This is a genomic window from Sphingobacterium sp. MYb382 (assembly GCF_037572665.1).
Classification (GTDB): domain Bacteria; phylum Bacteroidota; class Bacteroidia; order Sphingobacteriales; family Sphingobacteriaceae; genus Sphingobacterium.
Genome location: NZ_JBBGZT010000028.1, coordinates 470,571 through 528,241 on the forward strand (window position 1 = coordinate 470,571; position 57,671 = coordinate 528,241).

General features: G+C 40.9%; 52 protein-coding genes (2 of these 52 cut by a window edge). 42 read left to right on the forward strand and 10 right to left on the reverse strand.

Annotated features, from left to right (window positions below; all coding sequences use genetic code 11):
* The 9 genes from WH223_RS16590 to WH223_RS16630 form a co-directional block, all read left to right on the forward strand.
* On the forward strand, positions 1–49 hold the end of the coding sequence (locus WH223_RS16590) for a FadR/GntR family transcriptional regulator (protein WP_340049202.1). 545 nt of this gene lie to the left of the window's left edge; only the last 49 of its 594 coding nucleotides appear in the window; its start codon lies off the left edge, out of view; it ends in the stop codon at positions 47–49.
* A 71-nt stretch (positions 50–120) separates the two neighbouring features.
* Entirely contained in the window at positions 121–1,362 is a 1,242-nt protein-coding gene (locus WH223_RS16595; RefSeq protein WP_340048905.1) for an MFS transporter, read from the forward strand.
* A gap of 82 nt (positions 1,363–1,444) precedes the next feature.
* Positions 1,445–2,437 carry an MFS transporter gene (locus tag WH223_RS16600; protein WP_340048906.1) on the forward strand — a complete coding sequence of 331 codons (993 nt, stop codon included), beginning with the start codon at positions 1,445–1,447 and terminating at the stop codon, positions 2,435–2,437.
* Between the two features lie 51 nt (positions 2,438–2,488).
* Positions 2,489–2,845, forward strand: a complete 357-nt coding sequence (locus WH223_RS16605) for a hypothetical protein (protein ID WP_340048908.1) — start codon at positions 2,489–2,491, stop codon at positions 2,843–2,845.
* A 30-nt stretch (positions 2,846–2,875) separates the two neighbouring features.
* Positions 2,876–3,325 carry a VOC family protein gene (locus WH223_RS16610; protein WP_340048910.1) on the forward strand — a complete coding sequence of 150 codons (450 nt, stop codon included), beginning with the start codon at positions 2,876–2,878 and terminating at the stop codon, positions 3,323–3,325.
* Between the two features lie 38 nt (positions 3,326–3,363).
* The gene (locus WH223_RS16615; RefSeq protein WP_340048911.1) at positions 3,364–3,891 is read left to right on the forward strand and encodes a GNAT family N-acetyltransferase; all 528 of its coding nucleotides are present in this window, start codon (positions 3,364–3,366) and stop codon (positions 3,889–3,891) included.
* 295 nt (positions 3,892–4,186) lie between these two features.
* Positions 4,187–4,462: a hypothetical protein gene (locus WH223_RS16620; RefSeq protein ID WP_340048912.1), complete on the forward strand. Its 276-nt coding sequence runs from the start codon at positions 4,187–4,189 to the stop codon at positions 4,460–4,462.
* Positions 4,463–4,547: 85 nt separating this feature from the next.
* On the forward strand, positions 4,548–5,462 hold the full coding sequence (locus WH223_RS16625; protein ID WP_340048914.1) for a hypothetical protein: 915 nt from the start codon (positions 4,548–4,550) through the stop codon (positions 5,460–5,462).
* 111 nt (positions 5,463–5,573) lie between these two features.
* Positions 5,574–6,128: a DNA-3-methyladenine glycosylase I gene (locus WH223_RS16630; RefSeq protein ID WP_340048915.1), complete on the forward strand. Its 555-nt coding sequence runs from the start codon at positions 5,574–5,576 to the stop codon at positions 6,126–6,128.
* Positions 6,129–6,158: 30 nt separating this feature from the next.
* Here the strand turns inward: WH223_RS16630 and WH223_RS16635 are convergent, their stop codons facing one another.
* On the reverse strand, positions 6,159–6,629 hold the full coding sequence (locus WH223_RS16635) for an Lrp/AsnC family transcriptional regulator (RefSeq protein ID WP_340048916.1): 471 nt from the start codon (positions 6,627–6,629) through the stop codon (positions 6,159–6,161).
* A 144-nt stretch (positions 6,630–6,773) separates the two neighbouring features.
* On the opposite strand from WH223_RS16635, the gene WH223_RS16640 reads away from it, so the two are divergent.
* Positions 6,774–8,036 (forward strand): MFS transporter, encoded by a 1,263-nt coding sequence (locus WH223_RS16640; RefSeq protein ID WP_340048917.1) that lies wholly within the window; start codon positions 6,774–6,776, stop codon positions 8,034–8,036.
* Positions 8,037–8,300: 264 nt separating this feature from the next.
* Here WH223_RS16640 and WH223_RS16645 read toward each other — a convergent pair whose 3' ends face one another.
* Positions 8,301–8,657: a winged helix-turn-helix transcriptional regulator gene (locus WH223_RS16645; RefSeq protein WP_340048918.1), complete on the reverse strand. Its 357-nt coding sequence runs from the start codon at positions 8,655–8,657 to the stop codon at positions 8,301–8,303.
* A gap of 145 nt (positions 8,658–8,802) precedes the next feature.
* Here WH223_RS16645 and WH223_RS16650 point away from each other — a divergent pair, with 145 nt between their 5' ends.
* From WH223_RS16650 to WH223_RS16665, 4 genes are all read left to right on the forward strand, one after another.
* Positions 8,803–9,669 (forward strand): NAD(P)H-binding protein, encoded by an 867-nt coding sequence (locus WH223_RS16650; protein WP_340048919.1) that lies wholly within the window; start codon positions 8,803–8,805, stop codon positions 9,667–9,669.
* Positions 9,670–9,874: 205 nt separating this feature from the next.
* Positions 9,875–10,615, forward strand: a complete 741-nt coding sequence (locus tag WH223_RS16655; RefSeq protein ID WP_340048920.1) for a hypothetical protein — start codon at positions 9,875–9,877, stop codon at positions 10,613–10,615.
* 61 nt (positions 10,616–10,676) lie between these two features.
* On the forward strand, positions 10,677–11,618 hold the full coding sequence (locus WH223_RS16660) for a helix-turn-helix domain-containing protein (RefSeq protein WP_340048921.1): 942 nt from the start codon (positions 10,677–10,679) through the stop codon (positions 11,616–11,618).
* Positions 11,619–11,709: 91 nt separating this feature from the next.
* On the forward strand, positions 11,710–12,468 hold the full coding sequence (locus WH223_RS16665; protein WP_340048922.1) for an SDR family NAD(P)-dependent oxidoreductase: 759 nt from the start codon (positions 11,710–11,712) through the stop codon (positions 12,466–12,468).
* A 36-nt stretch (positions 12,469–12,504) separates the two neighbouring features.
* On the opposite strand, the gene WH223_RS16670 is transcribed toward WH223_RS16665, so the two are convergent.
* Positions 12,505–12,906: a winged helix-turn-helix transcriptional regulator gene (locus WH223_RS16670; RefSeq protein ID WP_340048923.1), complete on the reverse strand. Its 402-nt coding sequence runs from the start codon at positions 12,904–12,906 to the stop codon at positions 12,505–12,507.
* An 84-nt stretch (positions 12,907–12,990) separates the two neighbouring features.
* On the opposite strand from WH223_RS16670, the gene WH223_RS16675 reads away from it, so the two are divergent.
* Together WH223_RS16675 and WH223_RS16680 are read left to right on the forward strand one after the other, a co-directional pair.
* Entirely contained in the window at positions 12,991–13,986 is a 996-nt protein-coding gene (locus WH223_RS16675) for a quinone oxidoreductase family protein (protein WP_340048924.1), read from the forward strand.
* Position 13,987: 1 nt separating this feature from the next.
* A complete protein-coding gene (locus tag WH223_RS16680; RefSeq protein ID WP_340048925.1) occupies positions 13,988–14,464 on the forward strand; it encodes a cupin domain-containing protein in 477 nt (158 codons plus the stop codon).
* A gap of 50 nt (positions 14,465–14,514) precedes the next feature.
* On the opposite strand, the gene WH223_RS16685 is transcribed toward WH223_RS16680, so the two are convergent.
* A complete protein-coding gene (locus WH223_RS16685; protein ID WP_340048927.1) occupies positions 14,515–14,883 on the reverse strand; it encodes a VOC family protein in 369 nt (122 codons plus the stop codon).
* Positions 14,884–15,011: 128 nt separating this feature from the next.
* Here WH223_RS16685 and WH223_RS16690 point away from each other — a divergent pair, with 128 nt between their 5' ends.
* The 5 genes from WH223_RS16690 (at position 15,012) to WH223_RS16710 (ending at position 19,117) form a co-directional block, all read left to right on the forward strand.
* Complete coding sequence (locus WH223_RS16690; protein WP_340048928.1) at positions 15,012–16,064, forward strand: NAD(P)H-dependent flavin oxidoreductase; 1,053 nt, start codon at positions 15,012–15,014, stop codon at positions 16,062–16,064.
* A gap of 365 nt (positions 16,065–16,429) precedes the next feature.
* On the forward strand, positions 16,430–17,299 hold the full coding sequence (locus tag WH223_RS16695; protein WP_340048929.1) for a glycerophosphodiester phosphodiesterase family protein: 870 nt from the start codon (positions 16,430–16,432) through the stop codon (positions 17,297–17,299).
* Between the two features lie 164 nt (positions 17,300–17,463).
* Positions 17,464–17,970, forward strand: a complete 507-nt coding sequence (locus tag WH223_RS16700) for a hypothetical protein (protein WP_340048931.1) — start codon at positions 17,464–17,466, stop codon at positions 17,968–17,970.
* Between the two features lie 24 nt (positions 17,971–17,994).
* Entirely contained in the window at positions 17,995–18,447 is a 453-nt protein-coding gene (locus WH223_RS16705; RefSeq protein ID WP_340048933.1) for a hypothetical protein, read from the forward strand.
* Between the two features lie 25 nt (positions 18,448–18,472).
* Positions 18,473–19,117, forward strand: a complete 645-nt coding sequence (locus WH223_RS16710) for an alpha/beta fold hydrolase (RefSeq protein WP_340048934.1) — start codon at positions 18,473–18,475, stop codon at positions 19,115–19,117.
* Between the two features lie 90 nt (positions 19,118–19,207).
* Here the strand turns inward: WH223_RS16710 and WH223_RS16715 are convergent, their stop codons facing one another.
* Positions 19,208–19,393, reverse strand: coding sequence for a hypothetical protein (locus tag WH223_RS16715; protein ID WP_340048935.1), 186 nt, complete (start codon positions 19,391–19,393; stop codon positions 19,208–19,210).
* Between the two features lie 343 nt (positions 19,394–19,736).
* Between WH223_RS16715 and WH223_RS16720 the strand changes: the two genes are divergently transcribed.
* The 3 genes from WH223_RS16720 to WH223_RS16730 all read left to right on the forward strand — a co-directional run bounded on the left by WH223_RS16720 (position 19,737) and on the right by WH223_RS16730 (position 23,697).
* Positions 19,737–21,071, forward strand: a complete 1,335-nt coding sequence (locus WH223_RS16720; protein WP_340048937.1) for a hypothetical protein — start codon at positions 19,737–19,739, stop codon at positions 21,069–21,071.
* An 11-nt stretch (positions 21,072–21,082) separates the two neighbouring features.
* Positions 21,083–22,762, forward strand: coding sequence for an MAC/perforin domain-containing protein (locus WH223_RS16725; protein ID WP_340048938.1), 1,680 nt, complete (start codon positions 21,083–21,085; stop codon positions 22,760–22,762).
* Positions 22,763–22,827: 65 nt separating this feature from the next.
* Positions 22,828–23,697 (forward strand): hypothetical protein, encoded by an 870-nt coding sequence (locus tag WH223_RS16730; RefSeq protein WP_340048939.1) that lies wholly within the window; start codon positions 22,828–22,830, stop codon positions 23,695–23,697.
* 120 nt (positions 23,698–23,817) lie between these two features.
* Here WH223_RS16730 and WH223_RS16735 read toward each other — a convergent pair whose 3' ends face one another.
* Positions 23,818–24,363, reverse strand: a complete 546-nt coding sequence (locus tag WH223_RS16735) for a dihydrofolate reductase family protein (protein WP_340048941.1) — start codon at positions 24,361–24,363, stop codon at positions 23,818–23,820.
* A 179-nt stretch (positions 24,364–24,542) separates the two neighbouring features.
* On the opposite strand from WH223_RS16735, the gene WH223_RS16740 reads away from it, so the two are divergent.
* From WH223_RS16740 to WH223_RS16770, 7 genes are all read left to right on the forward strand, one after another.
* Positions 24,543–25,778: a FecR domain-containing protein gene (locus tag WH223_RS16740; protein WP_340048943.1), complete on the forward strand. Its 1,236-nt coding sequence runs from the start codon at positions 24,543–24,545 to the stop codon at positions 25,776–25,778.
* A gap of 132 nt (positions 25,779–25,910) precedes the next feature.
* Complete coding sequence (locus WH223_RS16745; protein WP_340048944.1) at positions 25,911–29,564, forward strand: SusC/RagA family TonB-linked outer membrane protein; 3,654 nt, start codon at positions 25,911–25,913, stop codon at positions 29,562–29,564.
* Between the two features lie 21 nt (positions 29,565–29,585).
* Entirely contained in the window at positions 29,586–30,740 is a 1,155-nt protein-coding gene (locus WH223_RS16750) for a SusD/RagB family nutrient-binding outer membrane lipoprotein (RefSeq protein WP_340048945.1), read from the forward strand.
* 12 nt (positions 30,741–30,752) lie between these two features.
* Positions 30,753–31,205 (forward strand): SusD/RagB family nutrient-binding outer membrane lipoprotein, encoded by a 453-nt coding sequence (locus tag WH223_RS16755; RefSeq protein WP_340048947.1) that lies wholly within the window; start codon positions 30,753–30,755, stop codon positions 31,203–31,205.
* A gap of 12 nt (positions 31,206–31,217) precedes the next feature.
* Positions 31,218–32,594 (forward strand): PhoPQ-activated pathogenicity-related family protein, encoded by a 1,377-nt coding sequence (locus WH223_RS16760; protein ID WP_340048948.1) that lies wholly within the window; start codon positions 31,218–31,220, stop codon positions 32,592–32,594.
* Between the two features lie 94 nt (positions 32,595–32,688).
* Positions 32,689–33,534, forward strand: coding sequence for an alpha/beta hydrolase (locus WH223_RS16765; RefSeq protein ID WP_340048949.1), 846 nt, complete (start codon positions 32,689–32,691; stop codon positions 33,532–33,534).
* An 11-nt stretch (positions 33,535–33,545) separates the two neighbouring features.
* Positions 33,546–34,397, forward strand: a complete 852-nt coding sequence (locus tag WH223_RS16770) for a glycerophosphodiester phosphodiesterase family protein (RefSeq protein ID WP_340048951.1) — start codon at positions 33,546–33,548, stop codon at positions 34,395–34,397.
* Here the strand turns inward: WH223_RS16770 and WH223_RS16775 are convergent.
* Both WH223_RS16775 and WH223_RS16780 read right to left on the reverse strand, forming a co-directional pair.
* Entirely contained in the window at positions 34,392–34,988 is a 597-nt protein-coding gene (locus tag WH223_RS16775; protein ID WP_340048953.1) for an RNA polymerase sigma-70 factor, read from the reverse strand. The two genes, WH223_RS16770 and WH223_RS16775, sit on opposite strands and share 6 nt — an antisense overlap.
* A 177-nt stretch (positions 34,989–35,165) precedes the next feature.
* On the reverse strand, positions 35,166–35,945 hold the full coding sequence (locus WH223_RS16780) for an NYN domain-containing protein (protein ID WP_340048954.1): 780 nt from the start codon (positions 35,943–35,945) through the stop codon (positions 35,166–35,168).
* Positions 35,946–36,384: 439 nt separating this feature from the next.
* Between WH223_RS16780 and WH223_RS16785 the strand changes: the two genes are divergently transcribed.
* From WH223_RS16785 to WH223_RS16820, 8 genes are all read left to right on the forward strand, one after another.
* Positions 36,385–37,362 carry a hypothetical protein gene (locus tag WH223_RS16785; protein WP_340048955.1) on the forward strand — a complete coding sequence of 326 codons (978 nt, stop codon included), beginning with the start codon at positions 36,385–36,387 and terminating at the stop codon, positions 37,360–37,362.
* A gap of 538 nt (positions 37,363–37,900) precedes the next feature.
* Positions 37,901–38,533, forward strand: coding sequence for a hypothetical protein (locus WH223_RS16790; protein WP_340048956.1), 633 nt, complete (start codon positions 37,901–37,903; stop codon positions 38,531–38,533).
* Between the two features lie 92 nt (positions 38,534–38,625).
* Positions 38,626–44,385, forward strand: coding sequence for a hypothetical protein (locus tag WH223_RS16795; RefSeq protein ID WP_340048957.1), 5,760 nt, complete (start codon positions 38,626–38,628; stop codon positions 44,383–44,385).
* A gap of 691 nt (positions 44,386–45,076) precedes the next feature.
* Complete coding sequence (locus tag WH223_RS16800; protein WP_340048958.1) at positions 45,077–45,547, forward strand: DinB family protein; 471 nt, start codon at positions 45,077–45,079, stop codon at positions 45,545–45,547.
* A 146-nt stretch (positions 45,548–45,693) separates the two neighbouring features.
* Complete coding sequence (locus WH223_RS16805; RefSeq protein WP_340048960.1) at positions 45,694–46,092, forward strand: hypothetical protein; 399 nt, start codon at positions 45,694–45,696, stop codon at positions 46,090–46,092.
* Positions 46,093–46,244: 152 nt separating this feature from the next.
* Positions 46,245–50,567 (forward strand): CusA/CzcA family heavy metal efflux RND transporter, encoded by a 4,323-nt coding sequence (locus WH223_RS16810; RefSeq protein WP_340048962.1) that lies wholly within the window; start codon positions 46,245–46,247, stop codon positions 50,565–50,567.
* 74 nt (positions 50,568–50,641) lie between these two features.
* A complete protein-coding gene (locus tag WH223_RS16815) occupies positions 50,642–51,775 on the forward strand; it encodes an efflux RND transporter periplasmic adaptor subunit (protein ID WP_340048963.1) in 1,134 nt (377 codons plus the stop codon).
* A gap of 396 nt (positions 51,776–52,171) precedes the next feature.
* The gene (locus WH223_RS16820) at positions 52,172–52,303 is read left to right on the forward strand and encodes a hypothetical protein (protein ID WP_340048964.1); all 132 of its coding nucleotides are present in this window, start codon (positions 52,172–52,174) and stop codon (positions 52,301–52,303) included.
* Between the two features lie 104 nt (positions 52,304–52,407).
* On the opposite strand, the gene WH223_RS16825 is transcribed toward WH223_RS16820, so the two are convergent.
* Both WH223_RS16825 and WH223_RS16830 read right to left on the reverse strand, forming a co-directional pair.
* Complete coding sequence (locus tag WH223_RS16825) at positions 52,408–53,616, reverse strand: GTP-binding protein (protein WP_340048965.1); 1,209 nt, start codon at positions 53,614–53,616, stop codon at positions 52,408–52,410.
* Positions 53,603–53,803 (reverse strand): hypothetical protein, encoded by a 201-nt coding sequence (locus tag WH223_RS16830; RefSeq protein ID WP_340048966.1) that lies wholly within the window; start codon positions 53,801–53,803, stop codon positions 53,603–53,605. The genes WH223_RS16825 and WH223_RS16830 overlap by 14 nt, the downstream gene beginning before the upstream one ends.
* Before the next feature lie 224 nt (positions 53,804–54,027).
* Between WH223_RS16830 and WH223_RS16835 the strand changes: the two genes are divergently transcribed.
* The 3 genes from WH223_RS16835 to WH223_RS16845 all read left to right on the forward strand — a co-directional run.
* Positions 54,028–54,450: an HYC_CC_PP family protein gene (locus WH223_RS16835; protein WP_340048968.1), complete on the forward strand. Its 423-nt coding sequence runs from the start codon at positions 54,028–54,030 to the stop codon at positions 54,448–54,450.
* Between the two features lie 80 nt (positions 54,451–54,530).
* Positions 54,531–55,916, forward strand: coding sequence for a TolC family protein (locus tag WH223_RS16840; RefSeq protein WP_340048969.1), 1,386 nt, complete (start codon positions 54,531–54,533; stop codon positions 55,914–55,916).
* Positions 55,917–55,928: 12 nt separating this feature from the next.
* Positions 55,929–57,671 carry the 5' portion of an efflux RND transporter permease subunit gene (locus tag WH223_RS16845; RefSeq protein ID WP_340048970.1) on the forward strand. The gene runs 1,416 nt beyond the window's last position, so 1,743 of the gene's 3,159 nt are visible here — the first part of the coding sequence; its start codon is at positions 55,929–55,931; the stop codon falls past the right edge of the window.

The window sequence follows — 57,671 nt, forward strand, 5'->3', positions numbered from 1 at the left end:
TGCGGAGAAGGCGGTAGAAGTCGTGCGTAAGATCATCGGTAATTTATAGTATTTAAGACGCAAAAAAAGTAATAAAAATTAATACAACTTTAAACATCAGATGACCTGATGTCTTGATTTATGAAAACAAATCCTAATCCCCAATCGGCTGCTGTATCAGCCTCGCAAACGGTGTATCCCATCTTGTTTGCCATCAGTATTTCGCATCTGTTGAACGATTTAATTCAATCCGTTATTCCAGCGATTTACCCTTTGTTGAAGGAGAATTATGTGTTAAGCTTTACGCAAATCGGTATTATCACCTTGATTTTCCAGCTTACAGCCTCCATTTTACAACCATTTGTTGGTTTGTATACAGATAAGCATCCCAATCCACGTTCTTTAGCGATAGGTATGTTTCTATCACTGGCAGGCCTGCTATGCTTAGCTTTTGCATCCAATTTTTACTACATCTTAGCTTCCGTATCACTGATTGGTATGGGTTCTTCAGTCTTCCATCCGGAAGCATCGCGCGTAGCCCATATGGCCTCGGGTGGTAAGAAGGGGCTGGCACAATCCATCTTTCAGGTGGGGGGAAATGCAGGTAGTGCTGCGGGGCCTTTATTAGCGGCACTTATCGTAGTTCCTTTTGGTCAAAAATACATCGGTTGGTTTGGTGTTATGGCCGTTATCGGCATGATTGTACTGACTTTTGTTGGTAACTGGTATCAACAAAATTTACACCTTAAAGCTTCTAAAAAGCCTACAGGTACTGCTACTGAAGGACAATTGACCTTATCACGCAAGAAGGTGGTCACATCTATCGTGATCTTATTGGTATTAATCTTCTCGAAGTATTTCTACATGGCTTCGATGACGAGTTATTTTACGTTCTATTTGATTGATAAATTCCAAATTAGCGTGCAGCAATCGCAGTTTTATCTTTTCGCTTTCTTAGCGTCTATCGCTGCGGGTACTATCTTGGGTGGGCCGCTGGGGGATCGCTATGGTCGTAAGCTTATTATTTGGGTTTCTATACTTGGAGCAGCGCCTTTTACCCTGATGTTACCACATGTAGGGCTGACGATGACCATTGTTTTGGCCATTTTTATTGGTTTGATTATCTCTTCGGCTTTCTCTGCAATTTTGGTTTATGCAACCGATTTGATACCTGGGAAAGTCGGTTTAGTAGCTGGTTTGTTCTTTGGTTTTGCTTTTGGAATGGGGGGCGTTGGTTCTGCTATTTTAGGATGGCTAGCCGACAAAACAAGTATTGAATATGTATATCAGGTTTGTGCTTATCTACCGTTAATCGGAATTATCACTGGATTCTTACCTAATATTGAAGGAACCAAAAAGAAGAAAAAAGCCGTAAATCCGTAAAATGTGCTATAGATTCCGAAGAATAGGGATTGTGTAGCCTACGGTTCCTTTCGACCTTTGTTTTACAACAATAAAGATCGAAATGAGTACACTAAAAAATAGCAAAGCACCTGCAACTGTTTCGGCGAGTTGGGGTGCTTTGTTTGCAAATGGAAATGGCCTAAAAGCAAGTGCTTTGGCGCTGGGTGTGATGCTGCATGCAACAAATGTATACCTCGCGACAACAGTGATGCCTTCCATTATCAAAGAAATAGGAGGCTTAGCCTACTATGCTTGGAACACCACCTTGTTTGTGGTTGCTTCTGTTATTGGATCCGTTATTTCCGCCAATCGTCTCGCGGCTCTAGGGCCACGTAAGGCCTATCAATATGCTATTTTACTATTTGCCATAGGATCATTGCTATGCACTTTGGCGCCCAGTATGCAGGTCTTGCTACTAGGTCGTTTTGTGCAAGGATTGGGCGGAGGATTGCTGTTCGCTTTATCTTATGCGATGGTGCGCATCGTGTTTGAAGATCGGTTATGGTCACGGGCGATGGCCTTGATTTCTGGAATGTGGGGCATCGCGGCCTTTTCGGGCCCATTGATTGGCGGCCTCTTTGCTGAACAGGGGCAATGGCGTTGGGCTTTTGGTGTCCTTATCATTATCTGTGGGATAATTTTTGGAGTAAGCAGCATAATTTTACCTGTCAAGCAGAGCGGAGAAGCAGCTCCTCAAGTTCCATATGTTAAGCTTATGTTCTTGGTAGTAGCATCACTTGCTGTATCTATCGGTAGCCTTTCTACGTCGGTAGGCATGAATCTCTTGGGGCTTCTTGTTGCTTTGTTCCTGCTAGCCTCCTTGGTGCGTATGGAAGGACAACAAGGTGTACGTTTGCTACCCACGGGGGCTTACCAAATAGGCCAGACTTTGGGAGCTACCTATGCGGTGATGACACTTTTAACCCTTGCCACGGCTATAGAAATTTTTGTGCCTTACTTTGCACAGGTCATCTATGGCTTTTCCCCTTTACAGTCGGGCTATTTGACGGTTTTGATTGCTTTTGGCTGGACTTTTTCATCTTTATTATTTTAGGGTGTGACGGGCAATAGGGTAAGACGTATCATCGGATATGGGATTGTATTGATGTTCATTGGCTTACTTGGTTTGACGTGGGGCGCTTTACAAGGTGATGGACGGGTATTTCTTATTTTACAAGGCATTTTTCTTTTTATGCTAGGTGTTGGCATTGGGATGGGCTGGCCGCATCTGCTGACGCGAGTATTTTCTTTAGCACCAAAAGGAGAGGAAGCTTTAACATCGGCATCGGTAACGACGGTACAGCTGATGGCGACAACCTTTGGAGCCGCACTGGCGGGCTTGGTAGTCAATATGGGCGGGATTAATCAATCAGGAGGCGCCGAGCAGGCTTCTTTTGCGCTCTATGGAGTCTTCGCAATGGCACCGTTTTTGGCACTTCTTATTCACTTTTTTAAAAAATAAAGTACAAACAATAATTTAAACTTTAGCAATATGATACAAGGACTATATGAGACACACATTCAGGTGCGTGATTTAGAAAAAGCAGTGAAATTTTATACCGAAGTTTTAGGATTGACACTGGCACATTATGATGGCATACGTCCGATAGCCTTTCTATGGATTGGTGACGATAAGAAGGCGATGTTAGGCCTTTGGGAGCAGAAAGAGAATTTACAGAAACGCCATTTTGCCTTCCGCTGTAGCCAGGAGTTTATCTTGGAAAAGGCTACTACTTTTTTAACGGATCAAGGATTAAAACCATATAATTTTTTGAAGAATGGTAGTAGTGAGCCTATGGTATTCGCATGGATGCCAGCTTTAGCACTATATTTCGACGATGCCGATGGCAATCAGTTGGAGTTTATCCATGTTCTCGAAGGAGAAGGGCAACCAGAGCACGGCTTAGTTAGCTATCCCGATTGGTTGAAACTGAAAAAATAGGTAAATTTGATTTACTATTTAAGAGAGAGGGGGATAGGATGATTTTAGAAACGCAACGCTTACGCATAAGGCCGATTGAATTGGCCGATATGCATGCCGTATTTGACTATCGTTCGGATACCGAGGCCAATAAATATCAAAGTTGGATTCCACAAACGCTGCAAGAAGTAGCCGACTTTATTGCTAAAAATCCGGAGAACTTTAATCAGCCTGATAGCTGGTTTCAGTTGGTGATTATCGATCAATCTACACAGTCTGTTGTTGGTGATATTGGTATTCATTTTATCGACGCAGCTAATAAATTGGTCGAGTTTGGTGTCACCTTGTCTGGCGATGTGCAAGGGAAGGGCTATGCAACGGAGGCATTAAACGCTGTTTTCGACGCTTTATTTTTACAGCTAGACAAGCATCGTATTTCTGCTTCTATAGATCCAGAAAACGTAGATTCTATAAAATTGATGGAACGATTGGGCTTACGTAAAGAAGCTCATTTCAAAGAAAGCCTTTGGTGGAATGGTCGATGGGTAGATGATATTATCTATGCGATGCTGGCTAAAGAACGTTAAGCAGATAGCTAAAAAAAAGACTAGAAAGGAATAAGCTTTCTAGTCTTTTTTTTAGAAATATTAAGTAGCAGAGAATTAAAAGTCTTTTGTTTTTTTTGAATGGTATTTTATTGATTTATAGATTGATGTATTTCTAAAAAAAACGATTAAAGCTTGGATTATGAAATTACTTTCTTACATTAGTTTAAGTTTCCGAGTAGGAGACAACCATTATAATAACCATATAAACCTTAAATAATACATTGCTTTTATCGATAGAGAGCGCTGTACTATTTAAAACTAATGTAAAGGAATTATGAGAATAAACTGGATACAGAGAAGTGTAGCGGTATTATTAGCGTTACTAATCGCGGGCTTATTTGCCTATTTTATCTTGGCTAAACCTAATTTATTTAATTTCTTGCCTTGTGCTATTGATAATGCATTGAATTTTGGCGGCATCTCTGAATCTGCCTTACTTCGTTTTTTCGATGTTGTTTTTACCTTATTTTTGTTTATTTTGAGTTACAAAGTATTATGTCGAATTTTTGCGGGTACGCTAAGTCGGCATGGAAAGTTGAATCGGCAGTAATTAAGCTTATGCTTTTGATAGGATAGGTATCACTGATTTGCATCCGACTTACTTTTCTATAATCCAAAATGAAGTAAAAGAAATTATGTTTGCCAAGCCTGTAACGATTTTGAAGACCGTTTGTATACCTATTTTATTGTTTTTGACGTTATCATGTAACCTTGATATAGAAACTTCTGCTAGCCAAAAAATTCAAGGTAGCTGGGTGTTTGATCACGCCCCGCTTCCTCGTATACATGGAAAAAATAGTATTGGATTGTCTAGGGATAACTGTGGTTTTCGTTTTGAGGGTGAAGTCTGTCATTTAAATTGTTCTTTTGACAACATACGGGGAGCTAATATTTGCGAAGGGATGACCTCAGGCTTTGATACAAAATTTGTGCTGCTTAAGGATTCTTTAAAAATTTGGAATGTTAAAAAACAAAATTGGAATGCCTATTTAATTAAGAAGCTGACAAAAGATAGCTTAATATTATTTTATGATGAACTTAACTATGATATTAAGTATGTAAGGCCCCAAGTTCTTCCCGCTGAAAAGAACGAATATGATGCTCTTGCTATTACGAAAGTGATTTTCTGCGAACTTGGAGATTGCAATGGTTGTAATGATGAGGTATTCTATTTAGATAGAAAGGGTACCTTTTATTATAGTAATCTTGAAAAGAATAGACAGTCCGGTAAGCTTGCGTCTACCACAGCAGATTCTTTATTTGCTAATTTTAGATACTTAAATCTAGATAAGGTGGTCCCAGAATACATTGGCGGTGGCTCACGTACCTCATCAAGTTATGCTATTTCTTTTATTAAGAATGGTAGCGTTGTGAAGCGGATAATAGACAACCAAAATGTAGGGCCAGATGAGCTTTTAATCGGGTATGTACCGCTTGTAGATAAACTGCGGAAAATAAACCAAAGAAAGGAAAGGATAGATGCTAAGATAATTGAACTTGTGGACAATGAGATAAAGTGGTTTTATAAAGAAACATTCGAGCCGAAGTAAAATTGTCTGGTATAAATCAATCTATAGTTTCAACTTATTTTTTATCCTTCATGACATACTGTTGTCAATGCTGCTTTTTATATTTGTGGGTATACATAAAAAAATAGATTGATGAGTTACTGCGCTGCGATTCCGGGGATGGTGCCCGAAGAAAGAAAGGCTTTACATAAAAATTATCACGATAACCATTATGGTTTTCCGATAGCTGACGACAATGAGTTGTTTGGTCGTTTAGTTATGGAAATCAACCAAGCCGGCTTAAGTTGGGAGATGATTTTGAAAAAAGAAGATACTTTCCGTGCAGCTTATAGCCAGTTTGATATTGCTACAGTAGCGGCCTATGGTGAAGATGACCGTGCCCGTTTGCTGGCTGATCCAGGTGTGGTGCGCAATCGTTTGAAGGTAAATGCGGCCATTGAAAATGCCAAAACCATCCTTACACTACAAGCAGCACATGGTTCTTTTGCCAATTGGATTGCTTTGCAGCACCCAAAAACAAAAGAGGAGTGGGTAAAGCTTTTTAAGAAAACATTCCGTTTTACCGGTGGTGAAATTGTAGGCGAGTTTTTGATGAGCATCGGCTACTTACCGGGAGCACACAATGAAAACTGTCCGATTTACCACGAAGTATTAAAACATAATCCGAAGTGGACTGAAAAAGCCTAACGAGATTCTGTTCTAGAAGCGTCTTATTTTCTATAAGATTTGACTGCTCTCTTTAATACTGTTCATCACAAAAATACTTTTGGTCTGTCCGATACCTTCAACTTCGGATAATTGATTCACAAAAAAGTCGTGGAATTCATCCATATTAGGGGCAAGTATCTTAAGCATAAAATCAAAGTCGCCACTGATGTTATAGAATTCCACGACTTCCTTCAGCTGGCTTACTTGCTCAATAAATTGAATAGCGAGCCCTTTATTATGGGCTTTTAGCGCTACCATACAGATCACCATCATTCCCTTTTGCACCTTTTTTCTATCTACGATAGTGGTATACTCCTTGATGACTTCTAGCTTTTCCATGCGCTTTATACGCTCATGTGTGGGCGTTGTGCTGAGGTTAATTTGCGCTGCAATATCACGCACACTGAGCTTAGCATCCTTCTGTAAAAGGCGAAGTATAGCAAGATCTTTTTCGTCGAGGCTGTAGCTGTCTGTTGTCATCTGTTCTTTTTTTTGTGCTACAAATTTAAATAAAAGTACAAATGACTCCTAATTTTATATTTTTAGGGGCTCTTGTTCTGAAAATGTTTTTGATTAACCTCAATCGTTCTATTATTCTTAAGTTTGCCCGAAATTTCGAGTAATATGCAGTCCAGAAAAAATCTGATTTTAATTTTAGCCTCCGTTGGTACCTTTGTAGAAGCACTAGACATCGCCATCATCAATTTAACAATTCCATCCATCCAAGAGCAGTTTGCTATTGGCGAAGATGTCGTACAATGGTTACAGACCTTGTATGTATTGTTCTTTGGTGGTTTCTTAATTATTGGAGGGAAATTATCAGATCAACTGGGACGTAAAAAAATATTTTTGTTCGGTGGTCTTCTCTTTATGTTGACTTCTTTAGGTGCTGGTTTGGCGACCAATTTTCAATCGCTAGCCGTATTTCGTGCGTTGCAAGGATTGGGCGCAGCTTTTATCATGCCATCGGCTTTATCTATCGTGACCAATACATTTAGAGAAAACCAAGAGAGAAACCGTGCTTTAGGTATTTTCAGTTCTTTTGCTGCAATTGGGTCGGGAAGTGGCTTGGCTATTGGTGGTATTTTGAGTACTTATTTAAGTTGGCATTGGGTATTTTTAATCAATGTACCTATCCTTTTGATTACGCTTATTCTAGCTTATTTCTACTTGCCAGTAGATGAAAAAGTAGAACATAAACAGAAAACGGATACCTTATCGGCTTTGTTCTTAGTTGTAGGTTTACTAGCCTTGATTTTTGGAACACACGAATTGTTGCACATTCAAGAAGAGCCTGTATTAGTTGTCGGATCGTTAGTGATGGCTGTTGGTTTATTGACTGTCGTATTCCGTCGTCTTAAAACAGTGCCTGAGCCACTTATTGATTTACGTTTATTCAAGCATAAATCGCTGGTGGTTTCTAATGTAGGTTTCTTTAGTTTAGGTGCTTTCTTTATCGGATTTTTATTTTTGATTTCTTTGATGCTACAGAAAGATATGAATTATGAAGCTGCAGAGGCCGGTCTAATGTTAGTTCCTTTCAGTATCATGTCGGCATTGGTGGCTAAATTTGTGTTGCCACAGATCTCGAAAAGATTATCTCCTGTACAGATGGGAATCTTTGGATGGTCATTTATGCTATTAGGTGCACTAGCTTTATTATTGTCTGTTTTCATAGGACATGCACTACCTGTTGTTTTATTTGGTGCTGCTTGTATTTCTGGTGTGGGGATGACATTCTGCTTTACCAGCTTGTCTATTTTAGGCGTGCGTGATATGAAAGCCGCTGATTATGGAATGGCATCAAGTTTGACGAGTACAACCTATTTTCTAGGAGCAGGAATCTGCCTGTCGTTTATGACCCTGTTGAGTCAAATTATACCTTAAGACTTTGCTGTAGGCGGTTTGAGCTTAGTGTTGTTGGCGCTTTATGCTGTCGCTGGAATTGGCGTTGTAAGCTCTTTATTTACAAGTGATCGAGAGACCAAAGGGGTAGAGGCTGTAGGTGCCTAACCGTTTTGAAAGATAAACCACAATTAATAAGCCCTGCAATTATATTGCAGGGCTTATTATTTCTAGGGATTTTATGAATTTAAAGCCTGCTATTTTCTCGCTCAATTAGGGAGCATCATAGCGGTTCGACGATTAAGGCTATGATGCTTGGTATTGCTGCCGATTGTTCATTATCTCCTCCATATTTTGGTATGCCCAATTAGAAATAGAATCTATTAAAGGCAAAAAATTACGTCCTAAATCCGTCAGTTGATACTCTACTTTTGGCGGGATAACAGGGAATACTTGACGTGCAATTAAGCCATCAGCTTCTAGCTTACGTAGAGAAACGGTAAGCATTTTTTCCGAAATATCACCAATAGCCTTATGTAGCTCATTGAAACGCATTTTTTCATGCTCACCTAAAACCAATACCACGAGGGTTGTCCACTTATCCGATAAGCGATCTAGCACATTTCTAACAGGACAATTTGTAGACGTAGAAAAATCTTTCATTATTTTAAAATTTAATTCTTTGATAATCAGTAAAACAAACTTCGAGGTAAGTGGGTTTCCTTTAGTAAAGTTCTTGTTTGAAGAACACTTACTTTTTATCTTTGACTTACCAAAAGTAAGTATAAAAAATTAAATAGAGCATATTATGAATTTAATTACAGGAACAACAGGACATTTAGGAAAAGTAGCAGCAAGTCATTACTTGCAAAGTAATCCCGCTACTCCTTTGGCAATTTTAAGTCGTGATGCTAGTAAAGTGGCAGACCTTGCGGCGCAAGGTGCGGAAGTACGTATCGGAGATTATGGCGATTATGCTTCTTTAGTAAAGGCATTTACAGGCATTGACAAGTTATTTTTTGTATCATCTAACGATTTGGTACATCGCCAAGAGCATCATAAAAATGTATTTAAAGCCGCGAAAGAGGCTGGCTTAGATCATTTGATTTTCACGAGCTTTCAGTACACTTCTACGGCGGCAGATTCACCTAATGGTCTTATGCCTGGTTATGTAGAGTCGGAAGATATTTTAGTAAATAGCGGTCTGAACTATACCATTTTGCGTAACGGTATTTATATGGACATGTTGACAGACATCATTGGCCCTGGGATTAAAGCAAACCATACTTTGTTTGCACCAGCAGGAGATACACAAGCGGCTTTCACGTCCAGAAATGACTTAGCTGAAGCTGCAGCGCGCGTTTTGTTGACCGCTGACCGTTATGTTAATCAAACGTTGGATTTAGTGAATGTAGAATCCGTAAACTTTCCGGCGATAGCCGAAACCCTAACGACAATTTTAGGCACGAAAATTAATTATGTAGACGCTGGCGAGGAAGCTTATAAAGAGGCATTAGCGGGTGCAGGTTTACCGCCTGTTGTTGTTGGTCTATTTGCTGGGATTTTAGCAAGTATCAAAGCAGGTGAATTTAAAAAAGTAGGACACAGCCTGGAGGATATCCTTGGTCGCAAGCCAACAAGTGTTGCAGAATATCTGAAAGACTTTTACGCTTAATTGCACTATTAAATATTTGTAATAAAGAGCCACTTACTACAGTAAGTGGCTCTTTATTTTTAACAATTTATTAGCCATGCTTTATTTTATCACTTAAAAAATTGTATTTTGATGTTTATATTAAGAACCTAGATTTATGAAAAAACCCGTCTTGTTTGTATTAGTTTTGCTATGCGTTGTTGTTAAAGGACAGAATCTTAACGCAATGAAACAGAAAGTTGTTGCCGAAGGAAAAAAGCTTTATAAGTCAGAGATGGCTTCTTGGTATGGTACCGATTTATTCTTTCATGACTATACTAATAAATCTAACGTTGGTGGTTATTTTTCCTACACCGAAGGCGCTGAAAATAAATGTGTATTCTTTTCGCGTGCTAGCCAACCTCGCGTTATAGGAACGATAGTGTTTGACGATAGCTTTGATACAAAAAAAGCCATGGTTTATCTTGAAGAACGAGACTTAACTGCCGTTGAACATAAGCTATTTCTGATAAGACAAGGGGCGATAGAGGAGGTTCGTCGGGATACTTCTTTATTTAAATATTATCAAGGTATGAATTTAAACTTTGTGCCTTTGTTGGGTGAGAAAGAGAATAAGGTATATGTCTTAACTGGCCCTACCGAACATGGGATTGTGGTTTTTGGTAATGACTATCTCTTGACTTTTGATAAGAAAAATCAGTTAAAAAGTAAAAAAGCATTGCATAAAAATATTATTCCTATCGCCTACAATCCACAACAAAAAGCACAAACGACTTTACATAACCATTTGCACGAAACGGGAGATTTAATGACTGCAACTGATATATGCACCTTAATGCTCTATGGTAAATTTACTGGATGGAAACAGCACAATGTTGTTTCGGAAAAGTATCTTAATGTTTGGAATTTTGAAACGGAGGATCTTTATGTCATTCCCATGGATGCTTTAAAAAAAATGGACAAATAAGGCTTGTCGGAAATCCCTCTTTTGTCTAATTTTATGCATAGCGCCTATATAAAAAAATAGCATGGGAAAAATACAGAAGAAGACATCCTTAGATGAGTTTTATCAACAAATATCAGATGCTATGGGGAAGGAGATTTATACCTTTCTGCCTCCTGATATCACGAAGGAGATAGGGCATTTCAATGTTTTTGATATTGCAGAAACCATGCAAGAGACAAAGGTTAGTAAGCGTATGCCTTACAATCGGCGTATGTATTATAAAATCAGTGTTATTAATGGTCGGAATCGTGCAGAGTATGCGGATAAGAGTTTTGATATAGCTCGTAATGCTTTGCTTTTTGCTACGCCTAAGGTGCCTTACCACTGGATTCCCCAAGATGTAGACCAGTCTGGCTTTTTTTGTGTGTTTACGGAAGATTTTTTAATAAAGTCGAAGACTGGCGTTGTGCTTGACGATTTACCAATTTTTCAATCGGGAGCTTATCCTATTTTTGAAATTACCGATATACAAAGGGAGGAAGTTTTTAGCATCTTCCAGAAAATTCAGAAAGAACTTCATTCTGATTATGCCTATAAGTATGATTTAATACGCAATTATGTACTCGAGCTTATCCATTATGGACAAAAATTGCAACCCAGTATGGAGAGTAATCAAAACCATAATGCTGCTGCGCGTGTTACTTCATTGTTTGTGGAGCTCCTGGAGCGGCAGTTTCCGATAGAGTCGCCGCAGCAGCGCTTGCGGTTGAAGTCGGCAAAGGATTATGCCGACCAGCTATCGGTTCATGTAAATCACTTGAACAAGGTGTTGAAAGAATCTGTAGGGAAGACAACCACGGAATTGATTAGCAATCGTGTGGCACAAGAAGCGAAGTTGCTCCTCAAACAAACGGATTGGAATGTTTCGGAGATAGCCTTTAGTTTAGGCTTCGAAGAGCTGGCTCATTTTTCTAACTTTTTCAAGAAGCATACGCAACTGACGCCTTTAGCTTTTCGTTCTTAAGTATAGTTTGAATTTCGCAAATAATGACTTGATATCGGCAAACTGACCATCGTGAAAAAGACCAACTTTGTCATATTAAAACAAATATAAGATGAAAACAAAAATAGCTTTAGTAACTGGCGGTAGCCGTGGTTTAGGAAAGAATATGGCGCTTCGTTTGGCCGAAAAGGGGAATGATGTCATCATCACCTATAAGCAGAATAAAGAAGAAGCCGATAAGGTAGTGGCTGAAATTCAGGCTTTGGGACGAAATGCTTTCGCTTTACAGCTTAACGCTGGCGATGTAGCCTCGTTTGATAGCTTTTTGACAACTGTAGGGGAGCACCTTAACGAAAAAACAGGAAGCCCTAAGTTTGATTTTCTGATAAATAATGCAGGAACAGGTTTGTATTCTTCCTTTGCGGAGACAACGGAACAGGATTTTGATGATATCGTTAATTTACATTATAAAGGCGTCTACTTTTTGACACAAAAAGCTTTGGCTTACATCAATGATGGTGGCCGTATCGTTAATATTTCTTCGGGCTTAGCACGTTTTTCTTTCCCAGGTTCTTCGGCCTATGCTAGTGCGAAAGGAGCCATTGAGGTATTGACACGTTACCTTGCAAAAGAGCTTGGCGGACGTGGTATTACGGCCAATGTGGTTGCTCCAGGCGCTATAGAAACTGATTTTGGTGGAGGTCATGTGCGTGACAATGCCGATACGAATAAACAAATAGCAAGTGTTACGGCTTTAGGAAGAGCTGGATTGCCTGACGATATCGGTGGGGTAGTCGCTTTCCTTTGTTCGGAAGATGCACGTTGGGTAAATGGTCAGCGCATCGAGGTATCCGGTGGGATGTTGATTTAACGCCTTCAAAAATTGTATAAAACGAAAGCCAGTTCTTTAGAGCTGGCTTTTGTCGTTATTTTTTTCTGTTTTGATACTTGTTTTTATTTTATCGCGATGCTGTAATCCCCAATCGACGAGCTGTGCGGTGATGGGAACGGCAGATTTCCCATATTCGGTGATGGCATAGCGCACTTTATGTTCCGGCTCTTCCTGTATACTTCGCGTGATGAGTAAGTTTGTTTCTAGATCTTTGAGCTCTTTGCTCAGCATCTTGGCCGATATTCCTTCTATTTCACGCTGTATTTTTTTGAAATGTAGCTCCTCTTGCTGCCTGTTACTGAGGTACTGTAGGATACGCAATTTCCATTTCCCACCCAAGATGTCCAAGCTATCACGCATGGCACGTAGTTCCTGACTGCATGTAGGTTCTTTTTTCTCTGCTGCTGTTTTATCCATCGTTCTTCGTGCTAGTAACCTCCAGTTAACCCCCAACAAATTTATACTATTCGGCGGTTATCTTTGTTAAAAAAATGTCTAAAGATGAAAGCTATACTTTTAAACGAAGCCAATGAGCTGCTGGATGCTAAAGTACCAACGCCTGAGCCGAAGGCTGACGAGGTATTGGTTTGCATTGTAGCATCTGGATTTAATCCGATAGACTATCAAATGCGTGAAAACGAATATGAACGTCGTTACTTGAAGTCGCCTATTTTAGGTCGTGAGCTATCGGGCGTCGTGGAGGCTATCGGTTCTTTGGTGCTAGACTTTAAGGTTGGCGATGCTGTTTTTTGTGCTTGCGGATCTATGGGTTCCAATGGGACCTATGCGTCACACATTGTCGTGCCAGCAGCCATCCTGGGTTTGAAACCCGACAGTTTATCCTTTGAGGAGGCAGCGGCATTACCATCGGTAGGCATCACCGCTTTGCAGGCATTTAACCGTTTGCCGAAAGATGTAAACCATCGTGTATTGGTGACGGGGGCTTCGGGTGGTGTGGGCAATTTCTTCCTTAAGCTCCTGTTGTATGCTGGGTATAAGGAGGTACTGGTGACCTATGGTAACGAAGCTGCGAAAAAGAAATTGCTTGCCTTGGGGCTACCTGCAGGGCAGTTGGTCGATTATCGCTCCGATGATTTAGCCGCACTTTTATATTCCCAGAATGGGGAAAAACGTTTTGATGTCATTATGGATTGTGTTGGAAATCAGTTGGGCGAGACAGTAGCAACTTTGCTGAAAACGAGCGGTATCTATCTCGATGTAACTCACTTTATAAGCCAAAAAGCGAGTGATATTTTATTTAGCGCTGGAGCTACTATATTGATGATTTCTAATTTCAGATATGGTGCTGATAAAGAGTATAGCTATTTTAAAGAAGCCTTGCAGCAGCTTAAAGATCTTTTTGATGCATGCAAAATAAGTCCGCCGGAGATTCGCGTTTTAGGTGGTTTATCTGCCGCAACAGCCGAAGAGGCACACCGACTGCTCCAAGCAAATAAAACACATGGGGCAAAATTAATTATGCGTAATCAAGACTAATATGAAGACAATACCTAGAAGAATAGTAACGGGAGTTAAAGATGGGAAATCCTATATTGAGCAGGATGCACAAGTTAGCAATGTGTCGGAACACTATCCCGGTTTGGTGATATCCGATGTTTGGCAAACCAGCCAAACGCCAGCTTCTTTAATCGAGGAAGAGCCTATTGAAAATAGCGCTTTTCCGGCAGTACTGAAGAATGGTACCTACATGCGTTATGTGCAAATTCCGACGGATAAAAGTTTGGGCATTGAAGCTCCAGCGGGGCAGCCCCATCCGCTGATGCATAAAACAGCGAGTTTGGACTATATCATTATCCTTTCGGGTGAGGTTTATTTGATTACGGAGACGGAAGAAACCTTACTTAAAGCAGGGGATATCGTCATCCAACGTGCTACGAATCATGCCTGGAGCAACCGTTCGGAACAACCGTGTTTGCAGTTGGCTATTTTGATTGATGCGGCTGTCGCCGGATAAATAAAGGCAAGTAAGGTTCCCCTTATTTTGGGCAACCTTACTCGTTTTGATTATTTTTCAGCCTGTTTTAAGGCGATACGATTGCCTTCGCTATCTTCAATCTCGGCTACATAGCCCCAACCAGGATTGTGGGTTAAAGGAAATAGGATAGGAGCACCTAGGTCTGTTGCTCGTTGAAGGGTAGCTTCCAAATCATCAGTTTGCAAGTAAATTAAAGACCCTTCATGGCTCGGCTTGTAGATGCTTCCTTTTGCCAAAGCTCCAGAAATGCCGCCTTGTTGTTCTTCAAGCGGAAAAAAAGCCATCTCACAGTCGTGGATGGTATCCAATTCAAAGGCATAGCCAAAGACTGCTTGATAAAAAGCTATAGCTCTAGGCATATCGGTTACAGGGATTTCGAAATATACGGCAGCGTTCATCGTTTTGTTTATCGTTAAAGTGCTAAGATAATAAATGTTTTTTCTACGTATCTATACAGATTAAGCGCTTTAAAAAGCTGTATTTCCTTTGTTATTGTGTAAATTTAGGAAAATCAATAGCTGCTACGATGAAGAACCCTATATTCGAACGATTTGGAATTAAATATCCTTTTATTCAAGCTCCGATGTTTGGCGTCAGTACGCCCGAAATGGTCGCAGCGGCGGCCGAAGCGCACTGTTTAGGGTCTTTAGCATTGGGCGATATGCCTGCCGACTACTGTCGTGCTCAGTTGGCGGCTGTAAGGATGCTGACGGATAAGCCTTTTGCTGTTAATATTTTTACGCATAGTATTCCAGAAGTTACTGCCGCCCTACGTGCCGATTATAGAAGCGTTTCGGGATTTCTACAGACGATTGCTGTCGAACATAATTTGACGGTCGATTTTCCAGATATTGATGATTTGCAGCTGCCCAGCTATCACGAGCAGGTCGATGTACTAATTGAAGAGGCTTGCCCTATCGTCAGTTTTACGTTTGGTAGCCTTGATGCCGAAAGTATACAGAAACTAAAAGCCGCAGGCACACTGCTTATTGGTACGTGTACCTCGGTGGAGGAAGCTTTGCTTTTGGAGCAGGCAGGCATTCCTGTTATCTGCGTGCAAGGGATAGAGGCTGGTGGTCATCGGGGCAGTTTCCTAGGGAATGAACTGCCACAAATTGGAGGGCTTTCCTTGTTGGCGCAGGTATATGATAAGGTTCATGTTCCTTTGATTTATGCTGGCGGTTTGTATAACAATCGTACAGTCGCTGCAGCAGCAAGCCTGGGGGCACAGGCTTTTCAGGTAGGTAGTCTTTTGGTGAACGCGGCAGAGAGCGCTTTGCAGCCCTTTGAGAAAAGTCGTTTACAAGCTATTAAAGAAAGTGATATCCGTTTGCTGCGTAGCTTTTCAGGGCGTTATGCGCGCGGTATAAAAAATACGTTTACGGAACTTCTGGAAGACTCATCTTATATCTTACCCTATCCCTATCAGAATAAGCTTACGGGAGCTTTACGGAAGGCTGCCAAAGCGCAAAAAAATGTAGAATTGCTAAACTTATGGCACGGGCAATCCATCCCTAATTACGACGAACGTTCAACTAAAACTATTTTAGGAGAATTGATTAAAAGTTTCGATTTGTAATCGTGTTATTTTGTTTACTTTCTTTTAAAAGCCTTTTGTGGGCTTTTTTTTGTTTCATGTTCTTTCATATAATTAAAAACGAGTTCTATTATTAAGTTTTTATTATCTTTTAATCAATTGAATTTTAATTTTTTTTAAAAACATTCGAAAAGCCTTTTTCTGAATTTTGAAGCTCGTTTATTCTACTATCTTTGGCCAGCTGATACAATTTTGAGCTTCTTGGCAACAGAAATATTAACCTTTTAATGCCCATTATAAGAGCCCTTTTTCAGCCTGAAATACTAAACTTATTATAGCATAAAATTTAAATATTAAGCGCGTATGAAACGTAACTTTAATGTCGTAGCTATCGTATTGATAAGGTTATGAAAAGAATATTTTTTTTAGGCTTTTTACTGACGTTTTTCACGTTGGTAGAAAGCTTCGCACAGCATCGCTTAGCGATGGAGTCGACCGACGATCTTGTTCGTTTTTTTACCTATGTAGAAGGTAAGAAAATAATTAGTGGTCATCGTGGGACAATGGAACAGGGGATGCCTGAAAATTCTATTGCCGCTATGGAAGCGGTGTTGGCACATACACCAGCTTTCTTTGAAATCGATCCGCGCTATACAAAAGATAGCGTTATCATCGTGCATCACGATGCCACCTTGGAGCGTACAACTACGGGAAAGGGGAAGGTGGCTGATTATACTTATGTCGAATTGCAAAAGTTAAAGCTGAAGGATGCTTCAGGCAACGAGACGCCTTATCGCCTCAATACGTTGGATGAAATGATTGCATGGGCTAAAGGAAAGACGATTTTGAATTTAGATAAGAAGGATGTTCCCCTTGAGGCCACCGCGGCTATCATTAGGAAGCATCAAGCCTACGCTTGGGTGATGGTGACGGTGCATAATATAGAGCAAGCTCGATTTTTCTTAACTCAAAATCCTAAGCAGTTTTTGGCGATGCATATTCGTACTGCGGAACAATTGGAGGCATTGAAAGCATCGGGATTACCATTGTCGCAGATGCTAATTTATATTGGCCCAAAGGTTGGTGAGCAAAATAAAAAGATGTATGCTTTCTTTCATGCTGCGAGGCGTATGTGTATGCTGTCGGGTTCATCATCCTATGATAAGCTTGGAACAGCAGCGGAAAGAGCGGATATGTATCGTGCCGTCTATGCAGAAGGAGCGACTATCTTTGAATCCGATAGGCCTATAGAGGTTGCTAAGGCTATCGGCGAGTAGTGACGATATATTTGTTGTTTTACGATGCAAGTGGTTAGTATATCGTGTTTTATCTTTCTCGTGGTCTCTGATACTTCATGTAATAATAACATAAACTTACTTGTTTATATGGTTAAAATGTTTAGGTTTACGTTAGCTTATTATCTAATCAACGATTGCCCATTATGCGTCTACTATTTATAATTCTTGCACTGCTATTCAGTAAAGTTGGCTTTGCGCAAAATCCGTCGTTTAAGACCTTAGATAAGAAAGAGTATAGCATAGCCTATAACGCTAGTTTTTTGTTGGACGAAACAGGAAGTAGGGGGCCGGCCTTGGTCTTTCAAATTCCGGCAGAGGACCACGACCATGATTTCTCGTCGAATATAAATTTAGTAGTTCAAGATTTAAGTACGCTAGATTATGATTTAGATAAATTTGTTGAGCTGACAGAGAATCAAATAAAAACAGTATTGAATTTGGTGGAAAGTAAGCGTGTGAAAAATGAAGGTAAGGAGTTTCAAACTTTGATTTTCGAAGGAACACTAAATGGCCTTGATCTTAAGTTTTTGCAGTACGACTATGTTAAAAATAAACGCGCTTATGTATTAACCTATACGGCAAAATCAGATGATTTTGATAAATACCTACCCGATGTAAAGAAAACGATGGATAGCTTTACCTTGAAGTAAGTTTTTTTTAGTTAAGATATTGATATGCCTGTTTTAATACTATTGTTTTTATTTTGTACAATAGGGAATCTTTCTGCTCAAGAAAAAATCACCCATTTGCAGTATGGGAAAGTGTCTATCGCTATTCCTGAGGATTGTTCTACGGAATCAGCGTATGGGTTGTCGAATTGTAAAGGTTTTTCTGTGCAATGGCTATATTTAAGTGAAGAAATGGTTGAACAAGGTGTTCAGGTGGAGTTTGCTAAGCAAGCGAGGACGCAATTAGATTTTACACAAAAAAAATCTATTAAGTTCACTTCGCAAGGCCAGTTGTTCAAGGGAGATATCTATTTACTAGCAAATGGGGCTACGCGTATTATAGCATTTGGACGAATAACAGGTATGCCTTTATTGCTCAATTTAGGCTTTGATAAAGAACCGAAAACGAATGCCGATTTTTCTGATTTTGAAAAGAACTTTATAGTGCTAAAACAGTAAGTAGTTCTTTTGATAGGTTGTGTATATGCATACGATATATGTCTTTAGTGGTCTTGGTGTGGATAGGCGTGTATTTGACGCTATAGATTTTCGTGGTTTAGCTGTTGAATTCATCCCTTGGATTAAACCGATAAAAGGAGAAACATTGCGTGATTATGCACAGCGTATCGTAGTGTATATGCCCGACGATAATCCGATTTTATTGGGTTTATCATTTGGTGGGATGTTGGCTACTGAAATAGCGAAGATTAAGCCTGTTCGTAAGCTCGTGCTTATTGCTTCTGCCGAGAATAGGGAAGAGCTTCCTTTTATTTGTAGGTTGCTTGGTAAATATAATCTGCACAAATTAATTCCTACAGATTTTCTTAAGCAATCGAATAGCGTGAGTCAGTGGTTTTTTGGTTGTTCTCAGCCATCTGAAAAGAAGTTGTTGAAGGACATCTTAGCAGATACCGATAAGGAGTTTTTGGTTTGGGCAATTGACGCTATGCTAAAGTGGAAAACAATTGAATCCGTGAAGAATGTTATACGTATCCATGGTACCCGCGATCGAATTATTCCGCTAAATAGTATAAAAACAACCTATATAATTGAAGGTGGAGGTCATTTTATGACAGTTAGCCATGCTAAAGATGTTGAAGAGTCTATCCATAAGGGGATAAATAGTTAGCTTTTTAAATCAACAAAAAACGCAATGGGTATATATCTATTGCGTTTTTTTATTAAGCATTCTCTATATACCTCCTTGATTATTGATGGCTTATATTGTCTTTTGAACTTCCTCTACTGAAATTCCAAGGTAGCTGGCTAATTCGGTAATCGATACTTCTTGATTTTTATCTTTTTCAAGGTTCGTCTTTATTTGATTGTAAATACGGAGGCTTTGACGATAGCTTTTTCCTGTTATTATCGCAATATCTTTTGGGTAGATACAAATTCTTTTCATGGCCGGTTGCATGTGTGTAAACTGTTTTCTTAAGGTTGGCTGGCGTCTTAAACTAATTTAGTGTATATCTCATTATTTAAAGGTCGAAAATCATCCGGGCGAATGAATTATTAAATGTAAGTTAGCAAATAATTGATGCTTTTTTGTACAAAAGGTACTATTAACGCCATTTGGAATATACCTCCTTTTTATTGGAGTTTATTAATCGAATCTTTATAGCACAGCTACTTTAGAATAATTGTTTTAAACACGATTAATAACTATTTATTTTCTCCTTTCCATTTTTTGTCTCTTATTTTTTATCAGCTAAAGCAACCTAACAACAGTACTAATTTTTTTGATTATGAAAAAAAATATAAAACTTTTATATCTCTTGATAATTGGTTTGTCTATTGTGACTTCATGTGAAAATCTTATTGATAAAGAAAAGATATCTCCAATTGCGGATATTATTGATAAAAATTCAATAACAGATTCAGCTTCTAATGAAGTTATTGAAGAATTGCAGGCTACTGAAGAATTAAAGGATCAGCTTAATAAAATTAAGTTTCGAAATAATAAAAAACGTACCGTACAGAATGATGATTATGATGAGAATTTTTTCATGAACATGTATGCAATTAGGGATTTACCTGTTGTATTTGAAGCTAGAGGTACCGCCAACACGAGTGGTAGATTTCTATATGCAAATGGTGCAGGTAAAGAAATTACCCTCATTTCTAGAGGGGCAGGTTCCAATCAAAAGTTTTTAATTAAGGTTTATCCCCCCTCTACGGGAATACCTTATCGGATTTATTCTAATGCTACTGGTACAGCGTTAAGTATAGGTCAATATTCTAATAATCCTACAAAAAAAATTGTGATGGCGAAAGCTGATAATACAGGTGATATGTATTATGCAAATTGGAGTTTTATTGCTGCGACTAATAATCCGGGGTATTTTGCACTAGAGAATCAAGGGTTGTTCACCCAAGGGGGGAGTGGTGATTGGGGAGATTACTTTTATCCTGTAATGGAAGTAGAAAATAATGATAAAATAGGCTTAACTCGCTATCGGTCTGATGCTAAGCAAGAGTTTATCATACAGCCAGATGCCATTTTCTCGTTAAAGGATGTTCAGTTTTTAAACCCTTATTCTGCGACAGTTACACAAAGGTCGAATTTTGCAATGGAGAAGGCTATAATAAACTCTACTTCGCAGCTAAGAAATGAGAATATTGAACTTAGCCAAACAGTTGATGAAGAATCTTATTTCCGAGATAAAAAAGGAATAGCGTTTAGGTTAGGTTCTTCAGGATTAAAATTTGCTCGTCCTACTGTTACATTAGGAAAGATAGATTTAACCGCTAATCAGGATATTGCAAAAGATACTTCCTATGATCCGAATCTTTATAAAAAATATACAAGGATATTAAGTAATATTCTTCCAGTAAAGGTAAAACCTCGTACTAAATTAGTGGTAACCTATTATTATAAAGTGTTTGATTTTGAAGTAGACTTTGTTGCTACAATTATTTATTCAGATAGAGAAGCTAAAATTTCTGGAAGATGGAGTGGAAGGAGATATGTGGATGAAATTTTTGAGTTTGATACTGAAGAAATAAACTTGGATACAGGTGTTCGTATTAGAGGGAAATTATCTTCTAAAGGTGAGTTTTTATCTTCTATAAACCCTTAATGAATTTCCAAATGAAAAGTAAAATACTAACAACAATAGTTATAACGATTATAGCTTTTATTTCATCCTGTACCAAAGAAAATAATTGGAATTCTGAGAAGAACAAAAATGTAGAACTTCAAGATGATATTATACTTGTTCCTAGAAATCCAAAACTACAGAGGGTGTGGTCACGTAATAATAAGATAAAAAACTTCAGTTCAAGAATGTCTTTTACAGATGCTACTGATTTTTTAGGGAATTCATATAAGGTAGAAAATGGGACATCTATAATAGGTGATTTTGCCAACGCTAGATTTCCTATTGTGTCAATAAAAAAATTAATTGAGCGTTATCCATCCTATATTGTAGCTAAGGAGTTAAGACAAACAAATACAGAAATGTATAGCTATGCCAATTTTGATAGATTAGAATTAAATAGTTCCTTCTCAAAAAAAGTAAAATCTGGATTTTCTCTTAATCTAGGGATATTTAAGCTTGGTAGAAAAAAGACTGTAACGGAAGTGTTTATTCATAATACTATGTATGATAATAAAGTTGGACATGGGGAATTAAGTATAGAAGTTGTCAATGGTATGATGACTTTGCAAACTGTACCAAGTGCTCTGAGACGTATATCTGCTGATTATTTAGATGAAATTTTTGTTGATGCACTGTATAATTCATCTATGGTAGAATTAATGAGAAGTTATGGTGAGTTTGTTTTAACTGGGTATTATACAGGAGGAAGAGCTTCGGCATTGTATTATGGTACGGAAAGAACGAATACGTCCTTTGAGCAAAAAGAGAATAGTATGGATAAAGAAATAAATGCCTCTTTTTCTTGGAACAAATCGAAACCGGTTGGAAAAGATAGCTTAAATATTATTTCTGGTGAGTTGAGTATTGGTACGAATAAAGGAAATTCATCAGCGGTGACTAATACTTTTTCTGATTTAAAATTTTCTATAAAAACTCTTGGTGGAGCTTATGGCTATACGGTAGCTACTCTAGCTAGAGTTGTCTACAACTATTCTCTTGACCTAACAAATTGGTTAAATTCTTTGAATGATACAAAGACACATACTATGATCGGTTTACAGGATGAAGGATTAACACCATTATCTGATTTTATTTTGGAGGAAAATTTTAAAGAACGATATAATGATACGCATATGGGATTTCAATTTCAGGAGTACTTGGAAGAACCTTTTATTGAAATTGTGAAAATTTATATACGCAAAAGCGCTTCAGGTGATAAATTATATGATATTGTTCCAGTTCTGAGTACTAGGCAAGGGGATAAACTTATTTTTTCAAACTCGCATTTAGGTTATCAGACAGATGCCCAACTGAAAGAAAATAGTACACTTGCTACTTTTTTGGAAAAAAGCAAACTGATTGCAGATGCTAAATCTCAGTACTACAAACTGGCTATTAAAGCAAATCCAAATAAAATCATAAATCCCATAAGTAGAATCCCTTTGTCTTTTGAAATAAGCAATGTGACAGAAACAGGATTATATAAATTTAAGAATCCTAATACGAATATTTGGTATATCTATAACCCTAATAGTTTGTACTGTTTCGCTTATTACGATGACGACTATATTTTAGATGCTTACGGTATTTCTAATTGGATTTCTACTATTCCTGAGAAATCAATCACGATGACAACATTATATCAAAGGTATAGGATTTTTGGACTCTAATTGTTGTAAACTTATAAATTGTGTTTTCTATATAATCTTGGTATTTATCTTTCAAAACATCTTATATGAAGCTTTTTAAAACATGTTTTCTGCTCTTGTTAATTTTCAGTTTTACGTACTGTAGTAAAGACAAGGCGGATGAAATTATTTCGAAACAAGGATTAGACCTCAGCACGACCTCAGTTCGTTTAGATACGCAAACTACTTTTAAGAAGGTTAGTGTTCTTAATGCTAAAGGAAATTATACCGTTCGTTCCTTGAATAGCACCATCGCAGAGGTGCGATTGGTTGATAATGAGTTTGTTATTATTGGAATAGGAACTGGAAAGGCTACTATATTGGTTCAGGATTCGGAGGATAGACGTGGGGCAGTTGATGTCGAGGTAAGTGGAATTGATAGACCAGCTACCAAATCTTATCTCATCTATGTCAAAAAAAATACAACACGAACGCTTCATCATCCTTATCCTAGGGAAGAAGGTTTTAAACTTTTGGGCGACTTAGATAATGAGTTGATAAACATTAGTTCTTTGGGAAAAGATAAGCTTAAGATTGTTGGAAAAGAATTAGGCTCTACAGATATAATTGTAGAGCAAGATTACTGGAATGCTGTTAATTATAAAATGAAAATCGTTGATGTTTATCCATTACTTACTACGATTGGTTCGCACAGCACGGATAAAGTTGGGCTAGCGGCTTTTCTTGATATTATTAAGATTGGAAATGGAGGATATAAAATTGAGTCTGCCGATTCAGCAATTGCGATTGGTAGCATAGAGCCATATCTACCTTCGAGTAGGCCAATTGAAATTGACTATTATAATGAAGTTTATATTAGCTATGAAACATTTGGTAAAGTTGGTACGACGACGATTACGATTACAGATGCAGCAGGTTTGAAGGCTGAGAGTCACATTACTTTTAAAGCCAAGTAAATTTTACTGGTAAAGCATAAACATACGTTTTTATGAGACTATAACACACCTTGTTTCGTTTCAGAGAATCTAGGATTACTACTGCAAGCCACTTCAAAGAGTCGCTTGCAGTATTGTTTTTTATACTTGTCTTTCGTAAATAAATTGAACGACCCCCGATTTATAAACCTTTGTATCTTTAAGGGTTAAAGTTAAGCGCTCTTTAAGGTTTTCAAACAGCGGCTTTCCTGCGCCCAATACGGTTGGGTGTACCGATAGTTGGTAAACATCAACTAAATCGAGTTCGATGAATGTACGGATGAGGCTCGCACCACCATACAACCAAATATCTTTACCTTCTTCCTGTTTTATGGCCGCTACTTTTTCTTGGATAGCTGTGGTGATGTATGTTGCATTAGCATTATCTTTGGCTTGGTGCGAAAAAACATACTTTCTCTTCGCATGGATATCCTGCCATAGTTCTTTTTCCGCAGGTTCAGCATCCGCCGCAGGCTGATAGTTTCCCCATCCATCATAGCTTATACGTCCGTAAAAGATAGTGTCTAAACGCGACATAAAGCCAGCGAAGTCCATCTCTTCATCCATAATACACCAATCTACTTCTCCGTTAGGGCCTTCAATAAATCCATCTAAGGTGACGGCTAAATCTAAAATTACTTTACGCATGTTTTGTCTTTTATCTATTTCTGATTTCGCGAAAAATGAACAAAAGGCTTCGTTCACTAAACTTCCTCTCACAAATTTACGTCTTTCTATTTTGGGCGTTTGAAAAAAAATAAAAAAAATCATTTTTTGATTACCTCCTTTTTCCAGATTTATTGTCTTAGCTATAAAAGGTCATTAAAATGACGGCGCATACGTATGCGGCCTTGACAGTTATGGAGAAAACACGATTAAGCTATTTATTTGATTCTTACTATAAGCATACGGCTACCGCTGCGGAGCGGCAAGAGTTCTTAGACTATGTAGCAAGAGCGGAGCATGATGAGCAACTGAAGATGATGTTGGAAGAAAACTGGCTTTCAATAGAAGAAGATACGAAGCCCGTTCGTGATCCTGCAGCAGCGCAGATGCTACAAAATATTCTAGGGGGGGAGACGCCTGCTGCTCCTTTATCCACCAGAAGATCGCAACATTTGCTGTGGCGTGTTATGGCTGCCGCTATGGTGTTGCTGTTGCTTGGTGGGGCTACTTTTTATTTCCGTTTTAAAGACCAAGGAGTAGCGTCCATCCAACATGTGGCAGAAGCCTCGCTGGGCGATGCCGATACAACAAGTAAGCGCGCACACAAAGCGATACTAACATTAGCCGATGGATCAGAGATTATATTGGATCATACCCAAGAAGGTAAGCTAGCCGAGCAAGGTAGTGCACAAGTATTCCGTAAAGAAGGAGCCGTCTTAAGTTACCATGCTAATGCCAATACAGGGGAGGACGTGGTGCACAATACCTTAACAACGCCTAAAGGAGGAACTTACCAACTGCTGCTGCCCGATGGCACTAAGGTATGGTTAAACTCCTATTCATCGCTAAATTTTCCGAGTCAGTTTAGCGGTAGCGAGCGCAAAGTGACCTTAAGGGGGGAAGCCTATTTTGAGGTTGCTAAAAATGCTAAGATGCCTTTTAAAGTTGCGGTTGCAGGTATGGAAGTAAAAGTGTTAGGCACCCATTTCAATGTGATGGCCTATGGGGATGAGAAAACGATAAACACCAGTTTATTAGAAGGGTCTGTGCGGGTTTCTAGCTCGGGAGGAAATAAGCTTTTAAAACCAGGGCAGGAATCGCGGATGACAAAAGCAGGGCAGCTACAGGTGGTAGAAGCCGATTTGGAAGAGGTGATGGCATGGAAGAATGGCTGGTTTAATTTTAATCAAGCCGATGTGCCGCAGCTTATGCGTCAACTATCACGCTGGTACGATTTAGAGGTAGTTTATGAGGGTAAGGTGCCTGAAGGGCGATTCTCCGGATTGGTGAAGCAGGCAAATGATGTAGGACAGGTACTTGCCATTTTGAAAGCCGGTGGACTTAAATTTAAGACACAAGGTAAGCGCATCACCATTATGGCAACAACAGTTAAATAACATATGAAATAAAATAGCAAAAATAAAGAAGGAAAAAGCTAGGAACATTGGCCTGTTCCTAGCCATAGCCTGAATCTATTTGAATACAAACCGACAAGTCTGTTACATTTTTAATCCAAACTCATCAAAGTTATGAAAAAAAAGCATTCTTTACCAAAGCTCCGTAGGAGCCAGGGCTTTAGAATCAAAAAACGACCACTAGCGAAGTTGTTAACACTTTCGTTATTAGTTGTTTGCCTGCAAGTTAGTGCGAGTGTTAATGGACAAAACCTGTCCATTAGCATGCAAAATGCATCCTTAAGCAGTGTCTTTAAAGAAATTAACAAAAAAACAGGCTATCAATTTTTCTACAATGTAGAACTATTGGAGAAAGCTAAAAAGGTGAACATTGACGTGAAAAATACGCCGCTGGAGGAGGTATTACGTCTTTGTTTTAAAGATTCTCCATTAACGTACAGCATTGAAAATGGTGCTATCTTCATCAAAGAGCAGCCACGTGCTGCCGCACCCTCAGCCGGACAGCAACGTAAAGAAATCACCGGACGGGTACAAGATGAAAAAGGAACACCGCTGGCAAATGTATCGGTTCACGCTGTAGGCGAGAAGAGTAGCACCCATACCGATGGAACCGGTTCTTTTAAGCTTACCCTTCAAGGGGAGTCATCGTTGCAGTTTAGCTATGTGGGTTATCGTAGCCAAACGGTGGCAACGCAGGGGAAGAGTAATCTGCAAGTTAACCTTGTGCCGGAAGTTCAAAATATGGACGAAGTGGTGGTGACCGCCTTGGGTATATCGCGCGATAAGCGTTCGTTGGCCTATGCGGTGGCTGATGTGAAAGGGAGCGACCTCACCAATTCCGGGGGAGCCAATTTGGTAAAATCCTTAGACGGAAGAATGAGTGGTGTAAACTTTACGCAAGCGAGTACAGACCCTACAGGGTCGGTATTTGTGACCATCCGCGGAGCCACAAGTTTGAATTTGTCGAACTCTACAGCAAGTAGTCAACCTCTTTATATAATAGATGGTATTCCTTTGGGTACTACATCTATTACCAACCGCAATAACGTAGACTTTGGTAATCTATTATCACAGCTCAATCCGGAAGATATCGAGAGTGTTTCTGTCTTGAAAGGGGCGAGTGCAGGTGCTTTATACGGTGCGCAAGCGGGTAATGGTGTAATTATGATTACGACGAAGTCGGGTAAAGCGGCAAAGCAGGGCATTGGTGTATCCTTCAATATGTCGACGCTTATCGATAAGCCTTATAATTTTTTCGAGACACAAACAGAATACGGTGTTGGTGTACGTAGTTCGGCTGGTGGTTTTGTCGCAGGTGGCGCCTATGATTGGGGACCTAAGCTAGATGGTTCTTTCGATGTTACACGCTGGAATATGCTTACGCAGCAAAATGAAAAGGTTCCCTTTTTAAGTCCGAATGAGAATCGCCTCAAGGAGTTCTTAGTAGACGGTTCAACGAACAACTATAACCTGAGTGTGACGGGCAATTCTGATAAAAGTACCTTCCGCTTTTCCGTTGGTAAAATGGATAACAAGGGAATTATCCCGAACAATAAAACCAACCGTATGACTTTCAACCTAAATGCGAGTCATCAATTGACGGAGAAGGTTAAAATATCGGTTAATAGTAATTACCTATCACAATATTCGCCTAATAAATCATCGGCCAATAACGATGTTATCGAGCTATTAACATTCTCTTTATTAAGCCATATGCAGCCGGTAAAAGAGATGCAGAATATTTGGTTAAATGGCTATGAAGGTATCAAGCAAAATGCACCAGCTTATAAGCCAAATGGAGACCCTTATGCCGACAATCCATATATGTATTCGTATGCCGAAATCAATACCTACCGTAAAGACAACTTCTTTGGTAAGGTAGAATTGGACTGGAAGCTAATACCTCATTTATCATTGTTACTCCGCTCAGGTATGGACTATAATGGCGATAATTATGAGTATAAATTGTCTAAAGGTTTTGCTGATAATAATCGTAAAGATGGACGCTATACGGTTCAATCGACCAGCGGTTTATCGGTGAACTCCGACATTATGTTGATGTGGAATAAAGACTTTGGTAAGCTTACCACATCCGCTACCGCGGGATACAATTATGTCTATGGAAATTCATACGACAATTATGCGAATGCCGATAAACTGGTGCGCGCCAATGATTTTAGCCTAAGCAACGCGGTCGCAGGAACACTAACGGCGAGCAACTCATGGGGCATAGCAAAGACGCAAAGTGGTTACGTTACTACGCAGTTTGGTTATGCTAACCAAGTATATGTAGATCTTTCGGGGCGCTATGACCATAGCGGTATTTTGACGGAAGATAAAAACCATCATTTTTACCCATCAGCTTCCTTAAGCTGGATAGCGTCGGAAAGTTTCAAGCTTCCTTCTTTTGTAAACTTACTGAAGCTTCGTGGTGGTATTGCACAGGTCGGTCATGGTATCGGCAAGCCTCGCTCGAACAATACTTTTGCTTTCAATCCGGTAGACTATGGTTCTACGAAGATCTTAAATATCGGCGGACAGCTTATCGACCCTGCAATTAAGCCAGAGGTTACCAATTCTTACGAAGGAGGTTTTGACGTATCCATGTTTGATAAGCGTGTCTCTTTCGATTTAACCTTGTTCAACAAGACTCATAAAAATCAACAAGATTTCATTCCTACATCGCCCGGCACGGGCTACAACGGTATCTTAACCAATGTCGGCACGGTAGCGGCTAAAGGTATTGAGATGGGTTTAAATGTGGTGCCAGTACGTACGAAAAACTGGAACTGGGAATTTGCTACGTACTTCACGAAATCTGAAGCCCACATCACGAAGCTTTCTGAAGCTTATGTTCCTAATGGTTATACATTTTATGGAAATGGACCTAACGTGAGCATCCGTATGGCGGAAGGTGATAAAATTGGTACGCTGTGGGAGAGCACTGTATTTGAAAGAATGCCCGAGACGAGCAAGTTTGCCGGCATGATTGTATTAGATAATACAGGGCAGTGGAAGTCATCGTCAAAAGAAGCTGATAGACGTCCTATCGGGAACTACAACCCTGATTTTATAATAGGTTTCAATACGTCGGTACGTTATAAGGCCTTTAAGGTATCCATGGTAGCTAGTCTACGTGTTGGTGGTGACTATTTATCCAATGTGGAACGCCGTGCAGTTACCAATGGTCACTCTTTGTTGACGATCGGCGATAATGTAAATGGTCCCAATGACTACACTGTAGGTGGTAGAGATGCTGAGTCGGGTGGTTTGCCATGGCCAGAAGCTACAGCGATGAAGTACCCAAATATGGCAGCTTTAGTTAAAGCATACCGAAATTATGGCGCTTATGCACAGGATGCTTCCTATTTCAAAGGCGTATGGTTGAAACCAGGAGGAGACCCAAGCAATGATAACGATTACCTCGTGAATGGTGAAGATCCATTGGCTACTTTCTATTACTTACCTGGAAATGTGTTGGGACAGCAATATTGGTCCTTTTCGGAGACGTTGATGCGTGATGCTACGAATTTCAAAATTAAAGAGTTGGTGATTGACTACGCTATTCCAACATCCCTATTGAAACGGGTGAAAATACACTCGGCAACGGTAAGTTTAATTTCGAGAAATATTTTTCAATGGAATAAAAGTGGTGAAAAAGGAGATCCAGAAGCCGCTTTTGAAGGTATAGGTCGTAACCAAGGTATTATTGGTAAGGCTTTACCATCGATTGCCTCGTACGGAGCTAAAATAGCGGTTAACTTTTAGTCAGATTTAATTTGTAATAACATGAGATTTTTTTCAATACTAGTAGCTTTTGTCTTTGTGCTTTCATCGTGTCAGAAGTCTACATTACGTGAAGATGAGTTGCTGGCTAAGCGTAATGCTTTGGAATCAGCGGAGCCACACTTATTGCTGTCATCGGTCATTCAGAAAAGTGCTTTTCTTTATCAGAATAAAGGAGGGATGGGGTCAAAAAATTTGGGGGTAACGATGCAGTACATGCAAGGAAATCGCAATAGCGATGATAATACGTACCTTAATTTCAGACAGCCCAATGAAAGCCTATATGATTATACGTCGGTAATCCGTTTTATCAATGCCTCCATTGAGGATGTAAACAAGAAAGGGCTGAAAACCCACGAAGGGGTATTTAAAATCTTTCAGTCGCTCTTGTGGTCGGCGGTTACGGATCTTTATGGTGATATCTATTATACCGAAGGTCTGCGTGGTAAAGATGGTATCTTGTTTCCTAAGTTTGATGGTCAGGAGCAGATTTATCCTGCACTGGTGCAGAACTTAAAAGATGCAGCAGTATTAATTAATGAAGGAACGGAAGCGTTGGATCCTACCTATGACGTGATGTATGGCGGAAAGAAAGCCTCTTGGCTGAAGCTAGCCAACTCCTTACGTTTACGTTTAATGATGCGTCAAAGCGCTAAGGTACTTGATAAAGCCGAGTTACAGGCCTTGGCGGCTTCACCTTTGTTGGCGGATGTAGCTGAAAATGCAGCTATACCGTATATCGATGGACATGCGACGATGGCCTCACCAATGGGAAGAACAAATTCGGATCCTGCGGGCGCATTTTTAATTTTCCGTCCTAGTAAGACCCTTATTGATAGTTTGAAGGCCCTCAATGATGAGCGCTTGAAAGTATGGGTAGCACCTATCGAGCGCCCTTGGTCTAATAAGGTAGACTCGAACAATGTGACGCGCAATATTGTGCAGAAAGGTTTTGCTTACACCTATAAATGGGAATACATAGACCGTAAAAATGCTAAAATTCTCGCTGCCGCACCTTTGATTGCCGATTCATTGACCCTTTATGGAGGTTATGCGGCAGGTTTATCGGTGAACGCTTTGGTGGCCAACGGAAGCTATGATATTCCAGATACACGCTATAATTATAAGATTTCTAAGTTCTCGAAGCTCTTCAATTAAAATGCACACCCTTTGATAAAAGCGACGGTGATGCAGGCCGATGAAGTTCAGTTTTTATTAGCTGAGGCTACGGTAAAAGGATGGATAACGGGTAATGCTAAGCAGTACTACGAAAATGGAGTTAAGTTAGCGATGAAGCGTTGGGGAGAGACCACGCCAACCAATTATTTCAGTAATCCTGTGGCGGCCTTCCCTTCGGGTACAAAAGAGCAGCTGGCAAAGATCGGTTTGCAAAAATGGTTAGGCTTATTTTTTATGGGCTTAGAAGGCTATGCGGATTATAGAAGAACGCGCACCCCGTTTATGGAGGCTAACGGCGATTTGAACCCGACGACGAATCTTTTCCCATTACGTTACCGCTACCCGCAAACCGAGTTAAAAAACAATGCAGCTAATTATCAGTCGGCAATTGGTAAATTAGATAAAGGAGATACCGAGTTCTCTAAAATGTGGCTCATTAAATAAACCGAATAAGATATGAACAATACCATGAAATTACTTTCTATACGCCTTTTACTATGTATCCATGCGCTTTTCGCATTGAGCATAGCTGGCTACGCGCAAGTAGCGTCTTCTACCACTGCGGAGACAGCCTTGGCGGACTATTTGAACAAGCAAGATGCAGCATACCGCTGGGAGGTAAAGGAGCATTTTATACAGGACGGAGCCGATGTATATAGCCTATTGTTGACTTCACAACAGTGGCGTGAGCATACCTGGTTACATCAGCTGAGCATTATTGTGCCTAAGGAGCTGACGCAAGATGGCGCTTTGTTATTCATCACCGGAGGGGGAATGGATAAGCAAGGACAACCAAAATGGAGCGGTGAAGGAGATGCTTTGACGCAAAGTTTTGCGCTTATCGCGAATAAGAATAAAGCTATTGTTGCCGTTTTAAAACAAACGCCAAATCAGCCACTATATGATAATTTGGTAGAGGATGCTTTGATTTCGTATACACTGCATAACTTCAAGAAAGACCATGATTATACTTGGCCTTTGCTGTTCCCGATGGTAAAGTCGGCAAAGCGTGCTATGGATGCCGTGCAGGAGTTTGCTACGCAGAAATTGCAAAAGCAAGTAACTCGGTTTGTGGTGTCTGGAGCTTCCAAAAGAGGATGGACGACTTGGCTTACAGGAGCTAATGATAGCCGCGTAGTGGCTATTGCGCCTATGGTTATCGATATGTTGAAGATGCCTGTCAGTGTGAATTACCAAATTGAAACTTGGGGCGATTATAGTATTCAGATTCAGGACTACGTTAAGTTGGGTATTGTGCAGGAAATCGATGGCAACTCGGGTAAAGAGATCGTACAGATGATTGACCCTTACAGCTACCGCAAGCAGTTGACGATGCCGAAAATGATATTTATGGGGACGAATGATGAATATTGGCCTGTAGATAATATAAAGAATTACTACGACAGCCTACCGGGACAAAATTTCATCCATTATATTCCGAATGCTGGACACAGCATGGGCGATAAGAAAGAGGTGATGGCTAATTTAAGTTCTTTCTTCGGATTGACTTTGGCGAAGGCAACTTACCCGGTGTGTAGCTGGACTTCATCGGTATCTAAAAAAGGTGTTAAGTTGAAAATCAAAGCTACAGCCAAGCAGCTGGTGGATGTGGTCCTTTGGTCGGCCAATTCACCAGATCGCGATTTGAGAAATGATACGTGGACGTCCAAATCGTTAAATCTGAAAAACAAATCTACACTTGTTGTGGAGGATGTTTTTCCTGCCTCGGGCTACCGTGCCTTTTATGTAAACCTGATTTATAAAAATGAGCAAGGCGAGTTATTGACGGAGAGCACACGTGTATTTTTAATGGACGACAAGTCTTTACTTTAACCTAAATAGGGCTTAGGTCGGATACTTTCGGGTTTCCGATCTTTCCTTTTTTGCGACACTATTTATGAATATTTAATACAAAATAATATAAGCTATGAAATTATATACCTACATCTTACTACTGTTCTTGGGGAGCAGTATTTCTTTACACCTTCGTGCACAAAGCGATTATCAAAAGCTAGCGGATATTGCCTACAGCAAGGAGAGTAAGGACAATACGTTTGACGCCTACATTCCGAAAGACTACAAACAGGCGAAAGTGATTGTTTACCTCCACGGGAGTGGATGGACAGGAGGCGATAAAGACGAGTTCCCTATTCAGTTGGTGGAAGAGTTGGTCGCTAAGCGTAAATACATTGTGGTATCGGCGAACTACCGATTAATTAAAGACGGTAAAAACCGTTTTCCAACACAAATGGAGGATGTGAAAACGCTATTAGCATTTTTGTCGAAGCAGGCGTCGAAATTCAATTTTGATGGTAGCTCGTTTGCATTGATGGGGGGGAGCGCTGGCGGCCATTTGGCTTTGCTGTATGCTTATGGCTACGATAGCGATAAGCAAGTGAAAACGGTTGTTGATTTTTGGGGGCCTACTGATTTCACCAACCTAGCGGAAAGAACGGCTAATGCGGAAGCTAACGAGAAAATTGTAAACCTACTTGGCGAACCGGATGCTAAAGCGGCTGTAAATACGGTGGCTAGTCCTATTCATCGCTTAACCAAGGATACGGGCATCCCTACATTGCTATTTCACGGTGGTAAGGATCCTTTGGTACCTGTAGATCAGGCCAACCGTTTGTATAAAAAGTTGCAAGATTTGGGTATTCCTTCCGAGTATAATTATTATGAAAATGAGAAGCATGGCATGAAGGGCATTGCTGCTCTCAATGTGTTAAATAAAACGATTAACTGGTTGGAGCGTTATTTTCCAGCTAAATAAACTTAATAAAGATGAATTATAAAAGTGTTATTCTTTTCGTTGGCTTACAAGCGAGTTTCTGGTCAGCAAGCTTTGCCCAACAGCCTGTATTACCTAAAAGTAAACATGGGCTGGTGGTGATTGCTCATCGTGGAAGCCATGTGAATTTTCCTGAAAACAGTATTGCTTCTATTGAAGATGCTATACGCTTGGGGGCCGATTATGTAGAGCTGGATGTGCGCACTAGCAAGGATGGCCATTTGGTGCTAAACCATAATGAAACGGTAGATGCTCGCTCCAATGGTAAGGGCAAGATTGTTGATCTTACTTGGGCGGAACTTCAGCAGCTAGAACTGAGCAGTAATGATGGAAAGGTATACCGTATACCGAGCTTGGCAGAAGCTTTGCATGTCTGTAAAAATCGGATAAATATTTACCTAGACTTTAAAGAGGCGGATGTAGCGCAGACTTATGCTGCCATCAAAAAAGCAGGCATGGAAAAACAGGTTCTCGTTTACTTGAACGATATTGAAAGCTATGGAAACTGGCGTAAGGTGGCTCCGCAGATGCCATTGATGTCTCGTATTCCTGATGAAGTGCTTACGGAGACTGCTTTACCAGCATTTAAGAAAGAAGTTTCTTTTCAGGTGGTTGACAATAAAGTAAAGCGTAAAGAGGAAGTGGCTATTATCAATGGAGAAGGGATTGCTGTATTTCTTGATGCACAGCGTAAAGATGAAGGACCTGAAACATGGGCGCCACTATTGCAATTGGGGGTACAAGGATTGCAAACCGACCATCTTGAAGCCTTGGTCGATTACTTGAAAGCAAACAACCTCCGTAATGGAGCTTCAGTGAAGCCTTTAAAAAAGAATAAATTATAAGAAATACTTGAATAAGCTTATGGCGACAAGCCATAGGCTTATCGATTGTGTCAAGTTATTTTTGATAAAGCGTAGGGCAAGCACCATATGTTTTTTTACGGTCTCTAAGGAAATACCTAGCTCGACAGCGATGTCTACTTGTTTCATTTTATGAAGTCGACTCAGGGTATATATTTTTTTCTGCTGCGGTGGTAATAAATCTACGGCTGCATCAATCAGGTTATGGTAGTCTATGCTATCGGATTCTTCCGCTGGATTTGCAGCAACTTTTAAAATCTCTTCCACCCAGCTTTTCTCTTTCTTTTTTTCGCGCGCTAAGCGCTTCAAGCAGTTGAAGGCATGGTTTCTAGCGATAGTCAGCAGGTATGAACGGAAGTAGCTAACTTCTACCAGCTGTGTACGGTTGGCCCATATCTTCATAAATACATCTTGTACAATTTCTTGCGTTAAGGCCTCCGATTCCGCTAGCGGAGCGATATAGGAATACACTTGATTGTAGTAGCGTTCAAACAGGCTGGTAAAGGCCTGCTCATCACCCTGCGACACCAGGAGCAGGATGCGGTCTAAATCTTGTGATGGCTGCTGTTGCATAATAACTGAAGCATGAATAAATGGCGTAGTAGCAAACCTGCTTTACTTTACAATAATATCGCTTACAGTTAATTAGAATATTGATTTTCTGTTAAGATTACATGAAGAAATAAGGGATTGGGCCTAGCTGATGGAAATCGGCAGGCCTAAGCATTTTGAAGGAGCGTTTATGAACGTTTAGTTTTTTCTCTTTACTAAGGGATGATTTAGCTCGCCGACTTCATTGCGTATCACTTCAAATTGAGATAGGTTCTCAAAAAGCTTAGATAGTGTAGAGAAGCCATAGCTTCGGGCATCAAAGCTGGGGTCAATTTTATGGATATTACCACCAACTTTAGAGATGTAGGCTACATCATTGTCATCGGTTGATATTTCAAATGCTTTAGCAATGGTTTCTGTATCTTTTTCAGATAAGAAATCGATGACTTCTTTCGCTGCTTTAGGAGTTGACGTAGTGTTTCTCTTGGTTGTTTCTTTAGCTTTTATCCCTTTGTTTCTTGCGGCAGTCTCTTTTACTTTAGGACTTATATTTTCAGTGTAGGTAAAGATATCGCAGGATTTGACAAAGGCTTCTGGAGTTTTCTTCTCACCGATGCCCATCACAAAGAGGCCTTCCTCACGTATTCTCTTGGCTAATCCGGTATAGTCGCTATCGCTAGATACAATACAAAAGCCTTCTATATTTTTGCCGTGGAGGATGTCCATCGCATCAATAATCAAGGCTCCGTCGGTTGAATTTTTTCCGGTGGTATATGAGAATTTCTGGATAGGGTTGATAGAATATTGGTTGATAAGGTCTTTCCATGAGTTCATGACAGGGGAGGTCCAATCTCCATAAATTCGGCGGATGGTAGCCTTTCCATATTTGGATACTTCCTCAATTGTTTCCTTAAGGAGTTTTGCTTGCGCATTGTCTCCATCAATTAATATGGCGATGTTGAATTTTTTGTCACTCATAGTTTAAATATTTGGACCGTATTTCTTGAAAACTGCTTTCTACCTGTCTTGTATAAAGATAGACAATATTGTTGTTATGTATGTTTTAAAGAAAATCAAAAAAACCGAGCCATGTGGAGTCCTAGTTTTTCTAAATTCTCTAAACGGGATACCGTGAATTATATGCATCTATGTTGCTATTAATCGTTTTAGTATATAATAGTAACAGTTATCCTAAGTAAATGTTGTAATTTAGGGTACTATGAAAACAACATAATTTGGCATTGTTTTTATTGCATCTAAGCGATTAATTATTCCCAAGCAAGCGTAAGAAATATTTTGTAGGTTGAAGGATACAATAACGAAGTTGTTTATTACAGTTATTACTGTGTCAGATGGAGAGTTCTAGTATGGGGTAAATTATAATAAGGATGAGTTATATGTTTATAATAAACTAGAAATGAAATATAGGTACGTAAATGAAAGGTTAAACACCATTATAACCGAAAGAACACCTAAGGAGGAAACAACGATTTCCTTTGTTATGTCTTTGCTACATTTAAGCAAGGAGTCGACCTATCGTCGGCTTCGCAATGAAATCCCCTATACTGTGCGAGAGGTAGCCGCCTTAACGACGAAGCTCACGATATCATTAGATGAACTATTCGATCCCAAAGAAGAAAAAGCACCCTTAAGGCTGAACCTTATCGAGTCAGCATCGCCGGCTGATAGCTATGCCGATCGCCTTCGTACGGTCAACCAACTATTTGGTAACCCCGCAAAGTCTTCACCGATTAAATTGTTGTCGGTGAGCAATGTGTTGACGCATGGTCATGTTTTTCAGTTCCCTTTGTTAAATAAATTGCGCTATATTCGTTGGGCACATCAGCGGTGTAGTCTCTCCGCTGATTTTACACTTTCAACAAGTGTTTTTCCTCCTCAGGTACGCGAGGCGCAACTAGAATATCTAGAAATAGCCAAGCAAATAAAAGACTATGTAATAATATTCGACCATGATGTCGTTAAGAAAGAATTGAGCGTTATTGAGTTTTATCGACGCATAAGTTTTATTACGGATTCCGAATTGTTAGAAATTCAAAAAGAACTGCTCGAGCTATTAAATCAGTTTGAGAAAATATCAAGAACAGGTTATTTGTCATCTGGACTCAATGTAGAGTTGTATTTATCTGACCTTCCTGTAGAGTCTAATCTTGTTTTAATCGATAAAGGCGAGGATTTTGCCGTTATTTTCCCTAACTCGGGGGGATATCCTATTGTTTCAACTAGCACAAAAGTATTTGAAGCAGAAAAAGAGTGGTTTGATTCCTTACTCAAGTTTTCCGTATTGATGACACGCTCTAACGAAATTCTCCAGAACAATTATTTTTCACAACAACGTTGCTTAGTCAAAGAAGCGTTTACAAAAATGCTTGGTTAAAACAGAGATAAATGGGTTCTTTTATTTCCAACAAAATGAAAGAGCGGTATCATTTCTTTAATAAAGCTCCAATGTTTATTCGTTGTCACTAAATGACATTTAATTCCTCCTAGTGCCATTTTTTGTTCGGTATTTAAATAAATATTTTTTGCCTTTCGATTAATGAAACTTTAATGCTAAGGATGGCATGATATGAACCTAAAACCCAATCTTAACTTTATTTTTATATAGACCTTTGTAGTCATAAAATTAAAATCAATCAAATTTCTAAAGTCGATTGATTTTAATTTTAAGAAATAGGGCTTTTAGATGATGCCTTGCTAAATAACATTAGGAAGCGGAAATTGGTATAGATATTTTGTTAACCTATAGTAATTATTATGTTTTTATAAAACAAATTTTAATTATTACTGTTCTTTGTATCAACTGGATAGCAGAGGAAATAATAACTCATGTTTCTATTTGCATACTGAACTAACCATTATCAAAGTCCGTATATCAAGCAAGTAGAGATAAAACTATACAAATTTAACAATACATGAAAACAATTATTTTACTGGGAGTTTTTGTTCTCTTTATGGGAGTAAAGGGACATGGGCAGGTTACTATCGGGTCAGCTACAAAACCTGATGAAAGTGCATTGCTGGATTTAAAAGAGGATGCAGATGGTAACTCAACCAAAGGATTATTGATGCCACGCGTTGCGCTAGTAGCGACGAATAGCCCATCTCCATTGGCGAGCCATGTCGCAGGGATGACCGTTTATAATACGGCCGTATCAGCAGAAGGCGAAGTAAATTATGTATCTCCAGGATTCTACTACAATAATGGAGTGCACTGGGAACGCTTACACCTCGGGACAACGAATTGGTTTTACATGCCGTCTATTGCTTTCAATACTGCAGAAGCAGTGACGGGAGCTACTGTCGACCTTTATGCTAAGTTCAAAGAACAATTTCTAGGCACTTCAGGCACCTTCGTGCATAGTGCTGGTGCTCCGCCGACGATCCCTTACGTTCCAGCAGCCGACAAGTTGTATTATTACATCACCTACTACGATCCTGCGGTATTCAGTAATATCTCAATAACCAAAGAAGGAGTGATGACGTATAATGTGACGCCAGCAGCGACAGATGCTACGCATATCAATATCATTTTTGTGGTGCAGTAAGTGTTTAACGTGTCCTAGTATTCTTGGTTGAAATAGAAAAACTATGTATTAAGTAACTAGGGGAGGACACCTTATTAGAAAAGTAAATTGTAATGAATTTTAAGATAAAAGTTAAGTTTTTTATAAGCCTATATTTCGTGCTGATTGGCATGATCATAGCCCCTCCAGCATCGGCACAAAATATGCCTGGAGGTGTGCCTATAGGCAATATGAAATTAGAGCTTTGGTTATCGGCCGATAAGTTAGACGGAACGACCTCAACATTGCCGGCCGACGGAGCCTCAGTAGCAAGTTGGGTCGATAGAAATGGTGTTTATAATTTTGTAAACAACGGAACCAATGCTAGACCAGTACTGCGTAAAGGAGGACAGAATTATAATGCTGCATTGGAGTTCAAGGGAAGTACCAATGTGAAGCTTATTTCACAGACCAACTTTAGTTATAACACCGCAAATCAATCGTATTATGTTTTTTATGTATCTAAAGTTGATGCTTCAGCAGTAGGTACAACACGAGCAACAGTTTTTTCTTTCGGAGCAGGACGTAGCGAGTATGATGGATGGTATAAATCTGGTAGCTCAGCTACTTTAGGCCCTTGGAATACAACACGGACGTATACAAATGTTATCCAGAATACAACTTTAAATAAAGATCATGGTATAGCCACCTCTATACGACCCAATATCAATGGGGGAACACGTCAGCTCTATCATAATGGAGCAATAAACACGGTGACATCAGGCAATAACGTGATGTCAGCGGGCGGAAATTATAAGGCTGTTATTGGGAATTCAACCGATGGAACGACTTATCCATTCTATGGAGAGATTCAGGAAATTATTGTCCTATCTGCTCCGCAGAATACCCCTATAAATCCAGCTGTTTTACAACAAATTCATTCCTATCTGGCAATAAAATATGGAGAAACGTTAGCAGGACGTAGGTATACGAATTCCGACGCTGTCCTACTTTGGGGAACACAAGCATCGCATGAAGCAGCATCCTATGGAAATCGTATCATCGCTATTGGACGCGATGATGTTTTAGGTATAAACCAAAAACAGGCTCGAAGTGCAGATAAGTCTTTTATGACCGTGTTCATGGGGAGTAGTCTACCAGCGTTAAACAGTGAAAATACCTATCAGTGGCCAACAAATAAAGTTTTTTATATGTTCGGTTCTAATAATGCTGATGGCTATGATGAATATATTCATCCTGTAGGTACGACCTTTCAAAATGGAGTAACGCTGCCTAGTCAGCTAAATATAAGACAAAAGGAAATTCATACTGTCAAACTAACAAATGCTGCTTCAGCTACAGTGAATATAAAGTCGCACTACCAGCAAGCACGTTATGTATTGGTTTCAGCAGACAATAGTTTTAATCCGGCTACAACACGAGCCTATACTTTGAATGCCGATGATGTAGCGGTAGGGGTTGTGGTGAATGATAATGATTTCATATCCTTCGCAGCATTCCTAGCTTCGCCAGGAGGTGGAGATGGCTTAGAGCTTGCGCTATGGCTTGCCGCAGACCAATTGTCGGGCGATATTCCGGCAGAAGGAGAAAATGTACGCCAATGGACGGATGTGCATGGCAAGATATCATTTGTTCCACAAGGTGCTGCTATAACACCTGTATTCACGCAGGTATCTAATAATTATCAGTCGGCAGTTTCTTTCCCTTATCGTGAAAATAACGATGACAGGGTTACTAAATTAGTGTCAGAACGTAGTTTTCCTGTAGATAGAAATTCGGCATATTATACCTTCTGGGTAAGTAGGCCTGAGGAATCTGACATGACATTAGGTACGGTGTTCCAAATGGGAGGAGCAACAAATGTAGGATGGAGCACCGCTGCAAATGGATTATGGGCAACCACTGCTGGGGGAGGAAGCGGGGTGACACAGACAAGCCCTGTAGGTATGACGACGGGCGGTATCGGTACTATAGTTCGGGAAAACCGAATCTCATCGTCGCCCGGTATCTTAATGTTTAATGGAAAAGAAGTCGATAGAAAGAACGTTGGTTTAACAGAGCAGAGTTCCAATATATTAGCGTCTATTGGTACGACAGCTACTACGGCTTCAGGAAATACATTTTGGTTTTATGGCGATATTCAGGAGATTATTGTTTATAAATCGCCCAATACCGCTATTGTACCTCTTGCAAATTTGCAGAAGATACAAACATATCTAGCGCTTAAATATTCTTATACCCTTGCCGAAGGTAATTATATTTCGAGCTCCGGAAAGTTATTATGGGACCGTGCAGAAAGTAATAATGCCGCTTATAGCTATGAGATTTTTGGTGTCGGTAGAGATCACAACAGCTCCCTCTATCAAAAGCAGTCTGGTAACCCCGGAAAGAGAGCGCTAAGTCTTTTTGTCGGAGAAACATTAGAAGAGTCAAACGCCAATAATAAAGGGGTGATGGACGATGAAACCTTTTTCATACTAGGAGCTAATGATAAAGATGGTTCCGATTCCTATTTTTATAGTAAAGGAGACGTTTTCGAAGGTAATGGTACAGTACTTCATAAAGATGTAAATAAAATTGAAAGTAAAATCTATAAAGCAAAGATCACCGGTAGTATACGTGTCAATTTATACATTCATGCCTCCGTTGCCGATGTCGTTCTAGTATCTGCCGATCCTACGTTTCCTATTGCTACAACTAAAGCGTACAACATCGGTGAAGAATATGGCAGATTTGTGAAAGATATTGATATTAAGGATGGCGAGTATGTCACCTTTGCCTACCAATCAAGTGGCCCGGGAGGTGTTGATAGAAATCTACGCCTATGGCTTCGTGGTGGCGACGGTGTGGAAACAGCAGCCGGTACAAACGAGGTAAACGAATGGATGGATCAGTCTGATTTTGGTAATAATTATACATACAGCACGTTAACAACAAATAATAAAAAACGTCCAAAATTAATTCCTAATGATAGTCGGATGAATTTCAATTCCACGGTTAATTTTGAAGAGCAATATTCTGGTTTAGCAATTGCACAAGGACCGATGTCTGTAGATGCTCCAGAAGATTTTACCTCTTTTGTTGTTTATAATCAAACACGGACACCTTTGGATCAGATACGTCTGTACACTCATGGATTTGGGGGTGCTAATAGTGCCAGTAGCTCCTCTAGAGCTCCCGCAATGGGGTTCTCGCCTCGCGAGAATGGTGGACGTATTCGTAATGGTTCTACAAATATCGACGGAGGAAACGGCAATACATCTGGGGTCAATGCCGAGGGATTCCAAATGGGAGCAACGGCCTTATCGATGATCCATACCCATAAAGGAACGACAGGCGGTCCAGCTCGTGTGACCTTTGATTTTGGGGGATGGGTAGACCCTTTAAGCCCAAATGGTGCAAACACATTTGGTGATTTTAAAATGGCTAAAGGAGGAACAATCGGTGGAGCTAGTTATGGGTCGGGACAATTTCAAGTAATTATCTCCGAAATCATTTACTACGAAAGGGCTTTGACGCCAGTAGAAAAAGAACAAGTGCAGGCATACCTAGCGGTTAAGTATGGTATCACCCTGGATGTTTCGCGTGCCGATAAAACGCGCAACTACGATTATTTGTTCTCTATTGGCAGAGGGCCTAATGATGACCCTAATCGGATGATGTGGCCAGGAAACACCGCTCCTTATAATAAATTTCATACCAACGTAGCAGGGTTGGTGAATGACGAAATTTCGGAATCGTTTAATAACAAAGCTAAATCATCAGGCCCCGGAGCAATTATGACGGTTAGCGTCAAAGGCCATGAGGGAGAAGGACAAGGTGAACGTGGTTTGTTGCCCAACCTAAGTTCTATATTCTGGGGGCATGATCAAAATTTTGGAGAGACCAGTTTTCTCGGAAATGATGCTGTCTGTGGTGAAATGGATTCCCGGATCAACCGAGTATGGTTATTAAATAAAACGGCAATTGGTAATAACATGCCATCACAAGCCGTAACGATACGTATTGCCAATTCGCCAGATATCGACGGTATACCCGGATCTGGCTTCCATTATGCCGGAAAGGAGTACCAATTGTATATGTTGGTGTCCGACAATTACGAAGATATACACGTGAACGGTGCCAACACAGGTTTAAGATGGAAACAGATGATTCCTGGAACCCATGTGAATGGTGAACAAGAGTTCAACTACTTAGTAACTAATAAAAATACCTATGTCAGCTTTGGCTACAAGTTAGTGCCAGGGGCAGGTTGTGAAGAATGCGATATTCAAGGCGTTAAAAAGATAGCCTTTACCAGTAAAACATGGAATAGAAAGGGAGGGCCAACACAGACTATTGCAGCCGATGCTGAATTTTCGGCAACGATCGGTGTGACAACAGACCCAGGGCTAAATCTATACCGTTGGTACCCACGTGCTTCAAGTGGAAAGTCCCTACAGATGTATAGACGCAGTGCTAGTCCTAACGCCGTTATGACGACGACCATCGTGGCGTCCTCGGCCGCAACAGCGAGCTTCGAACTGTTTGAGATAGATTATCGCATGTTGAGCTATGACGAAGTGGAAATCTATGGCCTTTGTGAAGATATTACAGAAAATCCAGGCGCTATAAACACCGGAACGAAAACGCTTCCGCGCTTGTCTTATAAATGGGATGAAAAAAGAAGCTCCTATAAAATTCAAGGATTTAAAGCCAATGCGATAAAACGTGGAAGTGGTTACAACAATAATCGAGGAAAGCTACAGGTAGACTTTGATTATCCCGTAAAGTCTATCGTTATCAAGCATAAAGCGAGCTCGAGGCGCGCTAATGTTAGACAACGCATCGGATTGGGACCTATCGATTTCCTATGTATACCGCCATTGCCAGAGCAGAATGAGGATGGATTAATCTTTACGAAACAAGGACCTACGGATGTCCAGCTTTGTGAAACGGTAGAGTATACCTTCCGCATTGTGAACACAAACTGTGCGCCGACCACTGGTGTGTTTAAAGATGTATTGCCTGAAGGGATGATATGGGTGCCCGAGTCGGTGTCCATGCCTGCCGAGGGACTACCATCAGGCGAAGACTTGAATACCAACGAATATGGAGGGACAAAAACATTGGATATTAATAATCTCGTGATTCCTGGTGGGCAGACCTTGACATTTAGGGCCTCAGCACGTTTTGCAGAAAGTGCAACAGCAGGCATCTATCAAAATCAGGCAGCCATTTCTTATAAGTCGATTTTAAACCCAGCGGTTACACATACATTGCAAAGCTGTGATCGTCTGAATCCAACTTGCTCGCCAACAGCGACACATGCAACTGGGCAGAATGATCGTCAGGAATATATCGTTGTCGAGGCTGCGGCATCTCCGGCGTGTTATAAAGAAGACAATGAAATTGAAGTTACCGTTTCTGTTCGCAATCCGAACAACCTAGCGTACTCGGCAACTGGCATTTCATTCAACTTTAATGAAGAATTTGCGCTAGTGCCTAATAGTCTTGTTGTTCCAAGTGCTTTAGGAGTAGGGCAGATAGAGATAGAGGCAGGAATGATATCTATTGAAAATTTACGTCTTCCAGCCAATGCTGGAGGCACGGGCGGAGGCACTACCTACGAAATTAAATTCAAGGTCGTTGCTCCAACCAAGAATGGTTTAATTGAGGAACTCGATGAAAATGGAACACCGATTCCATTGCCTGGTGGGCAAGGCAATGAAATTATTCCTTTAGCCATCGAATACACCATGTTTACAGAAGCCGACGACATCTGTTCGGAAGCTGCTTTTGACAATGCTACAGGAGACTTAATTGTTCCTTATTGTTTGTCGAAGCGTGCCGTGATTAGCAACAAAAATGTGAAGTCACACGCCAAAAAGTAAACATAATTAACTAAGCTTATTTAACTAACTATTATAATAAGTCCTTGAAATGCACCCGCTGTGAAGCTCGTGCATTTCTTTTTTTTAAGGTAACCCGAGCTTTTCGTAGCTGATATCTTTTTGGGCGCTCCGCTTAGGGCGTTTTTGATTACGCCCCAAGCGTCGGGCTTTCCGCACTCGCTTTTGGCCTTTGCGCTCTGCGCAGACCAAAGAGCTCAAACAGTCGCTCCAATCCCTAGCGCTTTTCTAGATAGTGCAATATCTGGAAAACCAAGCTGCATAACGTAGCGATATTTAGTATCATTCTCCCATTATTTTTTAGTAGTTATGGATATATGAGAAAGTTGCTCGCCTTTTTTTATCAGTATAGCTGATTTTTCGATAACGGAGTTGGTGCAGCTATTGAAATCCCCCGTATTGCTGGTACACTATCTCGAGCATAAAGGGCATGACGGAACCTTATGAATAGCTTGATTGCAAAGGCAATCTTTGCTTCGTTAAACTTCAATCTTTTTTCCGCCTATTTAAAACTAGTAATTCAGGCCCTAATTCTCTATGTTAAAAATATGAGTTCTGGGGATGAAGTCATCCATTCATATGCACCAAGTAATGTTGTGTATATTTGAGGCTGGGGTTGATGGTAATAAATGATTCCGAAGAATAAAATTATAATAACTAGTTAAAACAGAATATGACGCACAACGAAATAATTATCCTGAACTTTGAAGAAATCAGAAGACGAAGTATAAAACTTTGGATGGGAATTACACCAAAAAATTATTTCTGGCGGCCGGACAATAACGCGATGAATTGCCTTGAAATGGTAAGGCACGTTTTAGAGGGTGAACACTTATTTCATGTAATAGTTAACAAAAGAGGAGATTTAGGGGACTATGTTTCTCCTTGGGCCAACAGAACTTATACGAACCTGCAAGCAGAACTAGACTTTGCTGAACCTTTTAGAAAAACATTTATAGAGACAATAAATGAGTTTAGTCCAACTGATTTTTCAACAATTGAAATAGTTCGCTCCGAGAAAGGACAACGAAGGCTACTTGGCGATTATTTGCAACGGATAGCATACCACGAGTCAGTCCATACCGGACAGATGCTTTCATATTTGCGGACGCTAGGACTTGAAAGGCCTCAAATATGGGACTAGTAGCAAACCAGTAACGAAAAACCAAATGTATTCCAGCGGTGCCCACTCTTGGTTTTTCCAGATGGTGCAAAATATGAAAACCTAAGCTGCATAACACGGAGATATTTAGAATCATTCTCCAATTATTTTTTAGTAGTTTTGGATATATGAGAAAGTTGCTCGCCTTATTTTTCTTATCAGTATATCTGATTTCGACAACGGAATTGGCGCAGCTATTGAAATCACCCGTATTGGTGGTGCACTATCTCGAGCATAAAGGGCATGATGGAACCTTATCCTTCACGCAGTTCCTGATGCATCATTACAAGGGAAATCACCTTGAAGACCATCCCCACAACGACGATTATGCACAAGATGTGAAGCTCCCTTTCATGGTGCACAACCCCGTACTCAGCTTCTGCTTTATCCCCGTAAATCCGCTTCGTCTAGATGTTCCTAAAACAAAGGTCCCTATTGGTACCCATCTTAATATAAGACTCGTCGATGATACCCTTATCGATTCCAACTATCAATCGTCCATTTGGCAACCGCCAAGAAATAGCTAATTCTTACGTATAGGTTTTCGTCATCTATGTCTAGCCATAGCTCACCATGAGCCTATGACCAGCGTTGTTGATTACAAAACCGAAATGTTCCTATACTTTTCTAAGGTGTAGGTGATGAGTTATGTCCTTTTTTTTAACGGTATTTCCTACTTATGTTACATGCTATAATTGAGTTTTCCATACGGAATAAACTCATTGTTGGGCTATTTACTTTAGCCTTGATTTGTCTTGGTGTTTATGAAGCAACCAAGCTACCCATTGATGCGCAGCCAGATATTACAAATAACCAAGTACAGATAATAACTGTGGCCCCTTCTTTGGGGGCAACAGATATGGAACGGTTGGTTACTTTTCCAATCGAGCAAGCCAATAGTAATATTAATGGCTTACACGAAATAAGAAGCTTCTCCCGATTTGGGTTATCCTTAGTAACCCTTGTTTTTGATGACGATGTAGACGTCTATTGGGCACGGCAGCAGGTAGCCGAACGGCTGCAAGTGGTGCAAAACGACATTCCCGATGGCATCGCTAGTCCAGAGCTTGGCCCCATATCTACGGGCCTTGGCGAAATATACCAATATGTCGTCCGTCCAGAAAAAGGATATGAAGACCAGTATGATGCTACCGCCTTGCGCACCATCCAAGATTGGATCGTACGCCGCCAGCTCTTAGGCGTGAAAGGCGTAGCCGAGGTCAGCAGCTTTGGCGGTAAACTAAAGCAATACGAAATTGCTGTCAACGCCAATAAACTGCAATCTTTTAAGCTGACCATGGACGATGTGTTTCGTGCCTTAGAAAATAACAACCAAAATACAGGTGGCGCCTATATTGAAAAAGGAGCTACAGCCTTATTTATACGTAGCGAAGGGCTACTCACCAATCCGGAAGAGATGGAAGATATAGCCATCTCCGCCACAACAAGTGGTATTCCTGTACGCCTCAAGGAAGTCGCTACCGTAAAAATTGGGCATGCAACGCGCTATGGCGCTATGACCTATAATGATGATGGCGAGGTTGCTGGTGCTGTGGTCATGATGCTCAAAGGAGCAAACAGTAATGAGGTTATTAAGAATGTGAAAGAACGTGTAGCGATCGTCCAAAAGTCATTACCCGAAGGGGTGGTCATTGAGCCTTTTCTTGACCGTAGCAAAATGGTGAATAATGCTATTCACACTATTGAGACCAACCTTATGGAAGGCGCCCTCATTGTTGTATTGGTGTTGGTTCTTTTTTTAGGCAATTTCAGAGCAGGCTTCTTGGTGGCATCCGTTATTCCGCTGGCGATGCTGTTTGCTATCATTATGATGAATCTCTTTGGCGTTAGTGGCAACTTGATGAGCTTAGGCGCTTTAGATTTCGGTCTTATTGTCGATGGGGCCGTTATCATCGTGGAGGCCGTCTTGCATCAGCTGCATCATGCAAAGGTTGTCACTGCTAAAACGGCCATTTCTCAGCATGAAATGGATAATAAAGTAAGCCAGTCGGCAACAAAAATGGCAAATAGTGCGGTGTTTGGCCAAATTATCATCCTCATCGTTTACCTGCCTATCTTTACGCTTTCGGGCATTGAAGGGAAAATGTTTAAGCCGATGGCTCAAACGGTGGCCTTTGCATTAGTAGGCGCCTTTATTTTGTCGCTTACCTATATTCCGATGATGAGCGCTTTGCTGCTAAGCAAAAAACCGAAAACAAAAGAAACGCTATCCGACCGCTTGATGAACCGCCTAGAAGGGCTGCATCAGCGGCTGCTGGCTCGTGTGCTTCACTTTCCGAAAATGGTGTTGGCCACTGTTGCTACACTTTTTGTCGCTGCTGTTCTTATTTTATCCCAACTAGGGGGCGAGTTTATTCCTGCACTGGAAGAAGGTGATTTCGCCGTCGATACGCGGGTGCTGACAGGTAGCAACCTGCAAACAACCATTGACTACACTCAAAAGGCAGCACATATCTTGAAAAGCGAATATCCCGAAGTTGAGAAAGTCGTCACCAAGATTGGTAGCGGCGAGGTGCCAACAGACCCCATGCCAATGGAGGCTAGCGACATGATGGTGATCTTGAAAGATAAAAAAGAATGGACCTCCGCGAAGTCATTCCCAGAGCTGGCCGCCAAGATGAGCAAATCGCTCGAGGCAGTGCCTGGAATAAGCACTGGTTTTCAATATCCTGTACAGATGCGCTTTAATGAGCTGATGACAGGGGCAAGGCAAGATGTGGTATGTAAAATATTTGGGGAAGACCTCGATAGTTTAGCTCATTATGCGCAGCAATTTGGAGAGCTTATTAAGACCGTAAATGGTGCTGAAGACCTGTATATCGAACCGATAACCGGGATGCCGCAGATTCTTATTCATTATAAACGTGCCGCTATAGCCCAATATCAGTTGGATTTGGCAAGCGTAAATCGTGTGGTGCACATGGCTTTTGCAGGGCAGAGTGCGGGCAAAATATACGAAGGAGAAAAGCGCTTTGATCTGGTCGTCCGCCTAGATGAAGACCAGCGTGAGAACATAACGGATATTAGAAACCTGCTTATTCCGCTACCCAATGGGGCACAGTTGCCCCTCTATCAGCTTGCCGATGTGACCATCCAGAATGGACCCGCGCAAATACAACGTGAAGATACCAAGCGTCGGATTGTCGTCGGCTTCAATGTGCGGGGGCGTGACGTTCAAGGTATCGTTAAAGAATTGCAGCAAAAGGTAGACGGAAAATTGAAACTTGCACCGGGTTATGCTGTAACCTATGGTGGTGCTTTCGAAAACTTAAACCAAGCGAAGGCACGTCTGCTTATTGCCGTTCCTTTATCGTTAGTTCTTATTTTCATTCTTTTATTCTTTGCCTTCCATTCGGTCAAACAAAGTTTAATCATCTATAGCGCCATTCCTTTGTCGGCTATTGGGGGAATATTCTTCCTTGCACTACGTGGCATGCCATTCAGCATCAGTGCTGGCGTAGGCTTTATCGCTTTATTCGGCGTCGCCGTTTTAAATGGTATTGTGTTGATTGCCGAGTTTACGAGGCTACAAAAAGATGGAGAAACGGATTTGTTTAAGGTGGTGCTGACGGGCACACGTACGCGTTTGCGACCGGTATTGATGACCGCTTTTGTGGCTTCTTTAGGCTTTCTGCCGATGGCATTGAGTAATGGTGCCGGCGCAGAAGTTCAGCGTCCTTTGGCAACAGTGGTGATTGGAGGATTGATGATTGCGACGTTCCTAACTTTGTTTGTCTTGCCGGTGCTGTACATCCTTTTTGATTGTCTACAGTTTCCTACTTTTAAGGGAAAACGAAAGCTAGCTGTTCTCGCGATTTTATTTAGCCTAGCTACACCCGCTATGGCGCAACAGCATATTTCATTGGACGAAGCCTTGCTGATGGCCGAGAAAAATAACCTCTCCAATCGGAGCAAGGTACTGCAGGCTGCCTATCAAGAAACACGGATAGCAACGGCTTTTGACCTGCCACAAGCATCCTTAACGGCCGAAATGGGACAAACGAATAGTGCTATTTTCGACAATCGTGTAGGCATAGCGCAGTCGATGAATTTTCCTACCGTTTACACGAAGCAGAAAAAACAGCGTAAAGCGGAATGGGATGCTGCGGTAATGGCGGTAAACCTCACTAAGCTGTCCGTCAAAAAAACAGTAACCGAGCTTTTCTACTACATTTTGGTGCTGCGCGATAAGCAAAAAATGCTAAATCGGGTAGATAGCCTCTATGCCTCTTTCCTCGAAAAAGCAGATTTGCGCCTTGAAAAAGGAGAAAGCAACCTATTAGAGCAAACTGCAGCGGCTCTCCAGAGGCAGCAAATTGCCGTTCAACAAAAGGGGCTAGATAATGAAATAACCTTAGCTAAGATGCAACTACAGCTATTGTTAAATGCCCAAGTGGCCTACGAGCCAGTAGCCAGTGGTTTAGTTTTTAATTCCGCTGTATCTGTTGCAAAGGGAGCTGTTGACCAGCATCCTGCCGTCCAGCTGATTGCTAAAGATTTGGCTGTAGTAGCGCAGGGTGTAGAGCTCGAGAAGGCCAAGCTACTCCCAAATCTGACCGTCGGCTATTTCAATCAGAGCTTCCGAGATATTGGTAAGCAGCGTTTTTCGGCCGTTGAGGTCGGTATCGGTATTCCTTTATTTTCGGCTGCGCAGAAGGCACAAATTCGTGTTCAGCAGCAGCAGGTGCTGCTCGTCGAGCAGGAATATGAAAGTCAGAAAATACAGTGGACGAGTCGTCGGGATATGGCCTTGCAGCAATGGCAAACTAAAGAAAGGATGGTTGCAAACTATCGTGACCATCAGCTGCCTTTGGCTGAGAAGGCTGCCCGAACAGCACAGCTACAGTTTGAAAAGGGAGAAATCAATTATCTCGAATGGGTAGTCCTCAATAATCAGGCGCTGCAAATTCAAAATGAATATTTTGATCTGCTGATGGAGCTAAATCAATGGCTGATAGAACTTGATTTTCTGCAAAGCTAATACGTTACGGGTAATACATAGAATAGATAAAGACTGGAGATGCTTCTGTAGCATCATCCTATAAAGATAAAATCATGATTTTAAAGTATAGTTTAATCGCATTGCTCCTTATCAATATGTGGAGCTGCAAAAATAAAGAAGTAACCCAAGAAGAGCAGGTGGAAACACCAGCCACGGAAGAGGTGGTGCTTACCGACAAGCAAATGGAAACGTTTGAGCTTACCGAAGCAACCTTGGAACAGCAAATTGTAAGCAATAGGTTGACCGTAAATGGGCAGATAGAGCTGCCTCCACAAAATATAGTGTCGGTAAGTGCCGCTTTAGGAGGCTTTCTGAAAGAAACAAAATTGGTTCCCGGGATGAGCTTCCGAAAGGGGGAAGTAATTGCGCTCCTCGAAGACAATCAGTTTATACAGCTTCAGCAGGATTACCTAACGACGAGCGCACAATTGCAAAATGCCGAAGCAACGTATACGCGTCAGAAAGAACTAAATGCCAATAAGGCCAGTAGTGATAAAGCATTACTACAGGCACAGGCAGACTATCAGACATTGCTAATAAGTCAGAAAGCACTAGCGTCCAAATTGCAGCTTATTCATATAGATCCGCAAAGCATCACCTTAAATACTATACGCAAGACAGCGCCTATCTATGCGCCATTTGATGGGGTAGTGGCCAAGATGTTTGTTAACCTCGGTAAATATGTCACTCCTTCGGATGTGCTATTTGAATTGATGAACCCAAAGGATGTTTACCTTGCTGTCAAAGTATTTGAAAAAGATTGGGGCCGCGTACAAGTGGGGCAGGTCGTAGAAGCTTTCAGCAATAGTGACCCCGACAAGCGCTATGCGGGTAAAGTTATTCGACTAGGCAAGACCATCAATGACGATCGATCGCTCGAAGCTTTTGTGCAGCTTGACCGTGTTGGGGCGATGATTATTCCGGGCATGTATATGAATGCGGAGATCCGTATTCCGGCAGACAAAGCATGGGGTTTACCCGAGGAATCTGTACTGAATTATGAAGGTAAGTCTTATGTATTTGAAGTGCTCGGAGCTAATAAGTTTAAATTATTGCCGGTGCAGCTCGGGAAACAAGGAAGCCATTGGGTGGCTATTACTAATGCGGATGGCCTCCATGGTAAAAAGTTCGTCCAAAAGGGTGCTTACACCTTATTGATGGCCTTAAAAAATAAAGGTGAAGACTAAATAAAATACATTAAAAAGACAAAACAGACGAAGGCTTGGCATGTCGTTTGTTTATAAATAAGTATAATCTACTCCCTTCTACTAATGGGGAGGAGAACTGTTGTTTAGGGAGGGGAGTCGCGACATTGGTTGTGGCTTGTTTTTTTTTGCATTTTTTTTAATTTATATTATATCCAGCTATGCTACTCCAATTAATTTATAAGCAATAGTTTACCTATTATCACAACTTTAATACATTATAGTTTATCGAAATAGAATGAATTTTAGCTAATAATTTGATTTATTCTCCGATAAATGGCCTTTATATGATCAATCTATGTATTGTATTTCTTATTTTAGCTAATTAAGCTTGGGCATAAGTTGCCTATTTAACCAATTCATGATAAAAACTTAGTTATGGAAGAGAATACAGATAAATTAGCTAATGACCCTCCCTCGGCTGGAAAATTAAAACGACGCGTTTCTATTTTTGATGTGATAATAGTAGCTGTTGCGGCCTTTATTATCTATTATGTCCGCCGCCTATAAGCTTGGGCAGATGATTGTTATTTTTGGCGCAAGCTTGTTTCTTCAGTATTAGCCTTCAGAAGTAGAGCGACAAGAAGGCCTTGTCGCTCTGATTAAAGGAAACACTATATATTTGTGGGAAATGGGTCTTTAAATTGCACTTTTTTGTGATATAAGGCCTGCTCATCGTCATGTAGCAAGCAGCGTTCTAGTTCTGCTATAATTTTGTCTTTATCGAGTTCTTGGCCGATAAATACGATTTCATTCTGACGATCGCCCCATTGCGGATGCCATTTTGACTTAATCAATGCCTTGTTGTCTACATAAATAGGATACTGTAAACGCTCGTCTTCGGGCATACTAGACCACCATACACCAGCACTTTCAATACGTGATGAACCGCCTGCCTGCGAGAAATTGATGGCTACCTGTGGACGTGAGGCCAACCAAAAGAGCCCCTTAGCACGGATAATATTTGATGGATAGCTGTTATTCAGGTATTCCATAAATCGGGTGGGGTGGAATGGTCGTGAATCCCGAAAGACAAACGAACCGATACCATATTCCTCCGTTTCAGGCTTGTGGTTTTCTGCTTCGAGCTCTTTCTGCCAACCAGCTCCCGATTCGGCCTCCTCAAAGTCAAACCGACCGGTGTGCATAATCTCCTTCACAGGCACTTTCCCAAAGGTACTTTCTACAATCTTGGCTCCTGGGTTTAACTTGCTCAAGGCGGCTCTTAACAAACCAATGGTATTGGGAGCGACTAAGTCGGTTTTGTTTAAGACAATCACGTTAGCAAACTCAATTTGGTCGGTCAATAAGTTGACAATCGTACGCTCATCGCCTGCCATGTCGCTTAGTTCACGATCGACGAGTCGCTCGTTTGTCGCAAAGTCGCGGAAGAAGTTGAAGCAATCAACGACAGTCACCATAGTGTCGATATAGCTAAAACGTGATAAGTCAATGCCGCTAGCTTCATCTACGTAAGCGAATGTTTGGGCAACAGGAATAGGCTCGCTAATGCCTGTACTCTCAATCAGGAGGTAATCAAATCGTTTTGATGCCGCTAGCTTCTCCACCTCTAGCATGAGGTCTTCACGAAGGGTACAGCAGATACAACCGTTGCTCATCTCGACAAGTTTCTCTTCGGTGCGTGAGAGGGTGTTTTGGTTCTCTACCAAACGAGCATCGATATTCACCTCGCTCATATCGTTCACAATGACGGCTACTTTTAAGCCTTCTTTGTTGTGTAGCACATGGTTAAGTAGGGTTGTCTTTCCAGCGCCAAGGAAACCGCTTAATACGGTTACAGGTAGTTTTTTAATTGTTGTCATACTGCTTGAACCAGTGAATAATGTTAAGTAAATGAGCTTCTCCGTAAAGCTTTATAAAACGCTGTGTTTCGGGGTTCGTTCGGTCTTCATATACCGATAAACGGGCTTTAGCAAAGGCTTTGCTGAGGCTTAGTTCGCAATCTATGGTGATGCACGTAAACCATTGTTCGTATGTTTCTGGTATCATAGCGCTTTTCTTTTATTAAATGCAACTGTGTTGCAAATGTAGTGGTTTTATTTATAAATGCAATAATGTTGCGTTTGATTTTTTTTGAAAATATTTTTTTGCTTGGAATAGGGAGGGAGGCTATGCCGTTGCTCTGCGCACAAGCTCTCCGTGAAATTGTGTAAGTATTTCTGGTAATTCTATAAAAATGACTTTTCAAACTTCGTTAGTTTTGCATATTGACTATGAAAAAACTACTCGTTTTCGGATTGGCTTGCTTGTATCTCGTATTGTCGTTTGGCTTTACGCGCTATGAGCATGTTTGCAAAAGCGAGAAGCTACGGACTTATGCGCAGGTTCCACTGGAGCAGCATGCGGATAAACCTTGTCCGATTTGTCAGCAAAAGGAAAAAAGCCTAACGGAGAAAAAGAAAGGTTGTTGCCAATACGAACCCAAGTTGGTGAAACTCGATGAGGGTCTTAAGAAGCAGGCATCGGTAGACTTTTCTGTGAAATTTTGGGGCGCTAGTATTCCTAATGAAACGTTAGGGACTGTATTTGATGCTTTAATGCTGCCAGGCGTTAACCGCCCTTCTTTTTACCTATCCACAAAGCTTCCGGTCGGGAGCAATCCGCTTTATATATTAAACTGCGTTTATCGTATTTGATTTTAGACGATGCCAATAGCATGATATTGCCCTTTTGGGTTTTATCTCTTTGTTAATGTCTAATCTTAAATAGTTATACCATGAAATTTAAGTTCATGGCATCTTTTGCTTTGTGTTATTTCGCGTGGACGAGCAGTTCGGCGCAGGTACTCAAGCTGGAAGATGCCCTACAACGCGCTGTCGCGCACTATGATAAAATTAAAGCTAAGGAAGCTATGGTTGCTGCTGCAGCCGAAAATACAAACTTCCAAAAGCAACAATACCTGCCCGACCTTACTTTAGGAGCACAGCAGAGTTTCGGAACTGTAAACATGCTGCACGGCCCTCAGTATGGTTTTGGTGGGTTGGGCGTAGCTTCTTCGTCTATGCCTTTGGCCGAACAAAACTGGAATGCAGCGTTCGGCTCCTTATATTTTGCCAATGTCAATTGGAACCTGTTCACTTTCGGGCGACTGAAAAATGAGGTGCAGCTTGCCCAGCAAGGGGAGAAAACCGTTAAAGCCGATTTGGCACAAGCTATTTTCCAGCATCAGGTAAAGGTGGTTGCGGCTTACCTTAATTTGCTCGCTAGCCAGCAAGTAAAGCTGGTGCAAACGAAAAATAAGGAACGTGCACATGTTTTCTTGTCGATGACGGAGGCGCGTGCGCAGAGCGGATTAATTCCAGAAGTAGATGCACAGCTCGCCAAAGCAGAATTGGCGCATGCGCGCTCCATGGAGATTAAAGCCAATGATAAAGAGCTGGAGTTCGCTAAGCAATTGTCGGTTCTTCTCGATGATGATTTTAAGACCTATACCCTCGATAGCTTATACCATACACAAGTACCTGCCGAGCTAGCGCATCCGACTATGCTGGCCGCAGAGCACCCTTTTCTGTTATACCAACAGCAAAAAGTGGACGAGAGCACCCAGAAAGAAGCCCTGTTAAAGTCCGGTAAGATGCCTAGTATTTCTGCGTTTGGCGTAGTACAAGGGCGTGGTTCGGGCTTTGCGTCCAACTACGCTCAAGACCGCGGTGCCTATACGACGAACTACTTAAAAGGTGTAGGGCTTGATCGCAGCAATTACCTATTAGGCTTTTCATTAAGCTGGAACATCAGCAATTTGTTTCGCTATGAAACGCTAGCGAGAAGCCAGCAGTTTAGAAGTAAGGCTTTGCAGGCCGATTATCAAAGCTATCAAAAAGAGCTTTCGACACAGCTCCACCTAGCCGACGCGCAGCTGAAAAATGCTTATAAAAGTTTGCAGGAATCCAAAGTACAGGTAGACGCCGCGACTGTCGCCTTTAAGCAACATAGCACTTTGTATACACAAGGTCTAACCAACTTGGTTGATTTTACGCAGTCGCTTTACAGCCTGAATCGGGCAGAGATTGAACAGACCATTGCCCAAAATAATGTGTGGCAAGCGCTGTTGCTGCAAGCTGCGGCGCATGGAGATATTAACCATTTTGTTCACCTTAATTAATACGGATACCTTATGAATTTAATAAGTTTTGCCCTCAAAAGGCCAATCTCCATTCTTGTTATGGTGATTGGGCTCTTGTTCTTCGGGCTTAAGGCAACCAAGGATGTAAAGGTTGATATCCTTCCGGAGATGAATCTTCCTGTTGTTTATATTGCGCACTCCTTCAGTGGTTATACGCCACAACAGATGGAGGGATACTTTACAAAGATGTATGTGAATATGATGCTTTTTGCCAATGGGATTAAAAGCATTGAAAGTAAAAATACGCAAGGGTTAACCCTGATGAAGATTACCTTTTATGAAGGTACGGAGATGGGAGAAGCCATTGCCAGTTTGAATGCCCTGTCAAATCGTTCGCAGGTATTTCTGCCTCCTGGCGCACCACCGCCCTTCATCATTCGCTTCGATGCTTCCTCGCAGCCTATCGGTCAGTTGGTTTTCCGAAGCGCGACGAAAACAAATAACCAATTGCAGGATATCGCCAATTTCAATGCACGTCCTTTTCTGATTAAGATACCAGGCTTGACAACGGCGCCTCCTTTTGGGGGAAGCCCACGCACGATAGAGGTGAATGTCGATCCCGCGAAGTTACGTGCGCATCAGTTGTCGCCCGAGCAGGTTGTGGAAGCGATCAGCCGCAACAACATTACTTCCCCTTCCGGGAATGTATACATCGGCGAGACGAATTATCTGACGCCAACCAATAATACGGTAAAGGATATAGCGGAGCTAGGTGATATTCCACTCTTTAAAGGGGCTGTGGATAATGTTTACATCCGTGATGTGGCCACGGTTAAAGATGGAGCTGATATCGCAACAGGCTATGCGCTGATTGATGGGAAGCGCTCGGTGTATATTAATATCGCTAAAGCAGGAAATGCCTCAACGTTAGCCGTTGTACGCCAGTTGAAACAAAACTTACCCGCTATTCAGCGAAATATGCCCGACGATGTCACCATTTCCTATGAGCTAGATCAGTCTGTTTACATCACCAATGCATTGAAAAGTCTCGTCGTTGAAGGCGTTTTAGGAGCTTTGCTAACAGGACTGATGGTTGTTTTGTTCTTGCGTGATCGTCGTGCAGCCTTAATTGTTATCCTGACGATTCCAATTTCCATTATATCGGGCGTGCTCTTTCTTAAACTGTTTGGACAAACAATCAACATCATGTCTTTGTCTGGATTGGCCCTAGCCATCGGTATTTTGGTTGATGAGAGTACGGTGACCATAGAAAATATACATCAGCATTTTGCGCTAGGCAAAACAAAGGCGCAGGCCATTTGGGATGCGTGTAAGGAGATTGCCTTTCCGAAGTTATTGATTATGCTGTGCATCTTGGCCGTCTTTGCGCCAGCGGTTATGATGTCGGGTATTCCGGGTGCTCTTTTCAAGCCTTTGGCTATGGCGATAGGATTTTCCATGGTTATCTCTTTCTTGCTATCGCAAACTTTTGTGCCGATTATGGCTAATTGGCTGATGAAGCCACAGCAGCATCCCGAAAGTGAAGGCGAGGGCGAGGGTCATGGCTTTGCAGCTTTTACCCGTCGCTTCGCTGCTTTTGTTGCGAAGTTGATGCCAAGGCGTAAGCTTATCGTGACTTTTGGCTTCCTGCTGATTGGTGCTGCCGCGGTTTTTCTGTATCTGAATACAGGTAAAGACGTTTTGCCGACGGCCAATTCACGTCAGTTTCAGGTGCGTATAAAAGCAGCAGAAGGAACACGTATCGAAGTTACCGAACGTAAGGTAAAGAAGTTC

What these genes read in the sequence shown, in the direction of transcription:
- WH223_RS16595 (WP_340048905.1), top strand. Translation starts at nt 121, where the DNA reads ATGAAAACAAATCCTAATCCCCAATCGGCTGCTGTATCAGCCTCGCAA.
- WH223_RS16600 (WP_340048906.1), top strand. Translation starts at nt 1,445, where the DNA reads ATGAGTACACTAAAAAATAGCAAAGCACCTGCAACTGTTTCGGCGAGT.
- WH223_RS16605 (WP_340048908.1), top strand. Translation starts at nt 2,489, where the DNA reads ATGTTCATTGGCTTACTTGGTTTGACGTGGGGCGCTTTACAAGGTGAT.
- WH223_RS16610 (WP_340048910.1), top strand. Translation starts at nt 2,876, where the DNA reads ATGATACAAGGACTATATGAGACACACATTCAGGTGCGTGATTTAGAA.
- WH223_RS16615 (WP_340048911.1), top strand. Translation starts at nt 3,364, where the DNA reads ATGATTTTAGAAACGCAACGCTTACGCATAAGGCCGATTGAATTGGCC.
- WH223_RS16620 (WP_340048912.1), top strand. Translation starts at nt 4,187, where the DNA reads ATGAGAATAAACTGGATACAGAGAAGTGTAGCGGTATTATTAGCGTTA.
- WH223_RS16625 (WP_340048914.1), top strand. Translation starts at nt 4,548, where the DNA reads ATGTTTGCCAAGCCTGTAACGATTTTGAAGACCGTTTGTATACCTATT.
- WH223_RS16630 (WP_340048915.1), top strand. Translation starts at nt 5,574, where the DNA reads ATGAGTTACTGCGCTGCGATTCCGGGGATGGTGCCCGAAGAAAGAAAG.
- WH223_RS16635 (WP_340048916.1), bottom strand. Translation starts at nt 6,629, where the DNA reads ATGACAACAGACAGCTACAGCCTCGACGAAAAAGATCTTGCTATACTT.
- WH223_RS16640 (WP_340048917.1), top strand. Translation starts at nt 6,774, where the DNA reads ATGCAGTCCAGAAAAAATCTGATTTTAATTTTAGCCTCCGTTGGTACC.
- WH223_RS16645 (WP_340048918.1), bottom strand. Translation starts at nt 8,657, where the DNA reads ATGAAAGATTTTTCTACGTCTACAAATTGTCCTGTTAGAAATGTGCTA.
- WH223_RS16650 (WP_340048919.1), top strand. Translation starts at nt 8,803, where the DNA reads ATGAATTTAATTACAGGAACAACAGGACATTTAGGAAAAGTAGCAGCA.
- WH223_RS16655 (WP_340048920.1), top strand. Translation starts at nt 9,875, where the DNA reads ATGAAACAGAAAGTTGTTGCCGAAGGAAAAAAGCTTTATAAGTCAGAG.
- WH223_RS16660 (WP_340048921.1), top strand. Translation starts at nt 10,677, where the DNA reads ATGGGAAAAATACAGAAGAAGACATCCTTAGATGAGTTTTATCAACAA.
- WH223_RS16665 (WP_340048922.1), top strand. Translation starts at nt 11,710, where the DNA reads ATGAAAACAAAAATAGCTTTAGTAACTGGCGGTAGCCGTGGTTTAGGA.
- WH223_RS16670 (WP_340048923.1), bottom strand. Translation starts at nt 12,906, where the DNA reads ATGGATAAAACAGCAGCAGAGAAAAAAGAACCTACATGCAGTCAGGAA.
- WH223_RS16675 (WP_340048924.1), top strand. Translation starts at nt 12,991, where the DNA reads ATGAAAGCTATACTTTTAAACGAAGCCAATGAGCTGCTGGATGCTAAA.
- WH223_RS16680 (WP_340048925.1), top strand. Translation starts at nt 13,988, where the DNA reads ATGAAGACAATACCTAGAAGAATAGTAACGGGAGTTAAAGATGGGAAA.
- WH223_RS16685 (WP_340048927.1), bottom strand. Translation starts at nt 14,883, where the DNA reads ATGAACGCTGCCGTATATTTCGAAATCCCTGTAACCGATATGCCTAGA.
- WH223_RS16690 (WP_340048928.1), top strand. Translation starts at nt 15,012, where the DNA reads ATGAAGAACCCTATATTCGAACGATTTGGAATTAAATATCCTTTTATT.
- WH223_RS16695 (WP_340048929.1), top strand. Translation starts at nt 16,430, where the DNA reads ATGAAAAGAATATTTTTTTTAGGCTTTTTACTGACGTTTTTCACGTTG.
- WH223_RS16700 (WP_340048931.1), top strand. Translation starts at nt 17,464, where the DNA reads ATGCGTCTACTATTTATAATTCTTGCACTGCTATTCAGTAAAGTTGGC.
- WH223_RS16705 (WP_340048933.1), top strand. Translation starts at nt 17,995, where the DNA reads ATGCCTGTTTTAATACTATTGTTTTTATTTTGTACAATAGGGAATCTT.
- WH223_RS16710 (WP_340048934.1), top strand. Translation starts at nt 18,473, where the DNA reads ATGCATACGATATATGTCTTTAGTGGTCTTGGTGTGGATAGGCGTGTA.
- WH223_RS16715 (WP_340048935.1), bottom strand. Translation starts at nt 19,393, where the DNA reads ATGAAAAGAATTTGTATCTACCCAAAAGATATTGCGATAATAACAGGA.
- WH223_RS16720 (WP_340048937.1), top strand. Translation starts at nt 19,737, where the DNA reads ATGAAAAAAAATATAAAACTTTTATATCTCTTGATAATTGGTTTGTCT.
- WH223_RS16725 (WP_340048938.1), top strand. Translation starts at nt 21,083, where the DNA reads ATGAAAAGTAAAATACTAACAACAATAGTTATAACGATTATAGCTTTT.
- WH223_RS16730 (WP_340048939.1), top strand. Translation starts at nt 22,828, where the DNA reads ATGAAGCTTTTTAAAACATGTTTTCTGCTCTTGTTAATTTTCAGTTTT.
- WH223_RS16735 (WP_340048941.1), bottom strand. Translation starts at nt 24,363, where the DNA reads ATGCGTAAAGTAATTTTAGATTTAGCCGTCACCTTAGATGGATTTATT.
- WH223_RS16740 (WP_340048943.1), top strand. Translation starts at nt 24,543, where the DNA reads ATGACGGCGCATACGTATGCGGCCTTGACAGTTATGGAGAAAACACGA.
- WH223_RS16745 (WP_340048944.1), top strand. Translation starts at nt 25,911, where the DNA reads ATGAAAAAAAAGCATTCTTTACCAAAGCTCCGTAGGAGCCAGGGCTTT.
- WH223_RS16750 (WP_340048945.1), top strand. Translation starts at nt 29,586, where the DNA reads ATGAGATTTTTTTCAATACTAGTAGCTTTTGTCTTTGTGCTTTCATCG.
- WH223_RS16760 (WP_340048948.1), top strand. Translation starts at nt 31,218, where the DNA reads ATGAACAATACCATGAAATTACTTTCTATACGCCTTTTACTATGTATC.
- WH223_RS16765 (WP_340048949.1), top strand. Translation starts at nt 32,689, where the DNA reads ATGAAATTATATACCTACATCTTACTACTGTTCTTGGGGAGCAGTATT.
- WH223_RS16770 (WP_340048951.1), top strand. Translation starts at nt 33,546, where the DNA reads ATGAATTATAAAAGTGTTATTCTTTTCGTTGGCTTACAAGCGAGTTTC.
- WH223_RS16775 (WP_340048953.1), bottom strand. Translation starts at nt 34,988, where the DNA reads ATGCAACAGCAGCCATCACAAGATTTAGACCGCATCCTGCTCCTGGTG.
- WH223_RS16780 (WP_340048954.1), bottom strand. Translation starts at nt 35,945, where the DNA reads ATGAGTGACAAAAAATTCAACATCGCCATATTAATTGATGGAGACAAT.
- WH223_RS16785 (WP_340048955.1), top strand. Translation starts at nt 36,385, where the DNA reads ATGAAATATAGGTACGTAAATGAAAGGTTAAACACCATTATAACCGAA.
- WH223_RS16790 (WP_340048956.1), top strand. Translation starts at nt 37,901, where the DNA reads ATGAAAACAATTATTTTACTGGGAGTTTTTGTTCTCTTTATGGGAGTA.
- WH223_RS16795 (WP_340048957.1), top strand. Translation starts at nt 38,626, where the DNA reads ATGAATTTTAAGATAAAAGTTAAGTTTTTTATAAGCCTATATTTCGTG.
- WH223_RS16800 (WP_340048958.1), top strand. Translation starts at nt 45,077, where the DNA reads ATGACGCACAACGAAATAATTATCCTGAACTTTGAAGAAATCAGAAGA.
- WH223_RS16805 (WP_340048960.1), top strand. Translation starts at nt 45,694, where the DNA reads ATGAGAAAGTTGCTCGCCTTATTTTTCTTATCAGTATATCTGATTTCG.
- WH223_RS16810 (WP_340048962.1), top strand. Translation starts at nt 46,245, where the DNA reads ATGTTACATGCTATAATTGAGTTTTCCATACGGAATAAACTCATTGTT.
- WH223_RS16815 (WP_340048963.1), top strand. Translation starts at nt 50,642, where the DNA reads ATGATTTTAAAGTATAGTTTAATCGCATTGCTCCTTATCAATATGTGG.
- WH223_RS16820 (WP_340048964.1), top strand. Translation starts at nt 52,172, where the DNA reads ATGGAAGAGAATACAGATAAATTAGCTAATGACCCTCCCTCGGCTGGA.
- WH223_RS16825 (WP_340048965.1), bottom strand. Translation starts at nt 53,616, where the DNA reads ATGACAACAATTAAAAAACTACCTGTAACCGTATTAAGCGGTTTCCTT.
- WH223_RS16830 (WP_340048966.1), bottom strand. Translation starts at nt 53,803, where the DNA reads ATGATACCAGAAACATACGAACAATGGTTTACGTGCATCACCATAGAT.
- WH223_RS16835 (WP_340048968.1), top strand. Translation starts at nt 54,028, where the DNA reads ATGAAAAAACTACTCGTTTTCGGATTGGCTTGCTTGTATCTCGTATTG.
- WH223_RS16840 (WP_340048969.1), top strand. Translation starts at nt 54,531, where the DNA reads ATGAAATTTAAGTTCATGGCATCTTTTGCTTTGTGTTATTTCGCGTGG.